Here is a 57,671-nt window from a genome sequence, read left to right as displayed (position 1 = left end):
TGCATATCAGAGAGAAGGGAGTAGAGACTATTTATCTCAATCAAAGTGAAATGAATATGTTAAATAGAAGTAATAATAATTTTAAAGTTATGGGTCAATTAGAGATTGAAATTGATAAGTTGTTTGTTTGGGAAGCTGGAAAAGGTATGTGGAAATGGATGTCTTCAAAAGATATAATTAATAAACTGTATATAAAATCAACAAAGGGGCTAAGGGCAACTTTAGAAAGTTATGGAGCAATATATCAAAAGAAAGGCAATAAGCGAGGATATATTATGCCGCCAGAAAACCTGATGCTTGAATAGTGTACGAGTACATCAAATGATGTACTTTTTTCGTGTAAGAAGATTATAGGTGTTTTGAAGTTGGAAAAATACATCATATAAACACCATAGGTACAGGAAAAATCAACTTGATGTACCGTAGTAAATATGTGTAATACCAAGGAGTTCGGAGTATTAGTACACCAAGTATATCATAAATTAATAAAACTAATGTAACTGTTGTATTTTATTGAATATATATACTTTTGCAAAGTTGGTGTACATGCTGTACTGGTGTATATTATAAAATAAAGATATGATCTAGATAAATATTTAATAAGAAAAAGAGGGATTTGAAGTACTTATTCATTGTCTAAAGTGTAACTTATGCATAAAAAGCCATACCTTATGAAGAATTATTGATATTTTCTTTTAAAGATATATAATGAAAAATATAGCACTAATAAACTAAAAAAATTTATACATTAGGATAAAAATATTAATATTATTTTCATATAGAAATTTAAAGAAAGTAAATTTATAATCAGTATAAATTCGGAGGGGGGGAGCTTATGTTTTTTTTAAACTATATAGTATTTATACTAATAATACTATTCATACATCTAATAGCTTTAAGTACACCGTTACTAAATAGCAAAAAATACTTTTTTGGGGTATATGTAAATGAAATAACCATAGAAAATGATTTAAAAATTAAAATAAATAAAGACTTCAAAATAAAATTAAATATAGCACTACTTCTAAGTATTATGATTTATATAATATTAAAAAATATATTTGATTTAAACATAGGTGCTAATATTATAATCTGCACAACTATATACCTTGCTATATTCTTTTTAATTTTAACAATAGAATATAAAAAGGTTAAATATATTAAAAATACTTATTTATCAAATTTACAGTCATGTAATAATGAATGTGAAGGGAAACTACATGAAGGATTGATTATAAGGGAAGATGAAATTCTTTCAGAGCAAAAGAAAAAACTAATCAAGAAGTTTAAAATATTATTTGGTATATGTATAGGGTTATCACTTATATCATTTTTATATGTTTTGATAAATTACAAAACCATGCCAGATATAATAATTACACACTGGGGTTCTGGAGGTAGACCAGATGCTTATTCTAAAAAAAATATATTAAACGTATTTCTTATAAATGTTATAGATATATCTATGGTTTTATTATTTTCTGTTATAGGTGTAGGAAGTATTGCAGGAAACACTTATATAGATGAGAATAATTTAGAAGTAAATAGAAAAAAGGCTATAAAATATTTAAATGGTATAGGCTATTCTTTTTTTGCTTTAACTCTTAGTATGCAATCTATTACGACTACCATACCTATATTTATGGTTCAAGAAAAAAATATGCCGATGTGGTTGACTTTAGGTTCATGTATAGTACCAATTTTTATAGTAGTGCCTGTAATTTATTACTACTTAATGTTGAGTGGGATAAAGCCTAAGAGTAGAAATATGTATACTGTTGAAAGTGATGATGAAAAATGGATTTATGGTTTTATTTATTATAATAAAGAAGATCCAAAACTTATGGTGGAAAAAAGGTTAGGTATGGGATGGGGTATGAATATGGCTCATCCTATGGGAAAGATAATTACAATTATACTTATATTAATAACAGTTGGCAGTTTATTAATAGGATTTATATAGAAATAGATAGCATAAAAGGGATGAGCTTAAATAGAGTTCATCCTTTTTGTATGTAATTTAATTTTGTTTATAAAAATAAGTTTTTTTGAGAGATAGTTATAAAAAATAACGTAGTATATAGTGTAAATCAGAGAGGGAGATGATTATGGAGAAAAGGATGATTAAGAAGATTCGAAAGAAAGATACTAAGGGTCTTGATTATATAATTAATACTTACAGTAAAAAAGTATATTTTTTAGTAAACAAGATCATTGGAATATATGGAAAAGAAGAAGTTGAAGAATGCGTCAGCGATGTATTTTTTGCAGTATGGAATGATATTGAGCAATATGATGAAAAACGTGGGGAATTCAGTAGTTTTATATTTATGAAAACAAAGTACAAAGCATTGGACTATAAGAGAAAACTTGATAAAAAACATCTTCCAGTTGAAACTTTACAAGATAATATATCAAACACAATTACTACTGAAGATATTGTAATTGACAAAGAATGTAACTTAGAAATTATAAAAATTATAAATAACTTTAAAGAACCAGATAAAACCTACTTTTATTTAAGATATTTTATGTATTACAAAATAGATGAAATAGCTGACAAATACAAAACTACTAGATCCTCTGTGGAAAATAGGTTGTATAGATGCAGGTTGAAAATAAAAAGTGTTTTAGAAGGAGGGGAGATAAATGAAGGATAAAAATAATTTTGATAAAGAGATATATAATTTAATTGATAATATGGAAAATTTAGATGAGTTAGATTTTGACTTTGAGAATATTGGGGAAGAAGAAAATTTAAGTTCTAAAGATATGGAAAAAATAAGAGAAAAAACCTATAAAAAAATAGAAAATCAAAATATTAAGAAGTATAAAATTAAAAGTTTATCACGATTTATAGCTTCCATAGTACTAGTTGCATTAATTGGAACAACGGTAGTTATAGCAATAGCAAATAATCTACATAAATATGAGCCCTCAAGTGGGAAAATAATAAAAAGTGAAACGCCTATTTATACTCTAAGTAAGCCGATAACTAAAAAGGTTAAGGATGGAGAAATAACATTAAATAGCTTTATTTTGAATCCGCAAGAAGAAAGATTTGATGCAGAAGAAGAAGGACGTAATGTAAATTATGAGTATATAAAAAGAGAAGTAAGAATAAATGGAAAAGATATATTAGAAGCTGACTATGAAGAATGGAATGATATGGGAAGTGAATGGACTTTAAGTATTGGAAGACCCTGTGAATATAAAGAAGGCGATAAAGTTGAATATATTGTAATAATCAAAGATAAATTAGGAAAAGAAAGTAAAATTGACTTCCAGTTAAAACTAAGTGAAGCCACATCTATAGAAGAGTATAATAAAAATTTGCCTAATGCAACAAATAACAATGTGACTATAAGTGCTATGACAAAAGAAGAAAACAATACACTATATGTAGATTTAATAGCAATTTCAACTAAAGAAAATATGGATTTTGAAGTAGATAGCTTTGGAGATTATGATTTTGAAAATAACAAAGTAAACATATTTTTAACTGATGTAAATGGTAAAAAAGTAAAAGCAGAAGGATTAGAGTACTATGATGGAAGTAAACTTAAGTTTAATATAGAAAATTTACAAAAACCATTTACCATAGAGATAAAAGGACTAAATGTTTGTTCAAATGATTTAAAAGGTGAGAAAGTTACTTTGCCTGTATTAGAAATTAATGAAGAAAAAAGTATTAATAAACTTATAGATATAGAAGATAAAAATAACTATCTAACTAAAGAAAGTTGTAAAGTATTAATAAAAAGTGTAAAAAGGGTAAAGGGAGAAGAAGAAAATAATTATAAATTAACTTTGGATTATCCAGATAATAAAAATTCATCCATAAAGATAAAGGGAGTAAATGTCGAGCCTGATTTATCTTTTGTTGATCTAATAAAAGGAATGATAAGTACATATAATCCTATGAACTTGTCTGGAAGTAGTCAAGAATTATCAGAAGATGGAACATATAAAGAAATTACTTTAGAATATTCAAATAAAGACAAGAAAGAAAATGTGAAGCCGAAGTTTGAGATAAGTGGTTATGAATATATTATAGAAGGTCATTGGAAACTCATTATTAAATAAAAATTGATAATATTAATATTTAGAAATGAAACAATTATTCTAATAGTAGTTACTAGATAAGCAAATTTAGTAACTACTTTTTTATGGCTAAAATTTGAAAAAAATAAAAGCTAAATTTATTAGAAATTAAAGAATTGATTATTTAAGACTATATATGGGTAATAAGGAAATAACAGTTTAGCAGACTGAAAAACATATAAATTAGGAGGACATCTATGAATTTCAACAAAATGGCTAAGGAAATCTTAGTTAATGTTGGTGATGTAGAAAATATCAAAGAAGTAATACATTGCTATACAAGACTAAGGTTCACACTAATAGATAATGAAAAAGTAAATAAGGAAAAGCTTCAAAAAATTGAAGGAGTACTAGCAGTACAAGAAAGTATGGAACAATTACAAGTAGTAATTGGAAGTACAGTAGATAAGGTTTATAAGGAATTAGTAGAACTAATGGAAAAAGAGTCTAAATTATCAGAGTTGAAAACTACTAAAAAAACAAAAGAATTACCAGCAAACAAAAAAGAAAACACTTCAAAGAATAAAATAGGTATTTTATTTAATAAAGCATTATCAACAATGTCAAAAATATTTGCACCAGTAGTACCTGCACTGGCTGGATCAGGAATGATAAAAGGTATACTTGCGGTTTTATCTATGTACTATATGAATAAACATGGCGTAGATATTAAAACTAATGATACTTATATAATATTTAATGCAGCATCAGATGCAGTATTCTATTTCTTCCCAATAATACTAGCTTACACATCGGCAAAGGTGTTTAAGGCGAGTGAAATTATATCAATGGTTCTAGGAGCAACACTTTGTTATCCAGCCATAGTAGCATTAATGGGGGAAGAAAGAGTAATTTCATTATTTGGTATGGCTATTACGAAAGCGACTTATACATCATCAGTAATTCCAATAATAATTGCAGTTTGGGTATTATCATACGTAGAAAGATTTTTAAATAAAGTAGTACCAGAAGTAATAAAAACTATAATGGTTCCAACATTTATATTATTAATAATGGTTCCAGCAACACTTTTATTATTTGGTCCAATAGGGATTTACATAGGTAATGGAGTAAACTTTGTATATCAACAACTTATGAGTTTCAGCCCAATACTTTGTGGTGCATTTATAGGTGGACTTTGGTGTGTACTTGTTATATTTGGAGCACATAAAGCTATCATACCAATAGCTATAAATGATGTAGCAATGACTGGACGTCAAAACTTATTAGCATTTGCGGGGGCAGCAAACTTTGCTCAAGCAGGAGCTGCTATGGGGGTATTTTTAAAATCAAAGAATAAATCATTAAAAACAGTTGCTTTATCAGGAAGTATAACTGCTTTATTTGGAATAACAGAACCAGCGATTTATGGTGCTAATTTAAGACTTAAAAAGCCTATGATATATGCAGTAATATGTGGTGCCATAGGTGGTGGAGTTATGGGTTATGGGGGTGCTTATGGTATAGCATTTGCAAACCAAGGTCTACTTACTATTCCAGTATATGCACAGGCCGGAGTTATGGGATTTGCTTCTTACTTAATAGGTATCGCCATAGCATTCTTTGGCTCAGCAGCACTTACTTATATATTAGGATTTGAAGACATAAAAGAAGAAGTAGTTATACAAGAAGAGATAGCTGTATAATTATAAAATGACATTAGGAGGAGAAAATATGGCTAATATATTTCCAAAGGATTTTTTATGGGGAGCATCTTCATCAGCATTTCAAATAGAAGGTGCTTGGGATGAAGATGGAAAAGGAAAAACTGTTGCTGATTTTAATTCGTTTAAAAAATCAGCCATACAAGCAGATAGTAAGGTAGCCAGTGATTTTTATCATCATTGGAAAGAAGATATAGATTTAATGAAAGAATTAGGTCTAAAAACTTATAGGTTTTCACTATCATGGGCAAGAATAATACCTGATGGTGATGGGCAAATAAATCAAGCAGGAATAGATTTTTATAATAAAGTTATAGACTATCTTATAGAATGCAATATAACTCCTTTCGTTACACTATATCACTTTGACTTACCTTATGCTTTAGTTGAAAAATACAACGGATGGGAAAGTAGAGACTGTGCTTTTGCTTTTGAAAGATATGCAAAAATATGTTTCGAAAATTTCGGAGATAGAGTTAAATACTGGCAACCACATAATGAACAAAACTTAATGATGCGTGTAAAAGAGCGTATGAACATTTATGTGGACGATGCTTATGAAGTAGAGAGAATGAGAGCAAAAATGGATTATCATATGTGTTTAGCTCATGCTCTTGCAACTAATGCTTGTCATGAAATGATAGAAGATGGAAAAATAGGACCATCAATATCTTCGACAGTAACTTATCCATACTCAAACAAACCAGAAGATGTATGGGCAGCTAAATTAAATGATAATTTCAAAACAAATTATTTATTAGATATGCATTTTAATGGAGAATATCCAGCTTACTATATGAATTACTTAAGAGAGCTTGATATAGTACCTTATATGCCTGAAGAAGATAAGGAAGTTCTAAAAAAAGCTAAAATGGACTTTATAGCATTTAACTACTATCGTACATTATGTGCTAGACATATTGATGCTACTGAGGAAAATCCAAGAGGTAGCCGTGGTAATAATGAAATAGATTACGATTTATACGGGTACTTCAAAATAGAAAAAAATCCAAATCTAAAAGCTACAGAGTATGGAGCTCAGATAGATCCTGTTGGTATGAGAATTGCTCTAAATGATTACTACAACAGATATCATTTACCACTTATAATAACAGAAAATGGTCTTGGAACAGCTGATATTTTAACAGAAGATGAAAGAGTGCATGATGATTATAGAATCGACTATTTAAGAGATCATATAGATGCTTGTGCAAAAGGAATTGAAGATGGTGTTGAGCTTATGGGGTATTGCCCATGGTCAGTAATAGACTTACTAAGTTCTCATCAAGGGTTCAAAAAACGTTATGGATTTGTATATATAAATAGAGAAGATCATGATTTTAAGGATTTAAGAAGAATCAAAAAGGATAGTTTCTTCTGGTATAAAAATGTTATAAAATCTAATGGACAAGACTTATAATATATATAACTAAAGAGGAGAATTATATGTTTCCAATATTTAAAAAGAAAAAGAAACAAGAGGTTATTACTTCTTGTATATCTGGAAAAATTGTACCCATTGAAAAGGTAAATGATGGTGTTTTTTCAGCAAAAATCCTAGGTGAAGGGGTAGGTATTTATCCACATGAAGAGATAGTATTATCTCCATGTGATGGTGAAATTGTTTCAGTAATGCAAGAAACCAAGCATGCCATTGGAATAAAAACATCTAATAATATGGAGATACTAATACATGTAGGAATAAATACTGTATCAATGAAGGGGCTTGGCTTTGATATTTTTGTAAAAGAAGGAGATAAAGTCAGCAAAGGAGATAAGTTAATAAGCTTTAGTAGAACATTAATAAAAGATAATAATCTTGATGATGTAGTTATTATGGTTGTTACTAACTCAGATCAGTTTGAAAACATAGACTTTAAAACTGATATAGATGAAGTATCAAATGATACTATTATTTTAAGTTTAGATAATAAATAAAAGTTTTATTTATATGAAAAGTAGTTACTTGATTTTAATAATTTCTAGTAACTACTTTTTTAATTTAGTTAAAAAATATAATTATTAATATATTTATATCTAATAAAAATTAAAAATTGTTAATTTGGACATAAAAATTTGACATTTTGGACATTTATTTTTATGGAATTAAATGATACGATGTAGTCGGTTATTTTAAAAGTAGCGGATTAAAATATTGGCTATGCAATTATATATTTACAAATAAAGGAGATGATTTAATGGGTAAATCAAAAAAACAAATTTCTGCTGGTTGGAAAATTGTTATAGCGTGTATGCTTATACAAGCAATACCATATGGTGTAATGGCTAACTTACAACCACAGTTCATGTACTATGTAGTTAGTGACAAAACTTTAGGGTTTAGTATGGCAAGTTTTTCTTTAATATTTACTATAGGAACTTTAGTTTCAGCTATAGGCTCGCCAATAGTTGGAGGCTTATTTAAAAAATTCAGTCTTAAGCCTTTATACATAGCAGGTGCTATATTAGGTTGTGGTGGTTTTGCTGCATTTTCAATTGCAAAAGCTCCATGGCAATTCTATATAATAGCAGGTGTAATGCAAATAGGTGCGGCTATACTATCTGCTTTAGGGGTACCTCTATTAATAAATGCTTGGTTTGATGAAGCGAGTAAAGGAAAAGCATTATCTACAGCAATGGCTGGTGGATCAATAGGGAACATATTCTTACAAAGTTCATCAGTTGCTTTAATAAAAGTTGTTGGATTTAAGCAAGCTTACTTAATCTTTGGTATTATAGGTTTAGTTGTTGCTATTCCAATAGTATTATTTATGTTAAGAATGCCAAAAGACTCTTCTGAAATTGTGAAAACTAAAGGTGCTGAAGAATCTGCTAAAGGAGAAAGCTTAAACTGGGGATATAGTGTTGCTGAAGCAATGAAGACTAATGGATTTAAACTCCTTGCTTGTGGATACTTCTTTGTTGGTATATATGTTGCTGCATTATCAGTACAATATCCAGCTTACTTACATTTAAATGAAGAAGTAAATACAGGAACAATAGGATCTATATTTGCAATATGTTCTCTTGCTGGTACTTTACTTGGTGGTAGATTATTTGATAAACTAGGAGCATTTAAAACTGTATTAATAGCAGGTATAATAGTTGCTATATCCGATATAACATTAATATATGCAGTAGAAATAACTCCGCTAGCTTATGTATTTGCAGTAGCTAAAGGTTTATCTATATTTGCTTATACAATGGGACCTGCTTTACTTGTTGGTAAATTATTTGGTAACAAAGAATATACTGGAGTATTAGGTATGGTACAATTAGTATTTGGTATAGGATTTGCTTTAGGTTCATCATTATTCGGTGTAGTAGTTGATAAAATGGGATATGGTGTAGCTTGGTGGGCTATATTAGGCGCAGTTATATTAGCGTATATTGGCATACTAACTGCTATAAAAGCTATGGCTAAATTAAATGAAAATAAACAAGCAGAAAAAATAGCTGCTTAAATATAAATAAAAGAGATCTATTAAAATGTTTAATTATTTTGATAGATCTCCTTTTTGATTTTATACTTAATTAAGTTATATATATCAAATATAACTATCTTATATAAATAAAAATTTGAGAAATTTTGATATAAGACACCATGAAGTTTATGATTAGGTTTTAAAGAAATATTTATTTGTGGAGTATAGAGGTGAACATAAGATAGAAATAAAAATAGATAATGATAGTAATTTAATAAATAAAATTCTAAATATGTTAAATATAATTTTGAAGGTTGTAGTGTACAAAGAAGAAGATATGACTATTTAGAAGAAATGCAAATTTGTGATAGTAGTCAAGATTTTAATATTATGCCAGAGGATACTAAGTATGATGAAAGTATTAGTATAGTTTGGAAAATAGAAAATTAGAATAATAGAAATACATTCATAATACATTTAATTTATTGATTATATTATGTGAAAAAAATGCTATATTTATAGTAGGGGAACTTACAAAACTATAATTTGTCAACAGTAGGTTATAAATGAAAGGATGAGGAGAATGTTTGAAAATTTAAAACAAGCTGACATGGAAGTTTATAACAGTATGAAAAGAGAGCTACTTAGACAACAAAGAAATATAGAGTTAATAGCATCAGAAAATATAGTATCAATGGCAGTAATGGAAACTATGGGGAGTCACTTGACTAATAAATATGCAGAAGGATACTCCGGAAACAGATATTATGGTGGATGTGTACATATTGATGAAGTGGAGACTTTAGCCATAGAAAGGTTGAAGAAAATTTTTGGAGCAGAACATGCCAATGTACAACCTCACTCTGGGGCAAATGCAAATATAGCAGTTTACTTTGCTATATTAAAACCAGGAGACAAAGTAATGGGAATGAATTTATCTCAAGGTGGGCACTTAACTCATGGTTCTCCAGCCAATATATCTGGGCAATATTTTGAATTTCATGAATATGGTGTAACCAAAGATGGATTTATTGATTATGATAATGTAAGAAAAATAGCTCATGAAGTTAAGCCTAAGCTAATAGTAGCAGGGGCAAGTGCTTATCCTAGAGCAATTGATTTTAAGAAATTTAGAGAAATAGCTGATGAAGTGGGAGCATTGTTAATGGTTGATATGGCTCATATTGCAGGTCTAGTTGCAGCAGGACTTCATGAAAATCCATGTGAAGTAGCAGATTTTGTAACGAGTACAACTCATAAAACTTTAAGAGGACCTCGTGGAGGAATAATTCTTTGCAAAGAAAAATATGCAAAAGCCATAGATAAAGCCATATTCCCAGGAACTCAAGGTGGTCCACTAGAACACATAATTGCATCTAAGGCTGTTTGCTTTAAAGAAGCTTTAAGCGAGGAATTTAAAGAATATCAGACTCAAGTGGTGAAAAACTGTAAGAAGTTAGCTGAAGAGCTTATGAAAAGAGATTTTAAATTATTAACTGGCGGAACAGATAATCATTTAATTTTGCTAGATTTAACTAATAAAAAAATAACAGGTAAAGAGGCTGAAAAAAGATTAGATGAAGCCTATATTACTACAAATAAAAATGCAATTCCTTTTGATCCAAATGGAGCTCATATAACTAGTGGAATAAGAGTGGGTACTGCAGCAGTTACTACAAGAGGAATGAACGAGGAAGACATGACAGTTATTGCTGAGGCAATTGACTTGTGCTTGACTTATGATTTGGAAGATAAGGCTAGAGATTTAGTTGTTGGACTTACAGAAAAATATCCTTTATATGATGAATATAATTTGATGGACTAATAATAGTTTAAAATTATATATAAAATAATGAGGGAGTATATCAACCAAGATATACCCCTTTTATTATGCTAAAAATCATTAAAAAATAATAAAGTAGAAGCTATAATAAACTGACCCGTGTAATAAGTAATTAAATTTATTGCAGACAAATATTTTTTAGCATATTTATTAAATAATATAAAACATAAGACTAGATCAGATAATATAAACAATAAAGCACCAATTAAAAGTAAATATGTTCCTATATCAAACCTTAACAAAAATACCAGTTTTATAGACTCAAAAGTCATCAAACAGATGATAAATGAATAAATACTGGCAGGTAAAAGCATATTTTTAAAGTCTATATTTTTATTTGATTTCAATATAGTCATAGCTATAAATGCCAAAGTTAAAGCAACTAGTAAATCAAGTATATTAAAAGACCCTAAATGAGTAAAAGCTAAAATATACATTACATGAGTTATTGAAAAACTAACAAGTCCATACAGAAAAAATTTGTTCAAGGAGCCGTCATGATGATTTACTTTAAGTGCAAGGAACATATCTCCAAATAAAGAAAAAAATAAACCAATTATTAATAATATAAAGTAATAATAATCTCCTGGTGATTTAATATAAGATATTACTGCTGTAAAAATGAATAAAATACTAGTAGTAGTTTTAAAAATAAATGCGTAATTTTTCCTTGGATTATAGGTGAAATAGATTAGTGAAAATAGTGATAGAAAAAATAATATTAAATTTATATAATAAGCTAACATGTTGCTCATTACCCCCTTTAATATTATTATAATATGATTTGCTATTATAAATTATCTTATATTAATAAAAGCTATTTATTAAGTCAGGTAAATATTCTTTTTTTAATTTTAAATAATCATTTTTTGTAAGTTCGAATCTATGAGACATTTGGAGAGTTTTTCTTGGTTTATAGGTTTTTAAATATTCAAATCCTAAGTTACTTAGTGATTTAGGTGTATATTTATTATCTGAATAAGTTATGGCAACCAATTTATCTAAATTCATCAATTCAAAACCAGTGATAAGAGTTGTCACTGTGAGTTCTGTTGCATAATTATTACCCCAATATTTAGGGTTTATACAAATTCCTATTTCACCTTCTTTTGATCTAGTTCTTATATTGTTAATTCCAATATTTCCAATTACTTTTTTATCTGATTTATGGTAGATAACATAGTTACCCACCTTACCTTGCTTATAGTTATTAATAAAAAATAATTGAACGAATCTTTTTGTATCATTAATAGTTTTGTGAGCTTTAAAAGGTAGGTATTGTACTACTTTTTCTTGACTAAGATACTCATAAATATCAGGAACATCTTGTAAAGTTGCTGGTCTAAGTATAAACCTAGGTGTTTCAATAATTTTCATCTGAGGGTATTGAGAGTTATAAATTTTATATCCAAATATATTATCCATAATTTTGACCTCTTAATTTTAGATTTACTTTAATTTATGAATTTGGGTTTAAATATGTTAAATAAATCTAAAGCTTAGGTATTATTTCTATTTATTTCCATAATTATACTGTTTAAATTGACTTTAAAAGTATATAAATTATAATGAAAAGTAATTATGATTTTAAATAAATAAAAAAAAGAATAATAGATAGGGAGGTACAATATGGAAGAGTCAAGAGTTATTGAGATGATAAAGAGAAATCCTTCTATTATAACAACTATAAATAATCCAACGGATGAAATGAAACTATTAGCCCTAGGGAGAAATGGACTTTTATTAAAAAGTATAAAAAATGCTACAAAAGAAATGAAAGAACTTGCTTTAGAGAATAATGTGAGAGCAATTCAATATATAGATGAGCCAAGTGAAGAAATGATGATTAAGGCTGTAAAAGAAGGCTGGAGTATATTAGATTATATAAAAAATCCAACAGACAATGTTATAAGATTAGCAATAGAGAAATCTGGATGGGCAATTCAGTATGTGAAAAACCCAAGTGAGGAATTGCAATTGCTTGCTGTAAGAAAAAATTATGATTCGATTAAATATATACAAAATCCATGTGAAAAAGTGCAAGAAGAATCAGTAAAAATTAGTTATGATGCACTAAGATATATTAAGTCACCAAGTTTTAACACTCAGCTAATAGCTGTGAAAAGTAATGAATCAGCAGTAAGACTTATCCATGATATGAATAAAGAGAAAAGCCTTGAGTTTTTAAAAGTTAATATTTTAGTAATTAAGCATATATCAAGAGATATACAAAAAGAAATAGAATTGGAAGATTTACAATCTATACTAAAAGAAGTTTTATCTAATGAAAATATAGATGAAAAATACGTGAGAGATTTTATAAATTGTAATGTTATAGACAGAAATAGTGATACTTTTGCAATGGACAAAATTTTGTTCATTCATAAATATGGAAGTAAAAAAGCAAAGAAAGTAGCTGTAGACGAAAAGTTAAAGATAATGTAGGAGAGAGACTATGAATTTTATAGACACATTAAAGAGCGTTGAATTAGTATTATCTACTGAAGAAGTTCCTTTAGTAGTAGGAGAAAGTGGAATAGGAAAAACAGCTTTAGCAAAAAAACTTGCTAAAGATAATAATTGGACTTTAGTTACTATTGATGGAAACCTTCTTAAAGAAGGTGAAATTGGAGGACTTCCAACAGTTGAGTCTTATGAAAGTAGGGATGTTAATGGAAACAAAACTGAAAAGAAAACTACTATTTATGCTGTTCATAATAAATTAAGAGAGATAGATGAAGAAATAAATGCAGGAAGAAGTGTGCTTTTATTTATAGATGAAATAAACCGTTGTGAACATACAGTTCAACAAGAGCTTATGAACTTAATTTTAAATAGAGAAATAAATGGATACAAGTTACCGGAGGATGTAAAAATACTAGCAGCTATGAATCCATCAAGCAAATACGGCTCAGACTTTGATTATCAAGTTGTGGATATGGATGCAGCCCAAGAAAATAGATTTGTTTGGCTAAACATGGAGCCAGATTATAATGGATGGATAAAATGGGCGATAAATGCAGGCATAGAAACTAAAGTTATAGAGTTTATCTCCACATTTCCGGAATATTTACACAAGATAAATGATGAAGATGTGAGAGCCACTCCAAGAAGTTATGAAAGAGTTTCGAAGACTTATAAAATGTACAAAGAGCAACAAGATACTATACCAAGATCAGTATTTCTAAATGTTATAAAAGGTAATGTGGGAAAAGTTATTGCAGAGGAATTTGTAAGTTTTGTTGAGTCAAATTACAGTCCATTAATATCTTTTGGTGATGTATTCTCTGGAGAAAATTTAGATGAAAATGTGATTGAAACAATAAAGAATGAAAGTCATACAAGACTTTATATAAGTGCTATGAATATATTAAAAACACTAGAAAATAAAATGAGTGAAGATAAAGATTCAATATTCCTTATAAATAGATTTGTAGAATTTTTAGGTATATATCCAATAGACTTAATGGTTGGAATTATGAAGGATATGAAAATTAGTTATAATGAGGTATATAAAAAAGCTATAGAAAATGAAAATTTTGTAGATGTGTATTTTCAAGCTTATAGTTCAATAAGGAGCTAATTATGGAAACTTATTTTGAAAAAGAGAGAAAGTACCTTTATGAAACAGCTATGGAGGTAGTTAATGCATCAGAAATGCTAAAAGCATATCGTAAAGGTGAAAAGTATGAAGTGAAAATGGAAACAGAATATAATAGAGAATTTTTTGCTCTTGTAGACAAGGTAAATTTAAGTCTAATGGAAGATAAAGATAATTTCTATGGTTATTTTTTATTTCAAATGGAAAAAGTTATAAGATTTGATATAACAAGCGCAACCGCTGTTAATTTTAAAGGTGCAAAATATGTAATTTACTTTAATCCTATTATTTTTTTAGAACTTAATATGAAGCAAATGGAGACTACAATAAAGCATGAAATTCTTCATATAGTATCTCAACATTTAATGAGAGGTAAGGAATTAAAAGATAAATATAGCACTCTAGCAATTAATATGGCAATGGATGTAGTTGTAAATCAATATTTAAAGTATTTACCACCATATTCAATTACACTTGAATATATAAATGTTAAATATAATCTAAAGCTGGAACCTTATAAAACCTTTGAATACTATTTAGAAAAAATTCAAACAGAGTTAGATTTACAAGAAGATGATGATGAGGGTGAAGAAATAGATAGCAATGAAAATGTAGCAGTTGAATTTGATATAGAAAAAACTCATGATTTCTGGGATGAGTCTGATGAAGTTGACGAAAAAACTTTAAAAGAATTTACAGAAAAAATAGCTGATAATTCACAAAAAGGAAGCATTCCTATTTATATAGAAGGAATGATAAAATCTCTTAAAAGTAGCAAAGGTGAACTTCCTTGGAATCTATATTTAAAAAAGTTAATGGGTACTGTTGAAGCAAATAAAAAGAAGACTACAACAAGAAGAAATAGAAGACAACCTAACAGGTTGGATCTTAGAGGAGAGCTTAGAGGACATAAGGCCGAAATCGCTGTAGCTATTGATATAAGTGGAAGTATAAGTGATGAAGAATTTAAACAGGCAATTAAGGAAGTTCTTAGTATTGTGAAAAATCACAATCAAGAAATAACTATAATAGAATGTGATAAAGAGATTAGACGTGCATACAAAGTAAAATCGATCAAAGATGTAAAAGATAGAATTACAACAGGTGGTGGAACGGAATTTACACCAGTTTTTGAATATGCTAATAATAAAAAGTTAAATTTATTGGTGTATTTTACTGATGGAAAAGGTGAAGAAAGACTAAAAGTCCTTCCAAGAGGATATAAAGTCTTATGGGTTATATCTGGTAGAGGAGATAAACTTTCACTACTTCAGCCTTTTGGAGCTGTTAAAAAATTAAGTAAAGTTGAAATAAAAGAAGAGATTATAGATATGAACGATATTAGAAGTGACGGATATTCTATGAATAATCAACAACCAATGTTATAAATATAAAGAACAATTTTTATTAAAAATAATATAAATATATATTTATTATGTAACTTTTTGTAACTTGAACCTATCATAGACTATATGTTAGATTTAAATTATCACTAAATAAGGAGATAAATATATGAAAAAAATAATTACTATATTAATATCTACATTAATGATATTTTCATTAGTTGGATGTAGTTCAAACAAAGTTGAGAGAAATCCAGTTTTATCTGAAGATTTAACAAAAGTACTAGACAAAATTTACGAGACAGCAGATTTAGATGAGGAATTTAGAGCATCTTTAGAACATTACCAAACAGTAGAATTAAATGAAGAAAATATTCAAGGATATTTAGGAGATACGGATGTTAAATTTACTGAAGGAATAAGCTCAGCTCCTATGATGAGTTCAATACCTTATGAATTAGTGTTACTTAAATTAGATGAAAATGCTGATGTGGATGCTGTAAAATCAACTATAAAAGAAAATGCAAATCCAAGAAAATGGGTGTGCGTAGAGGCTGAAGAGGTAATAGTAGAAAGTATAGATAATACAGTGTTATTTTTAATGGCAAATAAAACAGAAGCAACTCCAATAAAAAATGCTTTTATGAGTTTAGCAGAAGCTAAATAGTAAATAATATAAATAATATCAATGGCCTGGAAATATAATTTTCAGGCCATTTTAGATTAAAGGGAATTAGCATTAAATTTTATTTCACAAGTCATAATAAAAATTTTTAGGAGGCAGAAATTGTTATTTTCAAGCATAAGTTTTTTATACTACTTTTTACCAGTAACGATAGTAGTCTACTTTATATCAAAAAATAAATATAAAAATTTAATATTGTTATTAGCTAGTTTGTTTTTCTATTTTTATGGAGAACCAGGATATACTTTATTAATGATAATTTCTGCTTTTAGTGGATATATTCATGGAGTTTTAATAGATAAATATAGAGAGACAAAGTATTCAAAAGTATTTTTAGTAAGCAGCTTAGTTATAAGTTTAGGAATTTTAATTGTGTTTAAGTATGGAAATTTTATAATAAGTAACATTAACTATATATCTTCTACAAATATAAAATTATTAAAGTTAGCACTTCCAATTGGAATCAGTTTTTATACATTCCAAATTTTAAGCTATGTTGTAGATGTGTATAGAAATGAAGCAAAGGTATGTAAAAGTTTTATTGACTTTGCCACCTATGTATGTTTATTTCCTCAACTTATTGCAGGACCAATAGTAAGATATACAACAATACAAGAAGAGTTGAATAATAGGGTTTATTCTTTTGAAAAATTTGCTTATGGTGTAAATAGATTTATTATAGGTCTTAGTAAAAAAGTAATCATAGCAAATAATTTAGGTATGTTAGTAGATGTTATAAACAGTAATACGGGGAAAAATATTTTATCTTACTGGATAGTAGCTATTGTTTTTCCGTTGCAAATTTATTATGATTTTTCAGGTTATAGTGACATGGCAATAGGACTTGGTAGAATGTTTGGTTTTCACTTTTTAGAGAACTTTAACTATCCTTATATTTCAAAAAGTATTACAGAGTTTTGGAGAAGATGGCATATATCATTGTCTAGTTTTTTTAGAGATTATGTGTACATTCCATTAGGAGGAAATAGAGTAAGCAAAAATAGATGGATATTTAATATATTTGCAGTATGGTGCCTTACTGGACTTTGGCATGGAGACAGTTGGAACTTTGTATTATGGGGGCTTTATTTCGCTGTACTACTAGTTATTGAAAAATTGCTTTTAAAAGATATAATAGAGAAGTTACCAAGTTTTTTACAACATATTTATGCTAAATTTTTTATAATAATAAGTTTTGTGATTTTTAATAATGAAAATATAAAAGATATGTTTAGTAGTTTGTATAATATGTTTAACTTCAGAGGATTACCTTTATACAACGAGTTTTCTGCATACTATTTAAAAAGCTATGCAGTGATTTTAGTAATAAGTATAATAGGAGCTACACCTGTATTAAAAAATATAATAGTAAAGGTAAGCAATAGATCAGCTGGAGAAAAATTTATATCCACAATAAATCCTATATTCAATATTATTTTATTAATAATAGTAACTTCTTATTTAATAGACGGTTCTTTTAATCCGTTTTTATATTTTAGATTTTAAGGAGGGATTAATATGAACATTAAATTAAAAAACATAATAATAAGTACAAGTTTTATTTTTATATTAGTTGGATTTATGGTGAGTAATATTTTCTCACAAGATAAAGAAATATCTTACGAAGAGAGACGAAAATTATCACAATTACCGAAATTCACTGTGGAGAAACTTGTAAAAGGTGAGTATTTTAAAGATATGGAAGAATATTTTTTGGATCAATTTCCATTAAGAGATAATTTTAGAAAAATTAAATCTTTTATTAATACTAATATCTTCAAAGAAAAAGATAATAATGATATCTATATAATAGATGAGAGTATTTATAAGATGGAATATCCATTAAGAGAGAAATCTATTTATAATAGTGCAATTTTATACAATAAAATAGCATCTATTTATTTCAAAAACTCAAATATTTACTATACTATAGTACCGGATAAAAATTATTTTGTACCTAAAGATAAAGGATATTTAAGCTTAGATTATGAAAAATTGATAGATATAATGAAGAAAAATACAAAAAATATGAAGTACATTGATATTATCAAAAACTTGAAAATAAATGATTATTATAATACGGATTTACATTGGAAGCAGGAAAAGATACTACCTGTAGCAGAAAATTTACTTACTGATATGAATAATAAAATTCCGGATTATAAATATGAAGAAAAGAAATTTGATTCTTTTTATGGATCTTATTATGGTCAATCTGCAACTAATATTAATCCAGATAAACTTGTTTATTTAAATAATAAAATAATTGAAGAGTGTAAAGTATATGACTTTGAAAAACAAGAATATATAAACGTTTATAATGATGAATACTTTAAAAATGTAGACTCCTATGATGTATATTTAGGAGGAGCTAAACCACTTTTAAGTATAGAAAATCCTAATAATACAAGTGGAAAGGAGCTTTATATATTTAGAGATTCTTTTGGAAGCAGCTTAGCACCATTGCTTATAAGTGAATATTCGAAGATAATTTTAGTAGATTTGAGGTATATAAATTCTACAGAATTTGAAAAATATATCAAGCCAAAGGAAGATAGTGATGTACTATTTATGTATAACACGCTAATTTTAAATAATAGTGATATAATTACTAAATTTTTTAGAAGTTAATTTGCGATATAGAAAAATTAATAATTCTATAAAATGTAGTTACTAAGAATGTAAACTTAGTAGCTACATTTTTTATATTTATAATCATAAAAATGTAAAGTATACTTGACATAGATAAATAATCTGTTATTATTAAAATATGTAAAGTAAGCTTTACGTATTTGGATAAGGAGTATATTATTTATGAACAATAGATTAGAAGAAATTAGGAAACAACGAGAAATAACACAAGAAGAGCTAGCTTCAGCGCTTGAAGTTTCTAGGCAGACTATTAGTTCTTTAGAAAAAGGAAGATATAACCCTTCTATCATTCTTGCTTTTAAAATAGCACGATACTTTAATATGCAAATTGAACAAATATTTATATATGAAGAGGAGCAATAATGAAAATTACACAAGTATGTTTATCGTAGCTTTAATAATTACTGCTAAGTTTACTCTCACTATAATTTATTCATTTTACTATAGTAATAAAATCTAAACGATAAATTTAAATGAAAAGTTTTATTATTAAGGGGGAAAAATAATGAAAAAGAATTGGAAAGATTATTGTTTTGTCATAATAGGGATACTGCTACTTGGTACTAGTTTATTTTGTATAAAAATTATATCTGATCCACAGGGAATCATGCAAACACTACCATATATTTGTGTGGGGGTGGGATGTGGAGTTTTTGGTCATGGAATAGGTAATATTGTAGGTGAAAAAGCTATAGCAAATAGCTCTGAGATTAAAAAACAATTAGATATTAATAAAAATGATGAGAGAAATATTGCAATTACTAATGGAGCAAAAGCTAAGGCGTATGACATGATGATTTACGTATTTGGAGCATTAATGATATCTTTTGCTCTTATGGAAGTGGATATGGTTGTTATACTGTTACTGGTATTTGCTTATTTATTTGTAGTTGCTTATGGTATTTATTACAGATATAAATACGATAAAAAAATGTAGATTAAAAAAGACTAAGTCCTGTAAAATAAGCTATTATAAAAACTTATTTTGCAGGACTACACTTATTTTATTTTAAAAATAAAAAGATTTAAAAAAAATGTTTAAAAGAGAAAAAAGCAAGGTATCTATATATTATATAAAATGTGTATACAAAATACACATTAAGAATGGAGGATTAAAATTATGTTAAGTCAAAAGACAATAGATATCGTAAAGAGTACAGTACCATCATTAAAGGAGCATGGATTAGAAATAACAACAACTTTCTATAAAACAATGTTCGAAAACAATCCAGAAGTAAAAGAAATGTTTAATATGGATAATCAAAAATCAGGATCACAACCAAAAGCTTTAGCTATGACAATTTTAGCAGCGGCTCAAAACATTGATAATTTAGAAGTTTTATTACCAGCAGTGAAAAAAATAGGACAAGTTCATGTTAATACAAATGTAAAGCCAGAACATTATCCAATAGTGGGGCAAAACTTATTAATAGCAATAAAAGAAGTTTTAGGAGATGCTGCAACTGATGAAGTTTTAAGTGCATGGGGTGAAGCTTATGGAGTTATAGCGCAAGTATTTATTGATGTAGAAAAGGATATATACGCAGGAAAATAAGTTTCAATTATAAATTAGATATAAAAAGGATGGATAGCCAATAGGTAATCCATCCTTTTAAAGTATATCCTCTAAAGTATATTCACTTAACTTAAGTTTAAAAGAATTAAGAGCATCATCTATAATTGGCTTTAATTTGCAAGAATCATTTATAGGGCAAGTATTACTCTCAAGAGAAAAACATTCAAGGATATTTAAGTTATCCTCAGTTATTTCAAGAAGTTTTCCTAAATTTATATCTTTAGGGTTCATACCTAATTTTATGCCGCCGTTTCTTCCCTTTGATGATGATATATAATTGTTTTTAGATAATTTATATACGATTTTCTTTATATGATGAGTTGATAAATCTAAAATAGATGATAGCTCATCAACAGTAGAAAGATTATCAGGATGATTACCTAAATACATTAATATTCGAAAGCTATAGTCTGTAAATTTTGATAAATACATTATAATCTCCTTTAATAAGATAGTTTTATATATGTATTATTATATAAATTTCCTATTATTAAATACAAGATAAATAATAAATTTTAATATTCATTGAGAATAAGGACAAATAAGATATTTAAGGTTTAGATTAATAGTAATTTATCAATAATAAATTAGTTAGAGAAGTATTTTTAAATTACAAATTAGAATTCTAATGAAAAATAAAAACTATATGTAAATAAGGAATAAGGAATTTCATGCAAAATTTAGTATTTAATATTGATGAGAGAAATGAAAAGGAGATTCGATTAAATTAAAAGTCCTGGCTGTTTATACTGGCCAAGGATTATTAGAATCAAAAGGTTTATCATTAGAAGTAATAGTATCAGAAGTACAATTACAAGGTCATCCAGAAGATATACCAGAAAGTATAAAAATAGATGTGTCTGAATTAAGTTATGGGGATACTATATCATCACAGGATTTATCGATTCCGATAACTTTAAAATCAGACATAGATGAAAATGCAGTAGTCGCTAGAGTAGTTTTATTATCATCTAGTGATAGTGAAGAAAAATCATATGAAGATCAAACATCTACTAACTAATAATTCATATTACATATATAAATAAGATCAAAATTATTATAAATATCCCACCATGATTATCATAATGGTGGGATTTAGTTTATGGATTTATCACAAACACTTATTATAAAAGTATAAAAAAAATTAAAAAATTGTTTAAAGTGAAAAATACGTGGTATTAATATATCATAATTAAAAATTAAATTTAAACAGTATACAATAATTAGATTATATAAAAATTATGGAGGAATATAAAAATGAAAAAATTTGTTTGTACAGTATGTGGATATATATATGAAGGGGAGGCTGCTCCAGAAGTATGTCCAGTTTGTAAAGTAGGAGCTGAAAAGTTCGAAGAAATGAAAGGTGAAATGAAATGGGCTGATGAGCACAGAATAGGTTCAGCTCAAGGAGTAGATGAAGAAGTTTTAGAAGGATTAAGAGCTAATTTCGTTGGAGAATGTACAGAAGTAGGAATGTACTTAGCTATGTCAAGACAAGCTGATAGAGAGGGATTCCCAGAAGTTGCAGAAGCTTACAAAAGAATAGCTTTCGAAGAAGCAGAACATGCTGCTAAATTCGCTGAATTATTAGGAGAAGTTGTAGTTGCTGATACTAAAGCTAACTTAGAAGCAAGAGTTGAAGCTGAATACGGAGCTACTGAAGGAAAATTAAAAATAGCTAAAAGAGCTAAAGAATTAGGATTAGATGCTATACATGATACAGTTCATGAAATGTGTAAAGATGAAGCTAGACATGGTAAAGCATTCTTAGGATTATTAGAAAGACACTTTGGAAAACAAGCCTAATTAACATAAAAATAATAATTAAAAAAACTGTATTATACCTTTTATTAGGTATGATACAGTTTTTTATATATAAGGAGATTATATTGCTTTTAAATCTGTGAAAAAATTATGAAAATAAGTAATGACAACAAATATTGAGATGTAAAAAATTTAGTTTTGAGAAAGGTCGTCGCCTAAAATTTTATAGCGCACACACAGTGGCTTAAAGTGGTAACGAGAGCATCTCATTGGCGATATGATCAAAGTAAATTTTTTATTTTAAGAATTTTTGCAACTAATAATTAAAAATTTACCTCTTACAAAGATAAATAAACCACTTACTCTAATTTCGTTTACAAAGAAAGTCTAATGACTATAATTGATAATGTGGATAACTATATTTCATTATCAGAGATATTATTCTTTGAAACGGAAGATGCTAATATTAGTTCTCATACTTGTGACAATATTTATCAAGTTAATTACAATCTTTATGAATTAGAAGAGATTTTATCAAATAATCTTATGAGGATTTCGAAACCCACTGTATTAAATATAAATTACATTTAATCCATAACACAAAACTTAACATCATCAAGTATCGTTGAATTCCCAAATACACATAAACAAGTGTATGTTTCAAGACACTATTATGAACCACTAAAATTTAAGTTATTAGAAAAGATTAGATAAAATGAAAAAAGAAAGAATTTTCTGGGGTGTCTTACTTGTATTAGGAATTATTACCTTAATAGTTAACAAGCTTGGTTATTTTACTCATATAAATGTATTTAGTATATTATTAACAGTATTTCTTTTAGGAATTATGGTAAAAAGCATATTTAAGAGAAGCTTTGCTGACATATAAAACTAGATACTAGCTTCGAGGGGAGTATTAAATATATTAATTCAGAAAAATTTGAACAAGCGGATTTAGACTGTACCTTTGGTTCAATGGAGGTGTATTTTGACAATGAAAAACTTAACAATGGTCGTGGAATAGTTAGAATAGATGTATTATTTTGTGGAGTAGAGTTATATATACCTAAAACTTGGATTGTAGAAAATAGAGCAAACACATCTTTTGTAGGTGTATATGAGAAGAATAGAGATATGGGAAACTCAGATAATATTTTAACTATAGTAGGAAGTGCCAGCTTTGCAGGTGTAGAGATAGTATATATATAAATATAAGCAATAAACTAAGGGTATTTCAATAATGAAATGCTCTTTTAATATGACCGAAATATTATAGTTTTATTTAAAAATGTGATATTATTAAGAAGTATATGTACAAATACAAAGGTACTAAGTAAGAAATAAAAATGAGGTGAAATTTTGCAAAATGTATTTAAACTAGACAATGAAAATAAAATATTTTATAAAACATTGCTTACTTTATGTATTCCAATAATAATTCAGAACTTACTATCAACTTTAATCAATATGGTAGATACTATTATGGTTGGAGGACTGGGAGAAATATCAGTAGCTGCCATTGGTATAGCTAATCAATACTTCTTTTTATACAATATGGCTTTATCAGGAATTATAGGTGGAGCAGGTTTATTTATAGCTCAATTTTTTGGCAAAAATGATAAAGATAATATAAGAAAAATCACAGCATTAAGTGTAATATCAGCTGTAATTTTAGGGATAGTATTTTCTTTGATAGCTATTTTCACACCTAAATTTATAATTAATTTCTTTTCTTATGATGAAAGTGTCATAAAAATTGCAGTTAATTATTTCTTAATAATAGGATTTTGTTATCCAATAATAGCAATTAGCAATGTGTTTAGCATGGGATCTAGAAGCATTAGAAATCCTAAACTAGGAATGATATGCAGCTCAATATCTTTAGGTATAAATATTATTTTAAACTATATATTTATATTCGGCAAGTTTGGAATGCCAACATTAGGGGCCAGTGGAGCGGCACTTGCTACAGTTATATCCAGAATAATAGAGTTAATTTTATTAATAAGCTATGTTTATTTTATAAAAAATGATTATGAACTTAGATTTACTTTTAAAGATATAAAGTTAATAAATAAAGATTTAATAAAAATATATATATCAAAGAGTACACCAACATTTTTAAATGATACACTATGGGCATTTGGGACAGTACTATATGCAGTAGCTTATTCAAAGGCAGGAACCTCAGCAATCGCGGCTAGCCAAATTGCTTCTACTACAGGTAATTTCTTTATAATGACTTCTGTATGTATAGCTATTGGATCTTCTATAATGATAGGCAATGAGCTAGGAGCGGATAAAATAAAGCAAGCTATAACATATTGTAAAAAGTTTTCTATTTTAGTAACTATAGTGGGTGCCATATTTGGAGTATTATTAATTGCTTCAATACCGTTACTTATAAGAATGTTTAGTGTCTCAGATAGTTTAGCACCAGATATAGAGAAAATATTTTGGATAATGGGAATACTTATGGCTTTTAAGACTTTTAATACTTTTATAATAATTGGAGTACTTAGAAGTGGAGGAGATACAAAGTATGCTTTATTTTTAGAAATGGGTTGTATGTGGTTTGTTTCTTTACCTTTAACATTCTTTGCTGCTTATAAAGGAGTTCCAATTTATATACTAGTTGCGCTGACTTATACAGAAGAAGTAGCTAAATTTATATTTGGAGTACCAAGAGCTCTATCTAAGAAATGGGCAAATAACATTGTAAAAGATATATAAAGTAGCTTATAAAATATTAAAAGTTATTTACTGAGTTGACTTTTTTTTATATTAAAGTTACAATCAAAATATCATCGGTCGGCCGACCGATAATGGAAAAAAGGAGGTATTTCATGGGAAAATATGTTAGGGAACCCATTAATGGATTTACTCACTTAGGTGGTGCTATTCTTTCTTTTGTAGGTCTCTTGGCACTGGTAATAAAAACTACATTAATAAGTGCATCTGCTGTAGACTTAACTGCAGTAATTATATTTGGCATAAGCATGATTTTGCTTTATGCTGCATCAGCTACATATCATTTAGTAATGGCACCAGATAAAGTAATTGCATTTTTAAGAAAATTAGATCATTCTATGATTTTTATACTTATAGCAGGATCTTATACTCCATTTTGCTTAATAGCATTGAAAGAGGATAAAGGATGGATTTTATTTACTGTTGTTGCTACTATAGCAGTATGTGGTGTTTTATTTAAAATGATTTGGTTTAATTGCCCTAGATGGATATCTACTTGTATCTACATAGGAATGGGATGGATATCAATATTCATGATAAAGCCACTTTACAGCTCTATGCCATTTGGAGGAATATTCTTATTACTTTTAGGTGGGATATTTTATACTATAGGAGCGATAATATATGCCCTTAAACCATCAGCACTTAAATTTAAGAATTTAGGATTTCATGAGATATTTCATATATTTATACTTTTAGGAAGTTTATGTCATTTTATCTCAGTATTTGAATATGTAATATAAACTTTAGTCACCCAATCTACTTATCAGAGAGGGTGATTTCATTTTGTAAATAAATAATAAAAATATTATATGGTTAAAAATAGTATATAATATATTCAATATATTTAGGGAGGCATCTTATGTTAAGTGATATTAATATAAAAATAAATCAAATAAAAGAGCAGGTTGCAGAGAAAAAAGTATTAGAAAATAAGCTTGCTGATTTAGGTGAAAATTTGAAGATGTACGAGTGTGAACTAAGAGATTTAGAAGAAATACTTAAGAAAGAGCTAAATGATGTAGAAAAGTTAAAGAAGCTATCTTTATCTAGCATTATGAGTACGATTATGAGAAATAAGGAAGAGAAGTTAAACAAAGAAGAAAAGGAATACTTAATGGCAAAGCTTAAGTATGATGATTGTTTATCTAGATTAAACTCATTGAAAAATAGTAAGTCAAGAATAGAAAGTAGATTAAGCTCCTTAGAAAATTGTGAAAACAGATATGTTGAATTACTTGATACAAAGTTATCCTTAATAAATATATACGGAAATGAAAATCAAAAAAAACGATTATTAAGTATGGAAAATGAGATAGATAATTATTTAAAGGAAATGAAGGAGATAGAAGAGTCAATAGGTGCAGGTAAGGTTTTATATCAAGAGGTTGGATATACTAAAGAAATATTGCAGTCTGCAAAAAACTGGGGAACTATTGATTTACTTGGTGGAGATTTTATTTCTTCTATGGCAAAGCATCAAAAAGTAGATGAAGCTCAAAAACAATTTACCAGAGTATCAAATTTATTAGTAAGCTTTAATAAAGAATTAGAAGATATTAACATGTCTAGTTTGAATTTTTCTACATCAATGAAAACATTTGATATATTTTTTGACAATATATTTACAGATATTTCTGTTAATAGCCAAATAAGTAAATCTTATGATGATATTCGCAAATTAGAGAAAAATGTTAATGATATTTTGATAAATTTAAAAAATAATAAAGAAAAGTTAGAGCAAATTATAGAAAATAAAAAAATTGAATATGATGAATTTATAAATAGTCTTTAAGAATAATGTGATCATTAGCATATAAGTAAATGCCTATATGCAATATAAAATATAAATATTTAACAGATTGATATAATAAATGTATACTCTTCTATGGCGAAAAGTAAAAGTTTGTAAATTAAAATTTAGCAATGGAGGAGACAATTTATGAATCAAGCAGTATCAATTAATAACAACAGTGTTAAGAAAAAATATTTTATGGTATTTATTTGTATGTTTATGCAGGCAATACCTTTTGGTGTGGCACAAAATATACAACCTTTATTTATACCTTATGTAATAAATAACTTTGGATTTTCATTAGCAGGATTTTCTTTAATATTCACATTTGGAGCAATGGCATCAGCAGCATTTTCACCATTTTTGGGAAAATTATTTGGTAAAGTAAATATAAAAGTATTATTTATAGTAGGTACAATGCTATCATCATTAGGATTTTTAGGATTTGGGTTTGCTAATACACTACCTCAATTTTACATATTATCAGCAATATCTCAAATAGGATGTGTTTTATTCTCTGGATTAGGAGTACCTTATGTAATAAATAACTGGTTCCCTAAGAAGGGTAGAGGTAAAGCTCTAGGGATTGCTTTCTCAGGAGGATCTATTGGTAATGTATTTTTACAACAAATAACTTCACAAATGTTAGCATCAAAAGGCGCAAGTTATAGTTATATAATGTTTGGAATTATAGCAATAGCATGTAGTTTACCGATAATATTATTATTCATAAGAATGCCTAAAGAGGGTGAAGTAGAAGTAGTAGAAGAAAATGATGAAGTAGTGGAAGAAGCTAAAGGATTTGAAGGTTTAGGTGCTAAAGCAACTACTAAGAATAAATATTTCTGGACATTTTCAATAGGATACGCAATAATAGCTATAGCAATATCAGCATTAAGTACTCAATACGCAACATACTTTACAGGTGAGCTTAAAATGAGTGCAACTTTAGTAGGTACTTTAGGTTCATTATTTGCGTTATTCTGTTTAATAGGAAACGTAACTGGAGGAGCATTATTCGATAAGATAGGAACAATAAAAACAATGTCTATATCAATGGTACTTTCAACAGTATCAATAATAGCATTATTAGCATCAAGTAAAGTTCATGGTTTAGCATTCTTATTCTCTATAGCATACGGATTAAACGTTTACTCATATATGTCAGCACCAGCATTTATGGCAACAGATGTATTTGGTAGAAAAGAGTCAAGTGTAATACTTGGAACAATAAGTTTATTATTTGCTTTAGGATTTGCATTTGGATCTAGTTTATTTGGTATGATAGTAGATAATTTTGGATTTAATACAGGATGGATAGTAATGATAGCATGTGTTCTTACAGGATACGCATTATTACTTACTTCAATAAAAAAAGTAAAAGATCAAAATAAATTATTAATGAATAAATAGAGTTATTTTGCGAAAAAGGAGTCTACTATAATAATTAGGGGACTCCTTTTTTATATGATAGAATATTATAATATTCTTATATTTTTGAGTAAGGTTGTTGCCTGAAATTTCATAGCGCACACACAGTAGATTAAAGTGGTAATGAAATAATTCACCGACACGCCGCTTAATTAAGCAAAGCAAATTTTTTATAATGATATATATACTTGAGATATGAGAAAATTAATCTTAAAATCAATTCAAGGGGATTTAATTTTTATAAAGATAATTACTAATCAGAATGAGCAAAATAAAAGTAATATTACATAGGAGAAGTAAATTATGAATATTAGGAAATTAAGTATTTTTTATGAAACAGCCAGTTGTTTAAATATGAGCAAGGTTGCAAAGGAAATGTATATTAGTCAGCCATCAATAAGCCAATGTATCTCAGAGATTGAAGCTGAACTCAATACAAAGCTTTTCGATAGAATAGGAAAAAAACTTTTTTTAACGTATGAAGGTGAGATATTTTTTAATTATACAAGAAGAATATTAAATATATATGAAGAAGGAGTTAATACAATAAAAGATTGTGCAAGTGAAAATAGAGGTAAAATAATTATTGGTGCAAGCATTACCATAGGAATATATATAATGCCTTATGTAATTAAAAAGTTTAATGAAGAAGTTCCTGATATTGAAATATCTCTTGTAATAGATAGCCAATCTAATATAGAAGATTTAATTTCACATAATAAGGTAGATATAGCTTTTATAGAGAGCTCAACTTCATGTAGTGAAGTAATATCAAAAGAAATTTGCAGAGATGAACTAGTATTTATTAGTGGAATTAATCATGAATGGAAAGATAAAAAATACTTAGAAAAAGAAGATTTTTTAGATAATATATTTATTTTTAGAGATGATGGAAGTGGAACAAGAGAAACTTTTGAAACTTTCTTAAAAAGTAAAAATATAGAATATAAGGGTTATTTGGAATTAAGTCATATTGAAGCTATTATAAATTATGTAAAATTAAATATGGGAATTAGTTGTGTTCCTTATATTTCAGTTGTTGAGAAAGAAAAACTAGGTGACTTAAATATTTCTAGACTAAAAGATTGTAAAATAGAAAGAAGTCTTTATATTGTTATTCATAAAGATAAGTATATATCATTACCAATTAAATTATTTATATGTTTTTGTGAAAAATTCCTAGATAAAGAATTACTTGAACAAATAAATGAAGAACATAATAAATATTAATAATAGAGAATTATAATATTAATCAAAATAAAATAAATGAGAATTTTTAATAAAATTAACTATGATAGAAAACAAGGTGTAATCACACAAATTTAATGGTTACACCTTATTTTTTAAATACTAGAATTTTAAGTTAAGAGACATTAGTCTATTATAAATTTCATTCATAAGGTTAATTTCATCATCTTTATTATAAGCTTCATAAGTAACAGAAAGCCTTAAATAAGCACCACAATCATCCCACGGAACTGTTGATATCATAGCATTATTTAAAATATAAGCAAAAGCATCTTCTGCATTATAAAAAATTACATCACCAGCGCCTTTTGGGATAGGAAGATAAACATAAAATCCACCTTTAGGTTTTTCAACCTTAAATCCAACTTTTCTAAGTACATCAATTAGTAAATCAAAACGTCTAGAATATCTCTCAATATTTTCTTCAATAAGCTTTTCATAATTATCAAGAGCAAAGGAAGCAGCTTTTTGAATAGGAATGAACTGTCCAGAATCGGTATGGCCTTTAATAGTAGAATAAAGTTCTATAGTTTTAGGAGAACCTACAACAAAAGCCATTCTAAAACCAGTCATATTAAAACTCTTAGATAGAGAGTGAATTTCCAAACAAAGGTCCATAGCACCATCGACACTAAAAATACTAAGTGGCTTACTATCACCATAAGTCAAAGCACCATAAGCTAAGTCAGAAACTATGAATATTTTATTTTTTCTACAAAAATTAACCAAGTATTCATAATATTCTTTAGTGGCAATTTGTCCTGTAGGGTTATTTGGATAATTAATATAAAGAAGTTTAGATCTTTTTAAAATATCTTTAGGAATATTTTCTAAATCAGGAAAAAAGTCATTCTCTTCACAAAGAGGGAGATTATAGACTTCTCCACCTAAAAACTTAGAATAAGTACCCATTATTGGGTAACCTGGAACAGTCATTAAACAAACATCACCAGGATTTATAAAGCCTATGGGAATCATGGCTAAAATAGATTTTGAACCTATGCCATGCATCACATTTTTACAAGTTAAATTGTTTATATGATACACATTTTTCATAAATCTACAAGCTGCCTCTTGGAACTCTAGTATTCCATTGTCAGCATAGAATCTATTTTCATTTTTATGAGATTCTCTACATAAAACATCAACAATACTAGAGTCAGCAATCTTATCAGGCTCACCTACTCCCATATTAATAAGTGAAATATCTGGATTATTTGCTTTTGCATCATTAGTCATTTTCTTTATTTTTTCAAATTTGTATAATCTTGTAGCTGTGTTAAAGAAAGATAAATCGCCCAGTCTTTCTGAAATCATACTGTCTATAAAATCCATTTTCAATCCTCCAAAGGTGTCAATATACTTTATATTATGAAAAATTAATGAAAGTGGGACAAAATAAATAACCTAATATTTTAGTTTTTATAAAAATAGCGGGTTCTTTTTATAAGTTCAACATAACTTTTTCATTTTTTGACTTGCTACAAATAACATTACTTTATTTAGATAACGAACATGATTTGGGCATATTGATATACAACGCATACATGAAATACATGTTGAATCATCTGTTATGCTGGGATTATCATGAGAAATTGATTTTGAAGGACAAAGAGATGCACATAATCCACATTTATGACAGTTTTTATTAGTCTTTGCTTTTAGTATAAATAAAAGAATGCTTTTTATTTTGTTAATAGATAATAAATGATAAAATTAGAATATATGAATAATAATATCAGGAGACTTAAATTAATGATAAGAAAATTAGAAAATAATGATGTAGATAGAGTGATGGACATTTGGTTAAAGAGTACTGTGAAAGCTCATGATTTCATAGAAAAAAAGTATTGGGAAGATAACTATAATACAGTGAAAAATGTTTATATTCCTATGGCAGAGACTTATGTTTATGAAAAAGAGAATATAAAAGGGTTTATTTCTATTATAAACAATGAATTTATTGGAGCGTTGTTTGTAGATAATGACAGCCAAGGACAAGGTATAGGCAAAGTTCTAATTGAACATGTAAAAAGTGAATATAATAACTTAAATTTAGCTGTATACAAGGATAATTATAAATCTGTAGAGTTTTATAAAAAAATGGGATTCAAAATAAAAAGTGAAAATACTAATGAAGATACAAACTTTGTTGAATATATTATGGAGAATTAAGGAAAATAATTTAATTTTTAATAATAAATATAATGAAAAGGGCTGCTTTTAAGCAGCCTTTAATTTTTAAATACAATTTTCTAATATTGAAGGAATATCTTGTACTGTTACACTTTCATAAACTCGTCCATTTATGGTAACAATAGGTGTTTTACGGCAAACACCTACACATCCGCCAGATTCTAAACTGAACTTCATATCTTTAGTAGTTTCACCAGTTTTAATTCCAATTAATTTTTCAAATTCACGCAGGATACTAGGGCTATCATCTTTATTACAAGCATTACCAAGGCAAACTTTTATCTTATATTTACCCTTAAGCTCAGTTACAAAATAACTATAAAAATTAACAATACCTTCTACCTGGCTAAAAGGAAGATGTAATTTTTCTGCAATATACACTTGTACATCTTTCGGTAGATATCCAAATATACTTTGAGCATGATGTAAAGTATTCATTAGTATTTTTTCATTATTATCATTTGAATTCATAAATATATCTAATTTATTAAATAATTCTTTATTTCTAGAGGCAAAATCACACATAGTAATCTCCTTTATATAGTTAAAATATAGATTTAGTTTATACCCTATAATGAATGTGTATAAACTTCATATCAATTAGATAATTATAACATAATTATTTTCTATGTTACTAAAGTGTAACATTAGAGAATAAAATGTAATCTTTAATTAAGGATTTAATTATTAGAAAGATTTAAAATAATAATATATTAAATATTAAAGTGACTTAGGAGGTTAATTATATGAAAGAAATATTAAAAGTTGAACATATATGTAAAGATTATGGAATAAAAGGCTTTAAGACAAAGGTATTAAAAGATATATCCTTAACAGTAAAAGAGGGCGATTTTATAGCTATAATGGGACCATCAGGAGCAGGAAAAACCACATTACTGAATATAATGTCAACGCTGGACAAGCAAACTTCAGGGGAGATTATATTAGAGGGAATAGATGTATCAAATATAAGAAATAAAGAATTATCAAAACTAAGAAGAGATAAAATTGGATTTATATTTCAAGAATATAACTTATTAGATAATATGACTCTTATGAATAATATTGCTCTTCCTTTGGCGCTTGGAAAGAAGAGAAGCAAAGAAATAGAGGATAAAGTTATTGAAATATCTAAAAAGTTTGGATTAGAAAATCATTTAGATAAATATCCATACCAACTATCAGGAGGACAAAAGCAAAGAGGTGCAGCGGCTAGATCCTTAATTACAAATCCATCAGTAATATTTGCAGATGAACCTACGGGGGCATTAGATTCTAAATCAGCGTATGAACTTTTAGACGCATTAGAAAAGATAAATAAAGAGAGTAATGCAACTATTATAATGATTACTCATGATCCTAAAACGGCAAGTTATTCTAATGAAGTATATATGATAAACGATGGTACTATAAAATGTAAATTAAATAAAGGAGATAGTAGAAAAGCATTTTATAGCAAAATAATGGATATGTTGTCTTCTATGGGAGGTGACATATAGTTGAGTATATTAGAAATCGCATATAATAATTTTAAAAGTAATTTAAGAACTTACAGAGCATTTTTCATATCTATGGTATTTTCAGTAGTAATTCTGACTAATTTTGAACTATTACAATATGGAGAGGCTATAAAAGCATTGCAAGGAGAAAATGCAAAATTTACTTCGGCAGTATTAATGTCCGTAATTGTAATATTATCAGTATTTTTATTTTTCTTTATATGGTATGCAACTAATGTATTCTTTAAAAATCGATCAAAAGAAATTGGAATCTTATCTTTTATGGGGTTGGATTTATATACTATTGGGAAGATATATTTTGTAGAGAATATGCTTATAGGTATAAGTTCTTGTTTAATAGGGTTAATTATAGGCATAATTACCTCAAAATTTTTCCAAGCTATAATAATAAAACTATCTGGATTTCATATAGATATAGCTAATGGAATTAGCATAAAAGCATTGATTTCTGCTAGCGTAATATTTATAGCAATATTTATGATAATGTCGGTAAAAGGATTTATAACTATTTGTAGAAGTAGTGTAATTAATTTAATAAATGCTTCTAAAAAACAAGAAAAAATACCCAAAGTAGGAATTGGATTATACATCTTAGCTATAATATCAATTTTCGTAATAGGATATGGTTACTATCTTTCTCTGAATATAAGAAGTGAAAATATAATGAGTTCAGTTACAGTAGTGATTGTAGTTATCATAGGAACTTATGGATTATTCAAATCAGTTATGCCTGTATTATTTAGTTTAATAATGAAAAATAAAAAAATATTATTTAATGGGGAAAATATAATTGCTATTAACAATATAAACCATAGATTAAGTAAAAATTATAAAACTTATGCCATAATAGCAATTATGATTACTGCAACTATATCAACACTTGGGGGTGCAGTTGCTATTAAATATATGCAAGAAAATGCTCAGACCCAAAGAAATATATACACAGTTAGTATATTTTCCCCAGATAAAAATGAAGTGAATAAAGAAAAAATTGATAATATAATAAAAAATACTAACAAAATAAAATATGAAGTAAATACAGAGTTAACATTTTTAGAAAATAAGGATAGTAAGTATATCTATGATACTATGGATGTAATAATGAAATATAGTGATTTCATAAATATTCTTAATATAAATGGAAATGAAGAAGAATCAAAAGAGTACGGAAAAAGCTTAGTTGGAGGGAATAATGTAATAACATTAAAAAGCCCTCAGACCATTATGACTCTTGCACAAAAAGAAAGCGAAGTTAAAATTGATGGACAAGTATATAAGATTTCAAAAGGAGAAGTAAAATTACCAGTATTAGGTACTGGTGTTAATGAGAGTATTATAGTTGTAAATGATAGTACTTATGAGAAATTAAAAGATAAGGGGCAGCAAGGATACTTTTATGGAGCAAAGATAGAAAACGAAGAGAATAGTACAATGATGTTTAATAGCCTTGAAAAAAGTTTAAATTTAAAAAGTGGATATATACAAAATGGATATAAGGCACAAAATGAAAGTCAGTGGATGAAGTTTGCTTATGCAGTTCTTGTATTCTTGTTCATAGTATTTGCAATAATTGCTGGAAGTATTATCTACATGAAAATATATAGTGACGCTTATGAGGATAAGGAGAAATATACTACTTTAATAAAAATAGGTGCTACAGAGAATGAAATTAATAGAGCAGTATTTAAAGAGGTGGTTATATTTTATGCTTTGCCAATGATAATTGCAGCAATATCAAGTTACTTTGCATTAAAATTAGCAGGAGAGTTACTAATGGCAAATTTAATTAACATATATATATTAAGTTTAGTAATTTGTTTAGTGATATTTGTAATATATGGTGTGGTGTCTGTTAGAAAGTTCAAAAGAATAATTTATGATAATTAAATTAATCTAAAAATAGAGGAAGATAAAATGATAAAAAATTTATTTGTTTGTGTGATACTGATATTTATTATAGCAGTATCAACCGGATGCTCTAAAGATGAAATTTTAACTCATTATAATAATATAATTCAAAGCGCTGGCAAAGGAACTCTTACAAGTAATTATGAATTGAATGGTGACAGAGAATTTGGAGTAGATGACTATGTGGGAACTTATATTGCACAGTATGAAAATTATTCTGGAATAGAGTATGTATTTGGAGGAACTTCAATAGAACATGAGAGTGGATCTGAAGTGACAATTACTTGTAAAATCAATACTACAAGTGGATCTGCTCAATTAATTTTATTATCAGGAAGTGATAAACCAGTAGTTTTATGTAAAAATAATAAAGTATATAAAGTAACTTTAAAAATTCAAGATGGAAGTAATTATATTGGAATAAAAGGAGATAATTTCACAGGAAATATAGAGCTGAATATAAAATAAAATTGATTAAAAAAGAGACTATTACAGGAGAATTCAAAGTTATTTTTGTGATAGTCTTTTTTAAATAAAGTTAAAAATAATATATACAAAATAATGAAAGTTGACCATAATTAATAATGATGGAAGCAATTTGAATAAGGAGAAAATGAGCATGTATAAAATTTTATTAATAGAAGATGATATAGACTTATCCAAAGAAACTTCATTAGCATTAGAAAGATGGGGGTTTAAAGTTGATTTAATTGATGATTTTGAGAGGATAATGGAAGAATTTATAGATAAAAGACCTGATTTAATAATTTTAGATGTAAACTTGCCGCTATATAATGGATTTTATTGGTGTGAAAGAATAAGAACTATATCAAATGTGCCAATCATATTTTTATCTTCTAGAGATTCAGATATGGATTTAATAATGGGAATCAATAATGGAGGAGATGATTATATTACAAAACCATTCTCCATAGATATACTTGTTACAAAGATTAATGGAATTATAAGACGAGTTTATAATTATAGTGTCTCAAATAATGTGATGCGTTATGGAGACTTAATATTTGATATGGAAAAGGGCATTATTAAAAATAATGAAAATACCATAGAATTAACTAAAAATGAAATAAAAATATTAACTACATTATTGAAAAATAAAAATAAAGTAGTATCTAGAGAAAATATTATGATGATTTTATGGGATAGTGATGAATTTGTAACAGATAATGCTCTTACTGTAAATATAAATCGACTTAGGGGAAAAATTAAAGACTTGGGAATTGAAGACTGTATAAAAACTAAGAAAGGTATAGGATACATAATAGAATGAATTTTATAGAATATCTAAAAAATAGATTCAGATATATTATTCTTTCCATAATTATCATAGGTTTAATTGATATATATTTATTTGCAATAGATATACTTGAAAATTACTTTGAAGAATTAATATATTTAAATTTTATTATTGTAATTATAATATTAGCATTTATTATATGTGATTATATTGATTGGAAAAACAACTATAAAATCTTATATGAAAGTTTAGAAGAAAATAAAGATATGGATGAAAGCTTAATTGATGGAAAATCATTTGAAGAAAAGCTAATGAAAGCAATTATAGACAATATGAATATTAAAAATAATAAAGAGATAATTAATTATAAACAGTCATTAAAAGAGTTAGATGAATATATAGCAAAGTGGGTACATGAAATAAAAATTCCAATATCTGCATTAAATATTATGACAGATAGATTAAATGAAGCGGAAGACAGCATAGATATAAAAAATCAATTGGCTAAAATGAGTTTTTTGGTGAATTCTATTTTATATAGTAGTAGAAGTACAAGTTTGTTTGAAGATATATTTATTAATAAAGTCAATTTAGAAAAATTAGTAAAGTCTTCAGTAAAAAATAACTCTTTTCTTCTAATAAAAAATAATATTGAAGTTAGCTTAGAGAACTTAGATTATTTAGTGTATAGTGATATAAAATGTCTTTCGTATGTTTTAGATCAAATTATAAATAATGCTATTAAATATTCAAAGGAAAATAATAGAATTGAATTTTATGCAAAACAAGAAAGTAATTTCATTACATTGTCTATAAAAGATTATGGAATTGGAATAAATCAAGAAGATTTAAATAGGATTTTTGATAAAGGATTTACAGGTTCTAATGGAAGAAATAAAATTTATAAATCTACCGGAATGGGAATGTACTTTACGAAGAAAATGATAGATAAATTAGGACATAGGATAGAAGTATCATCCAAACTAAATGAGTATACAAATTTTAAAATATATTTTTATGATATATCTGATTATTTAAATATGGAAAATTAGAAAACTTAGATGATTTTATGTTAACTAAGCATAAAACATATCTAAGTTTTTTATTTTATATACAAGTGTATTATATTGACTCAAATATTAGGGGGAAAAATGATAAACGTAGTTGCCTTAAGCGGTAGTGAATGCATATCGTTGGCGACATGAGCATAGCAAATTTTTTATAAACATGAATTTTATTATTATATTTAATATATAATGAAATGAAACGATATAATAGCTATTATTTAAATATATCTATAAAAATTATGAGAGGGGCTTACATATGAAAAATTTAAAAAGGGAAGTGTTTACGATACCTAATATAATGGGGTATTTTAGGATAATTTTGATACCTATATTTTTATATATTTACTATAATGCAACATCAGTTAGAGACTATTATATAGTAGCAGGTATAGTATGTGTTTCTGGAATAACAGATTTTTTAGATGGTTACATAGCTAGAAACTTTAATATGATTACTGAGCTGGGAAAATTTATAGACCCTTTAGCTGATAAATTAACTCAAGCAGCTCTTGTATTTTCTTTGGCATTTAGGCATAAATTAATGTGGTATTTGGTTGGATTATTTATAATAAAAGAAGGATTTATGGCAATTATGGGGATTATAATGCTTCGAAAAGGTAAAAAATTAGATGGAGCAAAGTGGTTTGGAAAACTTTGTACAGCCATACTTTATATCGTAATGTTTATACTAATACTGTTCCCAAGAATGAATGATACTAGAGCAAATTTCTTAATAGTAGTATGTGGAATGTTTATGTTGATGTCTTTTATATTATATATACCAGTATTTTATAAAATGTATAAATCAAGCAAATAAGATAACTCTGTAGAGAGTAGTTATATAAATTAAATTTCTTGTAGAGTATAATATGATTTATTCATATAGTTATATATAAGCATAAAATCAGGAGGGATCGTATGACAACATATATTTTATATACACTAGCAGCTGTAATGTGCTTTATGTCCTATTTAAAAAACAAAGATAAAACAAAAAATGCTTTAATAAAAGCTTGCAAATCAATGGAGAATATCATGCCTCAATTTTTATCTATAATAGTAATAGTAGGATTAATGCTAGCTTTTATTGATACGAATACTATTTCAAGATTAATAGGAAATGAGTCAGGATTTTTAGGAGTTCTATTTTCAGCAGTTGTAGGATCAACTGTTATGGTTCCAACTTTTGTAGCATTTTCAACAGCAAATACATTATTAAATAGTGGAGCGGGTTATGCCCAGGTGGCGGCTTTAGTATCAACTTTAACATTTGTAGGAATAATGACATTTTCTCTAGAAGCCAAGTATATTGGGAAAAAAACTGCTTTTTATAGAAATTTCTTTGCATTTCTATTTTCATTTATAGTTGCTTATTTTATAGGGGGGATATTAGGATGAAAAAGAAAATTTATTTTTTTGTAAATCGATATAAATTTTTTCTTATTTTTCTTGTTATTCTTATTTTAGTTACTATATTTGAAAGAAATATAGGTATAAAGGCATTTAATAGTACGAAGGGTAGTTTTTTACAGATGCTATCAGTGTTACCGCCTATTATGATTCTTCTAGGATTAATGGACGAGTGGGTATCTAGAGAATCAATGATGAAATATATGGGGGATGATTCGGGAATCATGGGAATTGTCATAGCCATAGCTTTTGCAGCTTTTGCTGCAGGACCAATGTATGCGGCATTTCCTTTTACAGCTGTCTTATTAAAAAAAGGTGTGAAGCTTACAAATGTGATTATTTTTATGAATGCATGGTGTGTTATAAAAATTTCAACTCTTTTATTTGAAATAAGTTCCTTAGGATATAAATTTACATTTTATAGGCTATTAATCGATTTTGTTGGAGTTATTGCTATGGGATATTTAGTTAATTATTTTGTTATGAATACTGGTGAAGAGGATAAAGTTTTAAAGAGTTATATGAAAGAATCTTAAAAGAATAAAAATATATACAAGGCATAAATTAAATTATCTCATTTATGCCTTGTATAAAATCATAATAGAATATTATTTCTATTAACTTTGTTACTTTAGCAACGGTCTAAGACGTTGGCGATATGAAGCGATTTGTCGACACAATGCTTAAGCAAAGTGAATTTTTAAATTAAGCAAGAATACCTACTTTTCTTAAAAGATACTCAGCATTTGTAGTTAAAGACCTTCCATTTTTAATCTTATAATCAAAGAAAATCTCACCATCTACATAATGTTCATTAAAACTGTAGTTCGTTATATTAGGGTTTTCATCTTCTAAATTACAAACCTCTAGATCATGAGTTGTAATCATTCCTGAAACATGAGATTTACATAGTTCTTTTAACACGCCTTCAGAGCCTTTAAGCCTATCAACAGAATTTGTTCCTCTAAAAATTTCATCTATTAGAAATAGTGTTTGTGGGTCACTATGAGATTGATCGATTATTTTTTTTATTCTTTTTAACTCAGCATAGAAGGTTGAAATGCCTTCGTTCAAATCATCTCTTATACGCATGGAAGTAATTATTTTCATCTTAGAAGATAACATACTATCTGCACACACGTAACTTCCAGCACGAGCAAGAACCATATTGATACCAACAGTTCTCATAAAAGTAGTTTTACCAGACATATTGGAGCCAGATATAATGTAGATATTATTATCTAGTTTAAAATCATTACAAATACGTTTTTCATTATTTATTAGAGGATGCCCTATATTTGTGGCTTCAATAATATTATTTTTATTATTAAAACTAGGAAGACACATATTGTTACAAATCCTAGGAAGATTGGCAAAACTTATTAAACTTTCCAGTTCTCCTAAAGTATAAAACCAGTTTTCAACTGAATCAGAGTATTTCATCTTCCAATTGTCCAAATCTATGGCATTTTTATAATCCCAAAGCAATAGAGAATTTAGTATTATGCACATTACTCCATTATTACGTTGATTGATATTTGAAGCTATTTTTGATAATTGTTTAACTCCTATTTTAGCAGTCTCTAAGTTTTTTACAATTTCATCTAACTTATTAGTTTTAAACTCTATTTTTGTAATATTATCTATAACATTATCGTAGCGACTGATTTTGGGTGCTAATTTTTTTAGAGTTCCAACATAATGATTTGCTTTTAAATAGCCAATAATCCAAAGCAATAGTTGGAATATGATTAAACAATTAAGAATAATAAAACTTAGAGTGCTTTTAGTAAATATTGAATATAGCAAAGTAAGACACGTTATTATATTTGAAATTTTAAATAATAATTTTAAGTAATTACTCTTAATAAATTTTTTCGTATCTTGTAATTGAGAAATTAAAATAGGAAAATCCTCATCTATACCAACTAGAGAAAAATCATACTCGGTTTCAGCACAAAAACTATAATTATTTCTTAACTCAGTAATAGCCTCATGGCGTTTTTTCAACTCTTTATCTGAAAAATTAGGATTCAGCAAATCTTTTACAAATCGTCTTCTTCCATAATAAGTACCAGTACTATTAATCATTTGGAATAAAGATTTGTTTCCAACTATGTCCAAATCTGTTGCATAATCATGGTCATAATCTATAAACTCCTCACCAATATCAGTAAAATTAGACCATTCACCAGTAATTCTTTTTATATTTGATTCATTAATTTTTATAACCCCTTCTTCTTTATATATTTGATCATATGTAGTTTTATGAGCTAAGGATGCTATGATGAAAAGGATAGCTTCAACTATCAGGACTAATATCAATTTTAAAGGGTATTGATTTACATATATTTTGTAAATGTTATAACATATTAAAATAAATAAAAACATTTTAATAATAGTAATTATATTAGCAGTCTTATTATATTCTACTATGTTATTTTTTCTTTTTTCTATATCATCATTAAATATTGATTCCATAAGTGTCACCTCCAAATTTATCCTGTAATTTTTATGATAACCAATAATTGCGTAAAATCCAACTTAATTTGTAGAAATATTAAAAGCTCCTCTCAAAATAATAGAATTAAATTAAAAAGGAGCCTTATTTTTAATATTTAATATATATTAATTCTGCTTCATTATATCTAGCAATTGCATAAATTACATCAGAAAGTCTGTTTATGTATTTTAATAAAAATGGATTTACAGTTTCTATTTTACTAAGAGAAAAAATTCTTCTCTCAGCTTTTCTACAAATAGTTCTAGCTATATGTAAATTAGCAGAGATTAAGTTAGTTCCAGGAACTATAAAAGCATCTATTTTATCAATTTTTTCAATATAAGAATCTATAATTTTTTCTAAAGATACGACATCATCATTACTTATGGGTGTTTTATAGGTTCCTTCTTCTTTAGTAGCTAATTCAGCAGAGACTGCAAATAATTTTATTTGTATACTTCTTAAAATTTCCTTATCTTCATCCTTAGCATAATTTGTGCAAAGACCTATGTAAGAGTTTAATTCGTCTAAAGTCCCATAAGACTCTACTCTTATATCATCTTTATCAACCCTAGTTCCATCGTATAAAGAGGTTTTACCTTTATCACCTGTCTTAGTATATATTTTCATAATAGTCCTCCTATATATTTTAATAATATTTATAATATACCCATAGCTAATAAACATATATACAAATATTTATTGAAGATTGCACATTAAAATAAGAAATTATGGGTATAAACTAAGTATAAAATGAATTAATTAAAATTACTTATAATATAAAAATTAATAAAAAATAGACTAATAAATGTAATCTACGGAGGAAAATAAAATGGGAAATTGTAACTCATGTCCATCAAAAAATAATTGTAATAAACAAGATACTTGCACAATAGAAAATAATCCAAATAATAAAATAAAAAATATAATAGGTGTTATGAGTGGAAAAGGTGGAGTAGGTAAATCTACAATAACATCATTAATAGCAAAACAATTAAGTAAGTCAGGATATAAGGTGGGAATATTAGATGCGGACATAACAGGACCAAGTATTCCAAGGCTTATGGGAGTACAGTATGAAAGAGCATTTTCAAATAATGGTACAGATATTTACCCTATAATAACAAAAGAAAATATAAAGACTATGTCAGTGAACTTTATGGTAAATGATGAAAGTCAGCCAGTAGTATGGAAAGGTCCATTAATAAGTAATACTATAAAACAATTCTATAAAGATGTAATGTGGGAAGAGCTAGATTATTTATTAATAGATATGCCACCAGGAACAGGAGATGTAGCCCTTACAGTTATGCAATCTTTACCTTTAACTGGAATGATAATGGTATCTGTACCACAAGATATGATATCTATGATAGTTTCGAAAGGTGTTAATATGGCTAAAATGCTAAATGTAAATATATTAGGCGTAGTAGAAAATATGAGCTATATTGAATGTCCTGATTGTAATAAAAAGATAAAATTATTTGATGGAGAAGAGACAGATGAGTTTTTACAAGAAAATAATTTGGATCTATTAGGAGAATTGCCTATGACTAGAGAAATTGTAGAAATAACTCATAAAGGTGTGGAGATAGTTAGTGATGAGTTAGACAATATCTTAACTGGCATAGTAGAAAAAATTAATAAAAAAATAAGTAAATAAATATTTTTAAACCACTATTCTTTTTGATGGAATAGTGGTTTTATGTTATAAATTTACTAAATTTAACTCTATATAAGTATTTTTTTTACAGATAATATATTTAAATATATTATTAAGGAGAAATGAAATGAGTAGAGAGAAAAAAACTGAATGTAATAATCAATGGGCAACTTCTAATATGTTTTTAACAAGTAAAGCAGAAGTCAAAGAGAAGAATGAAAGAAATAATGAGTGGGCTTCAACATTGAAGAAAAGTCCAGATGTATATGATGAAGATAATAATAAATAACTGAAAAATTTCACCACCTTTCTGTTAATATGAGAAGGGTGGTTCTATTATTTATATAGAAAATCTATAAATAATGGTTATTTATAGAAATAATTAATTAGAAGCAATATATTATTTATAGTAAAATACTAATGCAATGATACATCAGGGAGGGAAAAGATGAAAAATAAATTAATCAAAATGTTACTTTGCGTAGCTATGGTAGCAACAATGGTAGTGGGATGTAGTTCTAATTCGTCTGACAAGTCAGATGAATCTAAAAGTGAGTCAAATGTAAAAGCAGATGCAGTAGATAAAAACAAGGTTTTTGTAACACCTGACTGGGTACAAAGTGTAATAGATGGAAATCAACCAGAATCAGAAAACTATGTTATATTAGAGGCATCTTGGGGAACATATAAAGATAGTCCAGACTATACAAAAGGACATTTACCAGGGGCTTTACATGTAGATATAGCAAGCGTAGAATCAGAACCATACTGGAACTTATCAGAACCAGCAGTAATTGAAAAAGGAATGTTAGACCTAGGCGTTACAAAAGATAAAACTGTTATATTATATGGAGCTGATGTTTCTGGAACTGCGAGGGTAGCTTATGCTTATTTATGGGCAGGCGTTGAAAATGTAAAAATCCTTAATGGTGGACTGTCTGCATGGGAAAAGGCAGGATATAAAACAGAAACGGATGTTGAAAAAGCAACAGTTGCAACTGATTTTGGGACAACTGTTCCAGCACATCCAGAATACTGGATGTCTATAGATGACGTACAAGAAAAATTGAAAAATGATACTAATTTCAAACTAGTTAGTATAAGAAGCGAAGCAGAATTTTTAGGTGAAACAAGTGGATATAACTATATAGATAGAGCAGGTGAGCCTAAAGGTGCAGTTTGGGGTCGTGGAGGAAGCGATCCATATAATATGGAAGATTATACAAATGAAGATGGTACATATATAACTGCTGATAAAATGGAAGAATTATGGAAAGACCTAGATTTCAGTAAAGAAAATGAACTTTCATTCTATTGTGGTACTGGATGGAGAGCTACAATTCCTTGGTTAATAGCTTATGATGCAGGATGGGAAGGAATGACTCTTTATGATGGTGGATGGTATCAATGGCAAATGAATGATAACCTTCCAGTTCAAGTTGGTGACCCAAGCAGTGATGATGTAGTTTACACTACAGTAGGAAAATTATCAACAGATAAAGCTGCAAAATAAAATAAATAATGTATAATAATAATAAGCACTGTATAAAATGCAGTGCTTATTTTAGTAAAAAATTCTTATAAGTAACGAGGTCGATATTTAAATGAAGAAATTGAACAAAGGATTTTATATAATAGTAAGTATATTACAGATTCTATTATTAATAGGAATGTATGTAGTGAATTATTTCACACGTAAGAGAATGGGAATGTTACGATTCGTCATTTACAAAAATAGTACTTGGGAAAGCTTATATCCAATTGCGAAAATACAATACTTAGTTATTGCTTTGTTTGCAATATTAATGATATCAATATTAGTATTTTATTTAAAAAGAAAGTCACAGCTAAATAAAAATACACTAAGTAGAAATATAGTTATGATTGTACTTGTAGTTATTTACTTAGGCTTTAACTTGTTATATTCTACTGAAGATTTTAAAGCGTTTTATTTTATGAATGCAATGCTGGCAGTAGTAACTTTTTTACAGATTATAAAAGTATTTTTTGTAGTTCTATTAATATAAGTGAAAAATGGAGGATAAATATTATGCTAGAAGCAGGAGTAAAAGCACCAGAATTTAAATTATTAGATAAAGACGGAAAAGAAATAAGTTTATCAGACTTTAAAAATAAAAAAGTAGTTTTATATTTTTATCCAAGAGATAATACACCTGGATGCACTAAACAAGCATGTGCTTTTAGAGATAGCTACGAAGAATTCACATCAAAGGATGTAGTTGTAATAGGCATAAGCAAGGATAGTGTAAAATCACATAGCAACTTTGCAACAAAGCATGAATTACCATTTATATTATTATCAGATCCAGAACTTGAAGCTATAAAAGCTTATGATGTATGGCAAGAGAAGAAATTATACGGAAAAGTTAGCATGGGTGTGGTAAGAACTACATATATAATTGATGAAAATGGAATGATAGAAAAAGTGTACAACAAAGTTAAAACTGATAAAAATGCAGGAGAAATTTTAGAGTATTTAGGATAGATATAAGGGAACCAAATTTTATTTGGTTCTTTTTTTATGGTATTATAAAATAAGATGGGAGTGAGACATTTTGAAATTACAAAAACCAGGAATGAGAAATATAAAAACAGGTATAGGAGTTATGATTTGTGTACTAGTTGGATATTTGAACATAGTCGACAAAACTTTCTTTGCTGCAGCAGCATGTATTGTTTGTATGCAGACAACTGTAAAAGGTTCTGTAACAGTTGGATTTAATAGATTGAAGGGAACTTTTATAGGCGGTTTAATAGGATTCCTATTTGTAATTATTAAACCAGGAGATCCTATATTATCTTGTTTAGGAGTTATCACAACTATTTATATTTGTAATCTTTTAAAAGTAAATAATTCTACAACTATTGCTTGTATAGTTTATTGTGCTATTTATTTAAGCATAGGTGATGCAAATCCGATAGCTTATTCTATTTCTAGAATACTAGACACATCTGTAGGAGTAATTATAGGTGTAGCTGTAAATTATTATATATTCAGACCTAATTATTTAGAAAGTATATATAAAGAAATAAAAGCTATTGAAAAAACATCAATTAAGCTATTAAAAAGTGAAATAGAAAAAGGTGTTAATACTGATATTTCATCCTTGAGTAAAGAAATTACAAGATTAGAGGGATTGTATAAAAACTTTTTAGACGAATTAGAGTATAGGAATGAAGAAGTTGATGATGAAGCAATAAATGATGTCATTAAACGATGTAAACATATTTATCTACACCTTCAAATTTTAGAGCAAATGAAAGATAAATGTTATTTAAATAAAGAAAATTATATTAAGTCAAAAATTATATACGATACCTTGCCTAAAGGAATAGAAATTAAAGATGATAGAAGTGCTGTTTATAATTATCATATTAGTGCCATTATTGATAACATTAATGAAATACATGTAGTAGAGGAAAATAATAACGAAAGTGATCTAATTGAAACAGTTTAATTTATATGAAAAACATTTAAAAATACTTAAAGAAAAGATAACTCATAATAATTTTTTTTCAGTGTTATAATTAGCTTGTCAGTATAAATTCACGTTTAGACAGGGGGAATATTATTATGAGTTTTAACATGCCAAAATACACTCATCCAGATTTTAGTGAAGAAAAATTTAAAAATTCACCAAATGCAAAAATTGAACTAGTTGAAAAGGACAGAGTTGCACCAGAGAATTATCACGCTATGTCAATTTATCCAGAATACTTTAAAATTAATGGTGAATGGATATTAGCTGAAGAAACAAGAATGGACTGTGTTCCAAGATTGAATGATAATAAGATAGAAATAGTAGAATTTAGACATTTGAAAGTTGGAGACAAGATTATTGTTGGAAGAACTGAAGATGCTAGCGAAGGAATATATCTACACACAACAGGTTTTGAAGATAAAAAAGTTGAAGAAGAAGCTTTTGCTTTTAGAGGAAGTAGATCAAGAGAAACTTCTCAAACTATGGACTACGATCAACTAATTGAACTTTTAAAACACGAAAAAGAAAATGGGTATATAGTATGGGTAATGGGACCAGCAGCAGTATTTTCTAAGGGGGCTAGGGAGTCATTAACAAAATTAATAAACAATGGATATGTAGATGCTTTCTTAGGTGGAAATGCTGTTGCAACTCACGATTTAGAAGCAGGGGTATATAACACGGCTTTAGGTCAAGATATATACACTCAATGTTCTATAAAAGATGGTCATTATCATCACCTAGATTTATTAAATAAAGCAAGAAAATATGGATCAATAGAAAAACTTATAGAAGAAGAAAATATAACATCAGGATTAATTCATTCTTGTGTTAAAAACAATGTACCTATTGTACTTGGTGGTTCAATAAGAGATGATGGTCCACTTCCAATAGTGATAGCAGACGTTTATGAAGCACAAGAACAAATGAGAAATCAAGTAAGAAAAGCCACAACTGTAATTTGTATGGCAACTCAACTACACACAATTGCGACAGGAAATATGACGCCATCATTTAGAGTTGTTGATGGAGAAGTAAGGCCAATATACTTCTATACAGTAGATACTTCAGAATTTGCTGTAAATAAGTTAAAAGATAGAGGAAGTTTAAGTGTAAGAACGATGATATCAAACGCACAAGACTTTTTACAAAGATTAGCTGATAATTTATAATATAAAGAAACTGCTTTTATAGCAGTTTTTTTTATGAAAATATGGCGAAAACATGTCATATTGTATACAATTTTATTAATATAAAGTTAGAAAAATAACTAAAATGCAAGGGGGATTGTATGAGAGCTATAATAACTGTAATTGGGAAGGATAAAGTAGGAATAGTAGCTGGAATAACTACTGAACTTACAAAGTACAATATTAATATTATTGATATCAACCAAACTATAATGGAGGAGTTTTTCACCATGGTTTTAATGGTTGACTTAAGTAAAGCCAAGGAATCATTTGATGAAATAAAAAAGGCCTTAGTATTAGAGGGAAAAAGTTTGGGTGTTGATGTGAAGATTCAAAGGGAAGAAATATTCAACTCAATGCATACTGTCTAGGAGGATGTAATGAATATAAATAATATATTAGAAACCATAAGAATGATAGAAGAAGAAAAATTAGATATAAGAACTATTACTATGGGAATATCATTGTTAGATTGTATAGACTCAGATGGAGAAACGTGTAGGGAAAATATCTATAATAAGATAATGACTTGTGCAAAAAATTTAGTAAAGGTAGGAAAGGAAATTGAAAATGAGTTTGGAATACCTATTGTAAATAAAAGAGTATCCGTAACACCTATTTCCATAATCGCAGGAGCGACAAGTGATGAAGACTACGTTGAATTTGCCAAAACTTTAGATAAAGCAGCAGAGGATTTGGGAATTGATTTTATAGGGGGGTTTTCTGCTTTAGTTGAAAAAGGGTGTACAAGGGGAGATGAAATTTTAATTAAATCTATTCCAAAGGCATTAGCTTGTACAAATAAAGTTTGTTCATCTGTAAATGTGGGTTCAACTAGATGTGGATTAAACATGAATGTCATAAAAGAAATGGGAAAAATCATAAAAGAAACTGCTGAATTAACAAAAGAAGCAAAGGGATTTGGTTGTGCCAAGTTAGTTGTATTTTGTAATTCAGTAGGAGACAATCCGTTTATGGCTGGAGCATATCATGGTGTAGGTGAAGCAGATGTAGTCATAAATGTGGGGGTAAGTGGACCTGGTGTGGTTCAAAGAGCGCTGGAGAAAGTAAGGGGCGAATCTTTTGATGTGGTGGCAGATACAATAAAAAATACAGCATTTAAAGTAACGAGAATGGGTCAACTAGTTGGACAAGAAGCATCAAAAAGATTAGACATACCTTTTGGAATAGTAGATTTATCTTTAGCTCCAACACCTGCAATTGGTGATTCAGTAGCAAATATTTTAGAGGAAATGGGTCTTGAAACTGTGGGAACACATGGTACTACAGCAGCACTTGCTCTTTTAAATGATGCAGTGAAAAAAGGTGGAGTAATGGCATGTTCTAGAGTTGGTGGACTTAGTGGAGCATTTATACCAGTATCTGAAGATGCAGGAATGATTGATGGAGTAATAAAGGGATCTTTAAATTTAGAAAAGTTAGAAGCGATGACTGCTGTATGTTCAGTAGGATTAGATATGATAGCAGTAGAGGGAGAAACTACAGCTGAAACTATAAGTGCTATGATAGCTGATGAAGCTGCTATAGGAATGGTAAATAATAAAACAACTGCGGTAAGAATAATTCCAGCACCAGGGTGTGAAACAGGAGACATGGTTGAATTTGGAGGACTACTTGGAAGGGCTCCAGTAATGAAGGTTAATAAAAACTCGTCAGCAGATTTTATAAATAGAGGTGGGAAAATTCCAGCGCCAATACATTCTTTTAAAAACTAATAAGCAAATAGGAGAGCACTTTTTCAGTACTCTCCTATCTAGCAGCTTTTTTTTGTGAAACCATAAATATTGTTTTAAATAAAGAAGTTACAATAAGAACCCCCATTGATAAAGCAACAGCAATAAATAGTACATCAGCACCCTTTGCAATGGCAGCAGTATAATTACCTTGAACTAAGTAAAGCATAGTATTATACATACCAAGTCCTGGAACAAGAAGAATAATTCCTGGTATTGTAAAAACTATGGCAGGTTGTTTTAATCTTCTAGCAAGTAACTCACTACTTAGTGAAACTAAAAGTGCAGCTATAAAATTTGACATTATGTTATTATTTGTAACTGTCATTAAAAAATAATATATAGCCCAACCTATTCCACCAACAAATCCTCCTGGGATTAAAGTAGATTTAGGCGCTTTTAAAAATATAGCAAATCCTATGGTAGAAATAAAAGAATATATAAAATGCATGAAAACAGGCATATTAGTCATTATAAAACACCTCCAAGTCTTAACCAAATATCTAACACTATACCAACACCACAAGCTATACTTACAGCAGTAACACCAGCATCAAATGCACGAGCTACACCAGACATTAAATCGCCTGAAATTAGATCTCTTATACCTTTAATGAAAGAAACACCTGGAAGTAATGGCATGATAGCTCCAACGACTAACATGGTAGGTGCAGAGATTATATTTAGCTGAGTAAGTATTACACCTATGAAAGCTATAACAGATGAAGCAATTAAGCTAGCAAAAGCAGGTATACTACTTAAGCTTATTATTTTGTTGTAAATCTTTACAGCTAAGATAGAGGTTATAAATGTAGATACAAAGGTAGGAATATTATTTCCTTCAACTAAACCTGCAAAAAAAGCAGAACCAATACCTGTGCTAATATACTGGATTAATTCAGAGTACGAATCAGAACGATTAATTTTCTTAATCTCTTTTTTTGCCTCTTCTACAGTTATTTCCGTATTGCTAACAAACTTCCTAGAAAAATCATTTAATAATGAAATTTTATGTAAGTCTATAGACCTAGATTTTATTGATTTTAAAAATGAATAACCATCAAATTTATAATCAGATATTATTATTACTGTAGGTGATGCAAATACATTTACATGATTAAATCCTCTTGAATTACAAACTCTAAGGACAGTGTCTTCCACACGATAAGTTTCAGCTCCGTTAATCAACATAAGCTCACCTAAAAACAATGCTAATCCTAGCACATCCTTTTTATTAGCAGGACTAAACTCAACTCTCATTAATTTTCCTCCATATATAATGATAAATAAATTATTATTTTGTCGAAATAGTTAGATTTATAAAAAATACAAACCTAGAGTAGTATATAATATTTACAAAAAGAAAGTCAATAAGATAGTTAAATATTAAAAATTCGACTTGCTAATGTCATAAATAACCCTGGAAAGAATGGCCATTGCTCCTTACAATAAAAAAAACTGCTACTTAGCAGCTTTTTTTATTGATATTATATGTAAAGTTTTAACTAGAGATGTTATAACTAAAATTCCTAAAGATATGGCCCCACCAACGAAGAGTACATCAGCACCCTTTGCTATAGCATTGTTGTAATCATTTTGAACTAAATAAAGCATTGTATTATACATTCCCAGACCTGGTACTAAGGGAATAATACCTGGTATTATAAAAATTATTGCAGGCTGTTTTAATTTTCTAGCAAGAATTTCACTAATATAAGAGACTAACAAGGCAGCAACAAAGTTTGACAATATATCGTTTCCAGTTAATTGTACCAAATAATAAAATACTGACCAACCAATACCACCGACAAGTCCGCTAGATATAAGGGTTGATTTAGGAGCATTTAGAAAAATAGCAAAGCCTACAGTAGCAATAAATGAATATATGAAATGCATATATAAAGGCATATCTGTCATTATAAACTTCCTCCTAATCTAAGCCAAATATCTAAAATGATACCAACACCACAAGCTATACTTATAGCTGTGACGCCAGCCTCAAATGCACGAGCTACACCGGAAATTAAGTCACCAGCAATTAAGTCCCTTATTCCTTTTACAAAAGACACACCAGGAAGTAGAGGCATAATAGAACCAACTATTAATAAGGCAGGTGTGGGAAGCACGTCTATTTGTGATAGTATGACACCCACAAGCGCTATAAAAGTTGAGGCAATTAATGAAGAAAATGCAGGTATAGTACTAATTTTCATGATTTTTTTGTAAATCATGACTGCTAATATAGAAGTAATAAAAGTTGAAATAAAAGTAGGAATATTGTTCCCTTTTAATAGGGTTGCAAAAAAAGCAGAACCTATTCCAGTTGAAAAACTTACGACCAACGGAGTATAAGATGTAGTGTTAATAATTTCTTTTAACTCCTTCATAGAATCTTGTACTGTTAAATCAGTATTACTAACATATTTTCTAGAAAAATTATTTAACATGGAAATCTTATTTAAATCTATAGATCTAGATTTTATAGTTCTCATAAATGAATATCCGTCAAATCTATAATCAGAAATAATTATGACTGTTGGAGATGTAAATACATTTATGTGATTATAGTTTCGAGATTTGCATATTCTAATGATAGTATCTTCTACACGATAGGTTTCTGCACCATTAGCAAGCATAAGCTCACCAATAAATAATGCTAGTCGTAGTATGTTTTTTTTATTATCAGGTTTAAATTCATTTTCCATGAAACTACCTCCTTAAGTTGTCACAATAAATTTAAAATTAATTATATCTATATTATGTAAAAGAGGAGTATTCTAAACCTGTAAAAGTGAATAATCATAAATAAAAAACTAAAAATATAAGCATAAAAACTTTATAACTTATATACTTATAAGTGAGATATATAATCAAAAGTAAGGAGGAATTATAGTGTCCCGAGTATATTATGTATCGGATTATCACTTTTTTCATGAGTTAGCATTAAAAAGAAGCAGAAGTGAATACTTTAATGATATAAATGAAATGAATGAAGAAATTATAAAAAGGCATAATGATAAAGTTAAAGACGATGATCATGTCTACATATTAGGCGATGTTATAGTATGTGAAGAAAAAGATTTAGAAGAAAAACTTAATATGACAGTAGGGAGATTAAAGGGCCATTTACATTTGATTTTAGGAAATCATGATTATAAGTTTCGTGATAATCCTATATTTTTGAATTATTTTGAGACAGTTGAAGAAAGTAAGTTAATTAGAGATAACAATAAATGGGTTCAGCTTTGTCATTATCCTATACTTTTATGGTATAGAAAGAATAAGGGAGCATATCATGTTTTTGGTCATATGCATGATGACTCCTATACTAGAGAATTTTATATTATTAAAGATGAAAAGAATATATTTAATGCATGTGTGGAGATTAATAATTTTGAACCATGTAATCTAGAAGAATTGATTATGAATAATGAAATTTTTTATAAAAAGCACTAAACTAAGATTACAATATTATCTAGTTTAGTGCCTCTCTTTATTTATATATATATTAATTATTATAATAATTATCCCTTAAAAATTGAGCGTTTTTTCTATTAACTAAATATTTTTTTAGTTCAGTTAAACATAAAAATAAAATAGCTCTATTTTCAAATTCTTCTCTGTCTTTAGGAAGAGGCTGAGTTTTCATATCATTAGAAATCCTATTCAAATCACTTAATAAATTAGTAACAGTATTAGCTTCGAAAGAAGTATTTCCAACTTTATTTATAAACTCAGACACTATATATCCTTGAGAAGGAACGTAATTTAGCTGAGATACTAATGTGTATAGATTATTTAGGATATCTCTTTGACTTTTTATTATCTCCATATGCTCTAAGAAATACTTTGTATCGCTTAGTAAATTATTATTAATATTTTCATAAGCATCTTTAGTACTGTTTTTTATTAATTTATTCAATTCATCTAAGTTGTCTTGGAAAGAAAGGTTTTTATCTGGATTACTTATTATATCAGCAATGTCCATTAGAATTAAGCTAACTTGTTCTTGCAGCTTTTGTTGACCAAGATAAATTTTATGAAAATTAGAAGGCATATACATGTTGATTATTATACCTATTCCAGCACCAATTATAAAAAGTCCTGTTTCATTTAATATCCAATAAATACTCATTGAACTTTGAAGTAAGTAATGAGAAGAAATAACAACACACATTGCTATAACATATCTTATATTTAATACAAAGCAAGTACCTATTATAATTAATATGTATAAAGAAAATGCAAATAAATTATAGCCTAATAAATTGAAACATATATATGAATAGACTGTGCATAGTACAAATCCAAATAACTTTCCGAAAGCTCCTTTTAAAGTTTCTTTTTTCGTATCTTTTACAACTAAAAGAGTAATTACTCCAGCTACAGTTGAATATTGAAGTTTAAAAAAAGATGCAATAATAATTGCTAATATACTTCCTAATGATAATTTTAATACTTTAACTGCATCTGTTTTGTTCAAGTTAAAACCTCCTTGTAAAATTATATTATTCATATTTTATCATAAATATAGTATTTCATGAAGAAATTATATAATATAGTAAAAGGACATATGTCCTTTTGATTAATTTTAATAATTATTAAAATTAAAATAGTACAAAACTTAGGAGCAAGTTAAAATGTATGACAACTCATTATACAAAGAAATAGAAAATAAAAAAGTTAAAGAATTTATAAGAAATATACCTAGGCATATAAAAGGAAACTGTAATTTTAAATGTATTGAAAAGGATAAAATAGTTGTACTTAAGGAACATGAAATAGAAAAAATATATATACATTGTAAAGGGAAAATGATAGTAAGAAATGAATTTGAAAATGGCTTTATATATGATTTCGCAAGTATTGAGCCCATATCTTACATAGGGGCTATGGAGATTATGGCAAATAAAAATATCTATTCTTCCACATTACAAACTATGACGAATAGTATAATTCTTGAGATGGATAAATTTGATTTTATAGAATGGATTAATAATGATCATAAGTTGACATTAGATGTATTGCATTTTGTATCAAATCAAATGTATGAACAGTCATTAAAAACAGGAGAAGTTTTAGCTTATCCAGCTATAGGTATTTTGATAAATTATTTAATTAATGTTTTTGAACGAAGTAATAAAAATGAAGTTGTATTGAAAAAAACAAGAGAAGAAATAGGCTCTATTTTAGGATTTTCAGAAAGAACAGTTAATAGAAATTTGAAAATACTAAAAGATGAAAACCTAGTTTTTGCAGATAGAAGAGGTATTTTAATTACTGAAGAACAATGTGAAAAACTATATAAGAAATTAGATTCAATAAAAAATAAATGAGCTAATTATGGGGGACATTCAAATGAATCAAGTATTGGAAATAATAAAAAATGAGACATTAACTTATAACCAACAATTATTACAGTTGGCAGGATATGCAGGAAATAGCATAGAGGTTTTTGATATAGACGAAGAAACTAAAAAATTATTGGATGCAGAAATAATATGCACAATGTTTGAAGGAAACACTCCTTACAGACCAAGATATGTTATACCAAACTATGAAGTTTTAATGGAAAAAGGGTGTGAATTTCTAAGTTTAGAAGCACCGACTGATATTTGGGAAGCAACTAATAGCTTATTAATTTTATATAAACATGTACCATCTATAACATCGTACCCAGTGTACCTTGGAAATATAGATACACTTTTAAATCCTTTTGTAAAAGATGAAGAAGAGGCTTATAAAGCAATAAAGTTATTCTTAAAGCATGTTGATAGTGCATTAACAGATTCATTTGTTCATGCGAATATAGGACCAGTTGATACTAAAGCAGGTAGATTAATACTTAAAGCTATGAAAGAATTAGAATGTGCAATGCCTAATTTAACAGTTAAATATGATAAAGATATAACCTCAAAAGAATTTGCTAAGCTTTGTGCAAGTACTGCTTTAGTTACTGCAAAGCCAAGTTTTGCTAACCATAAAATGGATACAGCTGATTTTGGAACAGAAAACTATGCATTAGCTTCTTGTTACAATGGATTTATAGTAGGAGGTGGAGGTTACACTCTAGTTAGATTAGTTTTAAGTAGACTAGCAGAAACTGCTGATTCGGTAGAAGATTTCCTATACAATAAGCTACCATTTGCAGCAGAAAAAATGCTTAATTATATAGATGAAAGAATTAAATTCCTAGTTGAGGAAGCGGCTTTCTTTAAAACAAGTTTCTTGATTAAAGAAGGATTTATAAAAAAAGAATTATTTACAGGAATGTTTGGTATGGTAGGTCTTGCGGAAGCAGTTAACCATTTACTAAATGCAACTGAACAAAATGATAGATTTGGCTATGGAGATGAAGCAAACGAATTAGGATTAAAAATAGTAGAAAAGCTTAATGAAGTAGTGACATCATATAAATCACCATATGTGGGAGATGCTTATAAAAATAATCATGTTATGCATTGCCAAGTTGGTATAGATACTGATACAGGAATATCTCCAGGATGTAGAATACCAGTGGGAGAAGAGCCAGAAATATTTAAACATATAATTCAATCAGCGCCATTCCACAAATATTTCTTCAACGGAATAGGAGATATATTTGTATTTGAAGATACTTATAAAGATAATCCAGAAGCTATCGTAAATGTTATAGATGGAGCATTTAATTCAGGAATAAGATATATATCTGCTTACGCAGGTGGATGTGATGTAGTTCGTGTTACAGGATATCTTGTGAAAAAATCAGAAGTAGCACAACTTGAAAGTGGACAAGCAGTTAAAAATAATGCAACTGTATTTGGTATGAATGCTAAAAATGGAGCAAAAGCATTTGATAGAAGGCTGAGAGATTAATTATGGCTTTAGTTAATAAAATTATTCCGTTTTCATGTATAGATGGACCTGGAAATAGAACAGCAATATTTTTTCAGGGGTGTAACTTTAAGTGCACCTATTGTCATAATCCAGAAACCATAAACAAGTGTGTAAACTGTGGATTATGTGTTAAAGTTTGTCCTGTAGATGCTTTAAATATTGTGGATAAAAAGGTTACTTGGGATGATAAAAAATGTGTTGCATGTGACGCATGTATTCGAGAATGTGATAACTTATCTACTCCAAAAACTAAGGATTATTCAGTAGATGATTTATTTGAAGAAATTAAACAAGTTAGCCCTTTTATTCAAGGAATAACTGTTAGTGGCGGTGAGGCTACACTTAATATAGATTTTATAGCTCAATTGTTTAAAAAAGTAAAAGAAGAGCTTGGCCTTACTTGTTTTGTTGATACTAATGGGAGTATTGATTTAACACAATATGAAGAGTTCGTAAATTTAACCGATAAATTTATGATAGATGTTAAAAGTATGGATGAGAAAGAGCATGTTAAAGTAACTGGACAGAGTAATGATATTGTGATTAAGAATGTAAAATACTTACTTGATTTAGATAAGATTTATGAGGTTAGAACTGTAATAGCACCAACTTTAAATAATGAAAATACAGTTAGAGAAGTGTCAAAGATAATTAAAGATAAGTGTAAATACAAGTTTAATATATACAGACACCATGGAGTGAGAAAAGAAGGTTTGGATTTTCATGGATATGTAAGTCCTGACGAGGAAGAAATTAATAAATGTTATAGAATCTACAAAGAAAGTATTTTATAGAAGAAAACACATTGATATTTTGAACTGCACCCTTCATGTGGAACAATATAAAACAACCTAGGCTACCTTTTTCTTGTATTTTACAGGAGAAAGGTAGTTTAATTTTGCCTGTATTCTTTCTTTGTTATAATAATCTATATATTG

65 protein-coding genes (1 of these 65 running past the window's edge) are annotated in these 57,671 nt (G+C 27.7%); 51 read left to right on the top strand and 14 right to left on the bottom strand.

Annotated elements, in window-relative coordinates; genetic code table 11:
- The 10 genes from QX51_RS01170 to QX51_RS01130 all read left to right on the top strand — a co-directional run.
- Positions 1–305 carry the end of a VapE domain-containing protein gene (locus tag QX51_RS01170; protein WP_039678072.1) on the top strand. 1,294 nt of this gene lie to the left of the window's left edge, so only the last 305 of its 1,599 coding nucleotides appear in the window; its start codon lies beyond the left edge, outside the window; it ends in the stop codon at positions 303–305.
- A gap of 530 nt (positions 306–835) precedes the next feature.
- A complete protein-coding gene (locus QX51_RS01165) occupies positions 836–1,963 on the top strand; it encodes a DUF5808 domain-containing protein (protein ID WP_039678071.1) in 1,128 nt (375 codons plus the stop codon).
- Between the two features lie 145 nt (positions 1,964–2,108).
- Entirely contained in the window at positions 2,109–2,660 is a 552-nt protein-coding gene (locus QX51_RS01160; RefSeq protein ID WP_052232799.1) for a sigma-70 family RNA polymerase sigma factor, read from the top strand.
- Complete coding sequence (locus QX51_RS01155; RefSeq protein WP_039678068.1) at positions 2,650–4,086, top strand: hypothetical protein; 1,437 nt, start codon at positions 2,650–2,652, stop codon at positions 4,084–4,086. Before QX51_RS01160 ends, QX51_RS01155 begins: the two co-directional genes overlap by 11 nt.
- Before the next feature lie 215 nt (positions 4,087–4,301).
- Entirely contained in the window at positions 4,302–5,750 is a 1,449-nt protein-coding gene (locus tag QX51_RS01150; RefSeq protein ID WP_052232798.1) for a PTS transporter subunit EIIC, read from the top strand.
- 28 nt (positions 5,751–5,778) lie between these two features.
- Entirely contained in the window at positions 5,779–7,188 is a 1,410-nt protein-coding gene (locus QX51_RS01145) for a glycoside hydrolase family 1 protein (RefSeq protein ID WP_039678067.1), read from the top strand.
- A 26-nt stretch (positions 7,189–7,214) separates the two neighbouring features.
- Positions 7,215–7,706, top strand: a complete 492-nt coding sequence (locus tag QX51_RS01140; RefSeq protein WP_039678066.1) for a PTS sugar transporter subunit IIA — start codon at positions 7,215–7,217, stop codon at positions 7,704–7,706.
- 260 nt (positions 7,707–7,966) lie between these two features.
- Positions 7,967–9,232 carry a conjugated bile salt MFS transporter gene (locus QX51_RS01135; RefSeq protein ID WP_039678065.1) on the top strand — a complete coding sequence of 422 codons (1,266 nt, stop codon included), beginning with the start codon at positions 7,967–7,969 and terminating at the stop codon, positions 9,230–9,232.
- Positions 9,233–9,410: 178 nt separating this feature from the next.
- Positions 9,411–9,542 (top strand): hypothetical protein, encoded by a 132-nt coding sequence (locus tag QX51_RS21380; protein ID WP_278246177.1) that lies wholly within the window; start codon positions 9,411–9,413, stop codon positions 9,540–9,542.
- A gap of 234 nt (positions 9,543–9,776) precedes the next feature.
- On the top strand, positions 9,777–11,018 hold the full coding sequence (locus QX51_RS01130) for a serine hydroxymethyltransferase (RefSeq protein WP_039678064.1): 1,242 nt from the start codon (positions 9,777–9,779) through the stop codon (positions 11,016–11,018).
- Between the two features lie 68 nt (positions 11,019–11,086).
- Here the strand turns inward: QX51_RS01130 and QX51_RS01125 are convergent, their stop codons facing one another.
- Together QX51_RS01125 and QX51_RS01120 are read right to left on the bottom strand one after the other, a co-directional pair.
- Positions 11,087–11,791 (bottom strand): lysoplasmalogenase, encoded by a 705-nt coding sequence (locus QX51_RS01125; RefSeq protein ID WP_079764774.1) that lies wholly within the window; start codon positions 11,789–11,791, stop codon positions 11,087–11,089.
- Positions 11,792–11,843: 52 nt separating this feature from the next.
- Positions 11,844–12,461 (bottom strand): GNAT family N-acetyltransferase, encoded by a 618-nt coding sequence (locus tag QX51_RS01120; protein WP_039678062.1) that lies wholly within the window; start codon positions 12,459–12,461, stop codon positions 11,844–11,846.
- Between the two features lie 204 nt (positions 12,462–12,665).
- Here QX51_RS01120 and QX51_RS01115 point away from each other — a divergent pair, with 204 nt between their 5' ends.
- The 9 genes from QX51_RS01115 to QX51_RS01075 all read left to right on the top strand — a co-directional run bounded on the left by QX51_RS01115 (position 12,666) and on the right by QX51_RS01075 (position 20,872).
- Entirely contained in the window at positions 12,666–13,481 is an 816-nt protein-coding gene (locus QX51_RS01115; RefSeq protein WP_039678061.1) for a hypothetical protein, read from the top strand.
- A gap of 10 nt (positions 13,482–13,491) precedes the next feature.
- On the top strand, positions 13,492–14,619 hold the full coding sequence (locus QX51_RS01110; RefSeq protein ID WP_039678060.1) for an ATP-binding protein: 1,128 nt from the start codon (positions 13,492–13,494) through the stop codon (positions 14,617–14,619).
- Between the two features lie 2 nt (positions 14,620–14,621).
- Positions 14,622–16,025: a vWA domain-containing protein gene (locus QX51_RS01105; RefSeq protein ID WP_039678059.1), complete on the top strand. Its 1,404-nt coding sequence runs from the start codon at positions 14,622–14,624 to the stop codon at positions 16,023–16,025.
- 124 nt (positions 16,026–16,149) lie between these two features.
- Complete coding sequence (locus tag QX51_RS01100; protein ID WP_039678058.1) at positions 16,150–16,647, top strand: hypothetical protein; 498 nt, start codon at positions 16,150–16,152, stop codon at positions 16,645–16,647.
- Between the two features lie 120 nt (positions 16,648–16,767).
- A complete protein-coding gene (locus QX51_RS01095; RefSeq protein ID WP_039678057.1) occupies positions 16,768–18,171 on the top strand; it encodes an MBOAT family O-acyltransferase in 1,404 nt (467 codons plus the stop codon).
- A gap of 12 nt (positions 18,172–18,183) precedes the next feature.
- On the top strand, positions 18,184–19,296 hold the full coding sequence (locus QX51_RS01090; RefSeq protein WP_039678056.1) for a DHHW family protein: 1,113 nt from the start codon (positions 18,184–18,186) through the stop codon (positions 19,294–19,296).
- A gap of 183 nt (positions 19,297–19,479) precedes the next feature.
- A complete protein-coding gene (locus QX51_RS01085; protein ID WP_039678055.1) occupies positions 19,480–19,680 on the top strand; it encodes a helix-turn-helix transcriptional regulator in 201 nt (66 codons plus the stop codon).
- 142 nt (positions 19,681–19,822) lie between these two features.
- Complete coding sequence (locus tag QX51_RS01080; RefSeq protein ID WP_039678054.1) at positions 19,823–20,254, top strand: DUF6442 family protein; 432 nt, start codon at positions 19,823–19,825, stop codon at positions 20,252–20,254.
- Between the two features lie 183 nt (positions 20,255–20,437).
- Complete coding sequence (locus tag QX51_RS01075) at positions 20,438–20,872, top strand: globin domain-containing protein (protein ID WP_039678053.1); 435 nt, start codon at positions 20,438–20,440, stop codon at positions 20,870–20,872.
- Between the two features lie 57 nt (positions 20,873–20,929).
- Here the strand turns inward: QX51_RS01075 and QX51_RS01070 are convergent, their stop codons facing one another.
- The gene (locus QX51_RS01070; RefSeq protein ID WP_039678052.1) at positions 20,930–21,325 is read right to left on the bottom strand and encodes an RrF2 family transcriptional regulator; all 396 of its coding nucleotides are present in this window, start codon (positions 21,323–21,325) and stop codon (positions 20,930–20,932) included.
- A gap of 289 nt (positions 21,326–21,614) precedes the next feature.
- Between QX51_RS01070 and QX51_RS19770 the strand changes: the two genes are divergently transcribed.
- The 10 genes from QX51_RS19770 to QX51_RS01035 all read left to right on the top strand — a co-directional run bounded on the left by QX51_RS19770 (position 21,615) and on the right by QX51_RS01035 (position 29,867).
- Positions 21,615–21,914, top strand: coding sequence for a hypothetical protein (locus tag QX51_RS19770; RefSeq protein ID WP_079768092.1), 300 nt, complete (start codon positions 21,615–21,617; stop codon positions 21,912–21,914).
- 236 nt (positions 21,915–22,150) lie between these two features.
- Complete coding sequence (locus QX51_RS01065) at positions 22,151–22,702, top strand: NADH peroxidase (RefSeq protein ID WP_039678051.1); 552 nt, start codon at positions 22,151–22,153, stop codon at positions 22,700–22,702.
- Positions 22,703–23,050: 348 nt separating this feature from the next.
- Positions 23,051–23,251 carry a LytTR family DNA-binding domain-containing protein gene (locus QX51_RS21020; protein ID WP_074078786.1) on the top strand — a complete coding sequence of 67 codons (201 nt, stop codon included), beginning with the start codon at positions 23,051–23,053 and terminating at the stop codon, positions 23,249–23,251.
- Between the two features lie 124 nt (positions 23,252–23,375).
- Entirely contained in the window at positions 23,376–23,549 is a 174-nt protein-coding gene (locus QX51_RS21015) for a hypothetical protein (protein ID WP_242842664.1), read from the top strand.
- Positions 23,550–23,635: 86 nt separating this feature from the next.
- A complete protein-coding gene (locus tag QX51_RS21010) occupies positions 23,636–23,869 on the top strand; it encodes a hypothetical protein (RefSeq protein WP_039678050.1) in 234 nt (77 codons plus the stop codon).
- Between the two features lie 150 nt (positions 23,870–24,019).
- On the top strand, positions 24,020–25,393 hold the full coding sequence (locus QX51_RS01055; protein WP_039678049.1) for an MATE family efflux transporter: 1,374 nt from the start codon (positions 24,020–24,022) through the stop codon (positions 25,391–25,393).
- 113 nt (positions 25,394–25,506) lie between these two features.
- Positions 25,507–26,154, top strand: coding sequence for a PAQR family membrane homeostasis protein TrhA (gene trhA, locus QX51_RS01050; protein WP_039678048.1), 648 nt, complete (start codon positions 25,507–25,509; stop codon positions 26,152–26,154).
- Between the two features lie 119 nt (positions 26,155–26,273).
- On the top strand, positions 26,274–27,206 hold the full coding sequence (locus QX51_RS01045) for a hypothetical protein (protein WP_052232797.1): 933 nt from the start codon (positions 26,274–26,276) through the stop codon (positions 27,204–27,206).
- A 147-nt stretch (positions 27,207–27,353) separates the two neighbouring features.
- Positions 27,354–28,619 (top strand): conjugated bile salt MFS transporter, encoded by a 1,266-nt coding sequence (locus QX51_RS01040; RefSeq protein WP_039678047.1) that lies wholly within the window; start codon positions 27,354–27,356, stop codon positions 28,617–28,619.
- A gap of 321 nt (positions 28,620–28,940) precedes the next feature.
- A complete protein-coding gene (locus QX51_RS01035; protein ID WP_039678046.1) occupies positions 28,941–29,867 on the top strand; it encodes a LysR substrate-binding domain-containing protein in 927 nt (308 codons plus the stop codon).
- A gap of 120 nt (positions 29,868–29,987) precedes the next feature.
- On the opposite strand, the gene QX51_RS01030 is transcribed toward QX51_RS01035, so the two are convergent.
- The gene (locus QX51_RS01030; RefSeq protein WP_039678045.1) at positions 29,988–31,220 is read right to left on the bottom strand and encodes an aminotransferase class I/II-fold pyridoxal phosphate-dependent enzyme; all 1,233 of its coding nucleotides are present in this window, start codon (positions 31,218–31,220) and stop codon (positions 29,988–29,990) included.
- 117 nt (positions 31,221–31,337) lie between these two features.
- Complete coding sequence (locus QX51_RS21725; protein WP_408645543.1) at positions 31,338–31,553, bottom strand: 4Fe-4S binding protein; 216 nt, start codon at positions 31,551–31,553, stop codon at positions 31,338–31,340.
- Between the two features lie 87 nt (positions 31,554–31,640).
- Between QX51_RS21725 and QX51_RS01025 the strand changes: the two genes are divergently transcribed.
- The gene (locus tag QX51_RS01025) at positions 31,641–32,060 is read left to right on the top strand and encodes an N-acetyltransferase (protein WP_039678044.1); all 420 of its coding nucleotides are present in this window, start codon (positions 31,641–31,643) and stop codon (positions 32,058–32,060) included.
- Positions 32,061–32,126: 66 nt separating this feature from the next.
- Here the strand turns inward: QX51_RS01025 and QX51_RS01020 are convergent, their stop codons facing one another.
- The gene (locus tag QX51_RS01020) at positions 32,127–32,606 is read right to left on the bottom strand and encodes an NADH-quinone oxidoreductase subunit NuoE family protein (protein WP_039678043.1); all 480 of its coding nucleotides are present in this window, start codon (positions 32,604–32,606) and stop codon (positions 32,127–32,129) included.
- A gap of 221 nt (positions 32,607–32,827) precedes the next feature.
- On the opposite strand from QX51_RS01020, the gene QX51_RS01015 reads away from it, so the two are divergent.
- The 8 genes from QX51_RS01015 (at position 32,828) to QX51_RS00980 (ending at position 39,780) form a co-directional block, all read left to right on the top strand.
- Positions 32,828–33,580: an ABC transporter ATP-binding protein gene (locus QX51_RS01015; RefSeq protein WP_039678042.1), complete on the top strand. Its 753-nt coding sequence runs from the start codon at positions 32,828–32,830 to the stop codon at positions 33,578–33,580.
- Positions 33,581–35,488, top strand: a complete 1,908-nt coding sequence (locus QX51_RS01010; protein ID WP_039678041.1) for an ABC transporter permease — start codon at positions 33,581–33,583, stop codon at positions 35,486–35,488.
- A 27-nt stretch (positions 35,489–35,515) separates the two neighbouring features.
- The gene (locus QX51_RS01005; RefSeq protein WP_039678040.1) at positions 35,516–35,977 is read left to right on the top strand and encodes a hypothetical protein; all 462 of its coding nucleotides are present in this window, start codon (positions 35,516–35,518) and stop codon (positions 35,975–35,977) included.
- A gap of 151 nt (positions 35,978–36,128) precedes the next feature.
- On the top strand, positions 36,129–36,800 hold the full coding sequence (locus QX51_RS01000) for a response regulator transcription factor (RefSeq protein ID WP_039678039.1): 672 nt from the start codon (positions 36,129–36,131) through the stop codon (positions 36,798–36,800).
- Positions 36,797–37,819, top strand: coding sequence for a sensor histidine kinase (locus tag QX51_RS00995; RefSeq protein WP_039678038.1), 1,023 nt, complete (start codon positions 36,797–36,799; stop codon positions 37,817–37,819). Before QX51_RS01000 ends, QX51_RS00995 begins: the two co-directional genes overlap by 4 nt.
- A 271-nt stretch (positions 37,820–38,090) precedes the next feature.
- Positions 38,091–38,651, top strand: coding sequence for a CDP-alcohol phosphatidyltransferase family protein (locus tag QX51_RS00990; protein WP_039678037.1), 561 nt, complete (start codon positions 38,091–38,093; stop codon positions 38,649–38,651).
- A gap of 101 nt (positions 38,652–38,752) precedes the next feature.
- Positions 38,753–39,232, top strand: a complete 480-nt coding sequence (locus QX51_RS00985; RefSeq protein WP_039678036.1) for a permease — start codon at positions 38,753–38,755, stop codon at positions 39,230–39,232.
- Positions 39,229–39,780 carry a permease gene (locus tag QX51_RS00980; protein WP_039678035.1) on the top strand — a complete coding sequence of 184 codons (552 nt, stop codon included), beginning with the start codon at positions 39,229–39,231 and terminating at the stop codon, positions 39,778–39,780. The genes QX51_RS00985 and QX51_RS00980 overlap by 4 nt, the downstream gene beginning before the upstream one ends.
- A gap of 169 nt (positions 39,781–39,949) precedes the next feature.
- Here the strand turns inward: QX51_RS00980 and QX51_RS00975 are convergent, their stop codons facing one another.
- On the bottom strand, positions 39,950–41,725 hold the full coding sequence (locus QX51_RS00975) for a MutS-related protein (RefSeq protein WP_039678034.1): 1,776 nt from the start codon (positions 41,723–41,725) through the stop codon (positions 39,950–39,952).
- A gap of 130 nt (positions 41,726–41,855) precedes the next feature.
- Positions 41,856–42,377, bottom strand: a complete 522-nt coding sequence (locus QX51_RS00970) for a cob(I)yrinic acid a,c-diamide adenosyltransferase (protein ID WP_039678033.1) — start codon at positions 42,375–42,377, stop codon at positions 41,856–41,858.
- 202 nt (positions 42,378–42,579) lie between these two features.
- Between QX51_RS00970 and QX51_RS00965 the strand changes: the two genes are divergently transcribed.
- From QX51_RS00965 to QX51_RS00930, 9 genes are all read left to right on the top strand, one after another.
- The gene (locus tag QX51_RS00965) at positions 42,580–43,410 is read left to right on the top strand and encodes an Mrp/NBP35 family ATP-binding protein (protein WP_039678032.1); all 831 of its coding nucleotides are present in this window, start codon (positions 42,580–42,582) and stop codon (positions 43,408–43,410) included.
- Positions 43,411–43,537: 127 nt separating this feature from the next.
- Positions 43,538–43,699 (top strand): hypothetical protein, encoded by a 162-nt coding sequence (locus tag QX51_RS20495; protein ID WP_161791880.1) that lies wholly within the window; start codon positions 43,538–43,540, stop codon positions 43,697–43,699.
- A 159-nt stretch (positions 43,700–43,858) separates the two neighbouring features.
- The gene (locus QX51_RS00960) at positions 43,859–44,923 is read left to right on the top strand and encodes a sulfurtransferase (RefSeq protein WP_039678031.1); all 1,065 of its coding nucleotides are present in this window, start codon (positions 43,859–43,861) and stop codon (positions 44,921–44,923) included.
- A 91-nt stretch (positions 44,924–45,014) separates the two neighbouring features.
- A complete protein-coding gene (locus QX51_RS00955; protein WP_039678029.1) occupies positions 45,015–45,437 on the top strand; it encodes an Asp23/Gls24 family envelope stress response protein in 423 nt (140 codons plus the stop codon).
- 23 nt (positions 45,438–45,460) lie between these two features.
- Entirely contained in the window at positions 45,461–45,916 is a 456-nt protein-coding gene (gene bcp / locus QX51_RS00950; RefSeq protein ID WP_039678028.1) for a thioredoxin-dependent thiol peroxidase, read from the top strand.
- Between the two features lie 70 nt (positions 45,917–45,986).
- Positions 45,987–46,889: an FUSC family protein gene (locus QX51_RS00945; protein ID WP_039678027.1), complete on the top strand. Its 903-nt coding sequence runs from the start codon at positions 45,987–45,989 to the stop codon at positions 46,887–46,889.
- 116 nt (positions 46,890–47,005) lie between these two features.
- Entirely contained in the window at positions 47,006–48,085 is a 1,080-nt protein-coding gene (locus tag QX51_RS00940; RefSeq protein ID WP_039678026.1) for a putative NPN-dependent ornithine cyclodeaminase, read from the top strand.
- Positions 48,086–48,204: 119 nt separating this feature from the next.
- Positions 48,205–48,474, top strand: a complete 270-nt coding sequence (locus tag QX51_RS00935) for an ACT domain-containing protein (protein WP_039678025.1) — start codon at positions 48,205–48,207, stop codon at positions 48,472–48,474.
- 9 nt (positions 48,475–48,483) lie between these two features.
- On the top strand, positions 48,484–49,839 hold the full coding sequence (locus tag QX51_RS00930) for a PFL family protein (RefSeq protein WP_039678024.1): 1,356 nt from the start codon (positions 48,484–48,486) through the stop codon (positions 49,837–49,839).
- A 34-nt stretch (positions 49,840–49,873) separates the two neighbouring features.
- Here the strand turns inward: QX51_RS00930 and QX51_RS00925 are convergent, their stop codons facing one another.
- From QX51_RS00925 to QX51_RS00910, 4 genes are all read right to left on the bottom strand, one after another.
- Complete coding sequence (locus QX51_RS00925; protein WP_039678023.1) at positions 49,874–50,329, bottom strand: threonine/serine exporter family protein; 456 nt, start codon at positions 50,327–50,329, stop codon at positions 49,874–49,876.
- Positions 50,329–51,117: a threonine/serine exporter family protein gene (locus tag QX51_RS00920; protein ID WP_039678022.1), complete on the bottom strand. Its 789-nt coding sequence runs from the start codon at positions 51,115–51,117 to the stop codon at positions 50,329–50,331. Before QX51_RS00920 ends, QX51_RS00925 begins: the two co-directional genes overlap by 1 nt.
- 201 nt (positions 51,118–51,318) lie before the next feature.
- On the bottom strand, positions 51,319–51,774 hold the full coding sequence (locus QX51_RS00915) for a threonine/serine exporter family protein (protein WP_039678021.1): 456 nt from the start codon (positions 51,772–51,774) through the stop codon (positions 51,319–51,321).
- Positions 51,774–52,562, bottom strand: coding sequence for a threonine/serine exporter family protein (locus QX51_RS00910; protein WP_039678020.1), 789 nt, complete (start codon positions 52,560–52,562; stop codon positions 51,774–51,776). Before QX51_RS00910 ends, QX51_RS00915 begins: the two co-directional genes overlap by 1 nt.
- A 187-nt stretch (positions 52,563–52,749) precedes the next feature.
- Here QX51_RS00910 and QX51_RS00905 point away from each other — a divergent pair, with 187 nt between their 5' ends.
- A complete protein-coding gene (locus tag QX51_RS00905) occupies positions 52,750–53,313 on the top strand; it encodes a metallophosphoesterase (RefSeq protein ID WP_039678019.1) in 564 nt (187 codons plus the stop codon).
- A 52-nt stretch (positions 53,314–53,365) separates the two neighbouring features.
- Here the strand turns inward: QX51_RS00905 and QX51_RS00900 are convergent, their stop codons facing one another.
- A complete protein-coding gene (locus QX51_RS00900; protein ID WP_039678018.1) occupies positions 53,366–54,340 on the bottom strand; it encodes an aromatic acid exporter family protein in 975 nt (324 codons plus the stop codon).
- Positions 54,341–54,497: 157 nt separating this feature from the next.
- Between QX51_RS00900 and QX51_RS00895 the strand changes: the two genes are divergently transcribed.
- Genes QX51_RS00895 through QX51_RS00885 form a run of 3 tightly spaced genes read left to right on the top strand, consistent with a single transcriptional unit; the run spans position 54,498 to position 57,527 of the window.
- Positions 54,498–55,193 carry a Crp/Fnr family transcriptional regulator gene (locus QX51_RS00895; protein ID WP_039678017.1) on the top strand — a complete coding sequence of 232 codons (696 nt, stop codon included), beginning with the start codon at positions 54,498–54,500 and terminating at the stop codon, positions 55,191–55,193.
- 22 nt (positions 55,194–55,215) lie between these two features.
- The gene (locus QX51_RS00890; RefSeq protein WP_039678016.1) at positions 55,216–56,712 is read left to right on the top strand and encodes a YjjI family glycine radical enzyme; all 1,497 of its coding nucleotides are present in this window, start codon (positions 55,216–55,218) and stop codon (positions 56,710–56,712) included.
- A gap of 2 nt (positions 56,713–56,714) precedes the next feature.
- Complete coding sequence (locus tag QX51_RS00885) at positions 56,715–57,527, top strand: YjjW family glycine radical enzyme activase (protein ID WP_039678015.1); 813 nt, start codon at positions 56,715–56,717, stop codon at positions 57,525–57,527.
- A 57-nt stretch (positions 57,528–57,584) separates the two neighbouring features.
- Here QX51_RS00885 and QX51_RS21720 read toward each other — a convergent pair whose 3' ends face one another.
- Complete coding sequence (locus QX51_RS21720) at positions 57,585–57,665, bottom strand: IS3 family transposase (protein ID WP_408645542.1); 81 nt, start codon at positions 57,663–57,665, stop codon at positions 57,585–57,587.
- Positions 57,666–57,671: the final 6 nt, after the last annotated feature.

The organism is Terrisporobacter othiniensis (genome assembly GCF_000808015.1).
In the GTDB taxonomy this organism is placed as follows: Bacteria; Bacillota; Clostridia; order Peptostreptococcales; family Peptostreptococcaceae; genus Terrisporobacter; species Terrisporobacter muris.
This window is presented reverse-complemented; position numbering and strand designations above follow the sequence as displayed.

Bases quoted from the DNA above. Each gene is read 5' to 3' on its own strand.
- QX51_RS01165 (WP_039678071.1), top strand. From the start codon at position 836: ATGTTTTTTTTAAACTATATAGTATTTATACTAATAATACTATTCATA.
- QX51_RS01160 (WP_052232799.1), top strand. From the start codon at position 2,109: ATGGAGAAAAGGATGATTAAGAAGATTCGAAAGAAAGATACTAAGGGT.
- QX51_RS01155 (WP_039678068.1), top strand. From the start codon at position 2,650: ATGAAGGATAAAAATAATTTTGATAAAGAGATATATAATTTAATTGAT.
- QX51_RS01150 (WP_052232798.1), top strand. From the start codon at position 4,302: ATGAATTTCAACAAAATGGCTAAGGAAATCTTAGTTAATGTTGGTGAT.
- QX51_RS01145 (WP_039678067.1), top strand. From the start codon at position 5,779: ATGGCTAATATATTTCCAAAGGATTTTTTATGGGGAGCATCTTCATCA.
- QX51_RS01140 (WP_039678066.1), top strand. From the start codon at position 7,215: ATGTTTCCAATATTTAAAAAGAAAAAGAAACAAGAGGTTATTACTTCT.
- QX51_RS01135 (WP_039678065.1), top strand. From the start codon at position 7,967: ATGGGTAAATCAAAAAAACAAATTTCTGCTGGTTGGAAAATTGTTATA.
- QX51_RS01130 (WP_039678064.1), top strand. From the start codon at position 9,777: ATGTTTGAAAATTTAAAACAAGCTGACATGGAAGTTTATAACAGTATG.
- QX51_RS01125 (WP_079764774.1), bottom strand. From the start codon at position 11,791: ATGAGCAACATGTTAGCTTATTATATAAATTTAATATTATTTTTTCTA.
- QX51_RS01120 (WP_039678062.1), bottom strand. From the start codon at position 12,461: ATGGATAATATATTTGGATATAAAATTTATAACTCTCAATACCCTCAG.
- QX51_RS01115 (WP_039678061.1), top strand. From the start codon at position 12,666: ATGGAAGAGTCAAGAGTTATTGAGATGATAAAGAGAAATCCTTCTATT.
- QX51_RS01110 (WP_039678060.1), top strand. From the start codon at position 13,492: ATGAATTTTATAGACACATTAAAGAGCGTTGAATTAGTATTATCTACT.
- QX51_RS01105 (WP_039678059.1), top strand. From the start codon at position 14,622: ATGGAAACTTATTTTGAAAAAGAGAGAAAGTACCTTTATGAAACAGCT.
- QX51_RS01100 (WP_039678058.1), top strand. From the start codon at position 16,150: ATGAAAAAAATAATTACTATATTAATATCTACATTAATGATATTTTCA.
- QX51_RS01090 (WP_039678056.1), top strand. From the start codon at position 18,184: ATGAACATTAAATTAAAAAACATAATAATAAGTACAAGTTTTATTTTT.
- QX51_RS01085 (WP_039678055.1), top strand. From the start codon at position 19,480: ATGAACAATAGATTAGAAGAAATTAGGAAACAACGAGAAATAACACAA.
- QX51_RS01080 (WP_039678054.1), top strand. From the start codon at position 19,823: ATGAAAAAGAATTGGAAAGATTATTGTTTTGTCATAATAGGGATACTG.
- QX51_RS01075 (WP_039678053.1), top strand. From the start codon at position 20,438: ATGTTAAGTCAAAAGACAATAGATATCGTAAAGAGTACAGTACCATCA.
- QX51_RS01070 (WP_039678052.1), bottom strand. From the start codon at position 21,325: ATGTATTTATCAAAATTTACAGACTATAGCTTTCGAATATTAATGTAT.
- QX51_RS01065 (WP_039678051.1), top strand. From the start codon at position 22,151: ATGAAAAAATTTGTTTGTACAGTATGTGGATATATATATGAAGGGGAG.
- QX51_RS21020 (WP_074078786.1), top strand. From the start codon at position 23,051: ATGACTATAATTGATAATGTGGATAACTATATTTCATTATCAGAGATA.
- QX51_RS21015 (WP_242842664.1), top strand. From the start codon at position 23,376: ATGAAAAAAGAAAGAATTTTCTGGGGTGTCTTACTTGTATTAGGAATT.
- QX51_RS21010 (WP_039678050.1), top strand. From the start codon at position 23,636: ATGGAGGTGTATTTTGACAATGAAAAACTTAACAATGGTCGTGGAATA.
- trhA (WP_039678048.1), top strand. From the start codon at position 25,507: ATGGGAAAATATGTTAGGGAACCCATTAATGGATTTACTCACTTAGGT.
- QX51_RS01045 (WP_052232797.1), top strand. From the start codon at position 26,274: ATGTTAAGTGATATTAATATAAAAATAAATCAAATAAAAGAGCAGGTT.
- QX51_RS01040 (WP_039678047.1), top strand. From the start codon at position 27,354: ATGAATCAAGCAGTATCAATTAATAACAACAGTGTTAAGAAAAAATAT.
- QX51_RS01035 (WP_039678046.1), top strand. From the start codon at position 28,941: ATGAATATTAGGAAATTAAGTATTTTTTATGAAACAGCCAGTTGTTTA.
- QX51_RS01030 (WP_039678045.1), bottom strand. From the start codon at position 31,220: ATGGATTTTATAGACAGTATGATTTCAGAAAGACTGGGCGATTTATCT.
- QX51_RS01025 (WP_039678044.1), top strand. From the start codon at position 31,641: ATGATAAGAAAATTAGAAAATAATGATGTAGATAGAGTGATGGACATT.
- QX51_RS01020 (WP_039678043.1), bottom strand. From the start codon at position 32,606: ATGTGTGATTTTGCCTCTAGAAATAAAGAATTATTTAATAAATTAGAT.
- QX51_RS01015 (WP_039678042.1), top strand. From the start codon at position 32,828: ATGAAAGAAATATTAAAAGTTGAACATATATGTAAAGATTATGGAATA.
- QX51_RS01005 (WP_039678040.1), top strand. From the start codon at position 35,516: ATGATAAAAAATTTATTTGTTTGTGTGATACTGATATTTATTATAGCA.
- QX51_RS01000 (WP_039678039.1), top strand. From the start codon at position 36,129: ATGTATAAAATTTTATTAATAGAAGATGATATAGACTTATCCAAAGAA.
- QX51_RS00995 (WP_039678038.1), top strand. From the start codon at position 36,797: ATGAATTTTATAGAATATCTAAAAAATAGATTCAGATATATTATTCTT.
- QX51_RS00990 (WP_039678037.1), top strand. From the start codon at position 38,091: ATGAAAAATTTAAAAAGGGAAGTGTTTACGATACCTAATATAATGGGG.
- QX51_RS00985 (WP_039678036.1), top strand. From the start codon at position 38,753: ATGACAACATATATTTTATATACACTAGCAGCTGTAATGTGCTTTATG.
- QX51_RS00980 (WP_039678035.1), top strand. From the start codon at position 39,229: ATGAAAAAGAAAATTTATTTTTTTGTAAATCGATATAAATTTTTTCTT.
- QX51_RS00975 (WP_039678034.1), bottom strand. From the start codon at position 41,725: ATGGAATCAATATTTAATGATGATATAGAAAAAAGAAAAAATAACATA.
- QX51_RS00970 (WP_039678033.1), bottom strand. From the start codon at position 42,377: ATGAAAATATATACTAAGACAGGTGATAAAGGTAAAACCTCTTTATAC.
- QX51_RS00965 (WP_039678032.1), top strand. From the start codon at position 42,580: ATGGGAAATTGTAACTCATGTCCATCAAAAAATAATTGTAATAAACAA.
- QX51_RS20495 (WP_161791880.1), top strand. From the start codon at position 43,538: ATGAGTAGAGAGAAAAAAACTGAATGTAATAATCAATGGGCAACTTCT.
- QX51_RS00960 (WP_039678031.1), top strand. From the start codon at position 43,859: ATGAAAAATAAATTAATCAAAATGTTACTTTGCGTAGCTATGGTAGCA.
- QX51_RS00955 (WP_039678029.1), top strand. From the start codon at position 45,015: ATGAAGAAATTGAACAAAGGATTTTATATAATAGTAAGTATATTACAG.
- bcp (WP_039678028.1), top strand. From the start codon at position 45,461: ATGCTAGAAGCAGGAGTAAAAGCACCAGAATTTAAATTATTAGATAAA.
- QX51_RS00940 (WP_039678026.1), top strand. From the start codon at position 47,006: ATGAGTTTTAACATGCCAAAATACACTCATCCAGATTTTAGTGAAGAA.
- QX51_RS00935 (WP_039678025.1), top strand. From the start codon at position 48,205: ATGAGAGCTATAATAACTGTAATTGGGAAGGATAAAGTAGGAATAGTA.
- QX51_RS00930 (WP_039678024.1), top strand. From the start codon at position 48,484: ATGAATATAAATAATATATTAGAAACCATAAGAATGATAGAAGAAGAA.
- QX51_RS00925 (WP_039678023.1), bottom strand. From the start codon at position 50,329: ATGACTAATATGCCTGTTTTCATGCATTTTATATATTCTTTTATTTCT.
- QX51_RS00920 (WP_039678022.1), bottom strand. From the start codon at position 51,117: ATGAGAGTTGAGTTTAGTCCTGCTAATAAAAAGGATGTGCTAGGATTA.
- QX51_RS00915 (WP_039678021.1), bottom strand. From the start codon at position 51,774: ATGACAGATATGCCTTTATATATGCATTTCATATATTCATTTATTGCT.
- QX51_RS00910 (WP_039678020.1), bottom strand. From the start codon at position 52,562: ATGGAAAATGAATTTAAACCTGATAATAAAAAAAACATACTACGACTA.
- QX51_RS00895 (WP_039678017.1), top strand. From the start codon at position 54,498: ATGTATGACAACTCATTATACAAAGAAATAGAAAATAAAAAAGTTAAA.
- QX51_RS00890 (WP_039678016.1), top strand. From the start codon at position 55,216: ATGAATCAAGTATTGGAAATAATAAAAAATGAGACATTAACTTATAAC.
- QX51_RS00885 (WP_039678015.1), top strand. From the start codon at position 56,715: ATGGCTTTAGTTAATAAAATTATTCCGTTTTCATGTATAGATGGACCT.